General features: G+C 47.0%; 73 protein-coding genes and 2 pseudogenes (2 of these 75 cut by a window edge). 66 read left to right on the top strand and 9 right to left on the bottom strand.

Features of this window, described 5'->3' with window-relative positions; translation table 11 throughout:
• The 25 genes and pseudogenes from ES896_RS02205 to ES896_RS02100 form a co-directional block, all read left to right on the top strand.
• On the top strand, positions 1 to 618 hold the 3' portion of the coding sequence (locus ES896_RS02205) for a hypothetical protein (protein WP_135226347.1). 132 nt of this gene lie to the left of the window's left edge; the window shows 618 of its 750 coding nt (coding positions 133-750); the start codon falls outside the window, past its left edge; its stop codon occupies positions 616 to 618.
• Between the two features lie 176 nt (positions 619 to 794).
• Positions 795 to 3041 (top strand): DNA polymerase, encoded by a 2247-nt coding sequence (locus ES896_RS02200; protein ID WP_240688359.1) that lies wholly within the window; start codon positions 795 to 797, stop codon positions 3039 to 3041.
• Entirely contained in the window at positions 3038 to 4087 is a 1050-nt protein-coding gene (locus ES896_RS02195) for a hypothetical protein (protein ID WP_135226345.1), read from the top strand. Before ES896_RS02200 ends, ES896_RS02195 begins: the two co-directional genes overlap by 4 nt.
• Positions 4087 to 4350: a hypothetical protein gene (locus tag ES896_RS02190; protein WP_135226344.1), complete on the top strand. Its 264-nt coding sequence runs from the start codon at positions 4087 to 4089 to the stop codon at positions 4348 to 4350. Before ES896_RS02195 ends, ES896_RS02190 begins: the two co-directional genes overlap by 1 nt.
• Positions 4343 to 4903 (top strand): RuvC family protein, encoded by a 561-nt coding sequence (locus ES896_RS02185; RefSeq protein WP_135226343.1) that lies wholly within the window; start codon positions 4343 to 4345, stop codon positions 4901 to 4903. Before ES896_RS02190 ends, ES896_RS02185 begins: the two co-directional genes overlap by 8 nt.
• Positions 4904 to 5219: 316 nt before the next feature.
• On the top strand, positions 5220 to 5576 hold the full coding sequence (locus ES896_RS02180) for a hypothetical protein (RefSeq protein ID WP_135226342.1): 357 nt from the start codon (positions 5220 to 5222) through the stop codon (positions 5574 to 5576).
• A gap of 2 nt (positions 5577 to 5578) precedes the next feature.
• A complete protein-coding gene (locus ES896_RS02175; RefSeq protein WP_135226341.1) occupies positions 5579 to 5782 on the top strand; it encodes a hypothetical protein in 204 nt (67 codons plus the stop codon).
• Positions 5779 to 5952, top strand: a complete 174-nt coding sequence (locus tag ES896_RS20015) for a hypothetical protein (protein WP_167764434.1) — start codon at positions 5779 to 5781, stop codon at positions 5950 to 5952. The genes ES896_RS02175 and ES896_RS20015 overlap by 4 nt, the downstream gene beginning before the upstream one ends.
• Positions 5949 to 6305, top strand: a complete 357-nt coding sequence (nrdI, locus tag ES896_RS02170) for a class Ib ribonucleoside-diphosphate reductase assembly flavoprotein NrdI (protein ID WP_135226340.1) — start codon at positions 5949 to 5951, stop codon at positions 6303 to 6305. Before ES896_RS20015 ends, nrdI begins: the two co-directional genes overlap by 4 nt.
• Entirely contained in the window at positions 6298 to 6840 is a 543-nt protein-coding gene (locus tag ES896_RS02165; RefSeq protein ID WP_135226339.1) for a hypothetical protein, read from the top strand. The genes nrdI and ES896_RS02165 overlap by 8 nt, the downstream gene beginning before the upstream one ends.
• Positions 6837 to 7979, top strand: a pseudogene (locus ES896_RS02160) (ribonucleotide reductase N-terminal alpha domain-containing protein); the annotation flags it as partial. The gene ES896_RS02165 and the pseudogene ES896_RS02160, both read left to right, overlap by 4 nt.
• A gap of 161 nt (positions 7980 to 8140) precedes the next feature.
• Positions 8141 to 8647 (top strand): hypothetical protein, encoded by a 507-nt coding sequence (locus tag ES896_RS02155; RefSeq protein WP_135226338.1) that lies wholly within the window; start codon positions 8141 to 8143, stop codon positions 8645 to 8647.
• A gap of 156 nt (positions 8648 to 8803) precedes the next feature.
• Positions 8804 to 9811, top strand: a pseudogene (locus ES896_RS02150) (ribonucleotide reductase large subunit); the annotation flags it as partial.
• A gap of 139 nt (positions 9812 to 9950) precedes the next feature.
• Entirely contained in the window at positions 9951 to 10925 is a 975-nt protein-coding gene (gene nrdF / locus ES896_RS02145) for a class 1b ribonucleoside-diphosphate reductase subunit beta (protein WP_135226336.1), read from the top strand.
• A gap of 64 nt (positions 10926 to 10989) precedes the next feature.
• Complete coding sequence (locus ES896_RS20010) at positions 10990 to 11160, top strand: hypothetical protein (protein WP_167764433.1); 171 nt, start codon at positions 10990 to 10992, stop codon at positions 11158 to 11160.
• A gap of 241 nt (positions 11161 to 11401) precedes the next feature.
• Positions 11402 to 11611, top strand: coding sequence for a hypothetical protein (locus ES896_RS02140; protein ID WP_135226335.1), 210 nt, complete (start codon positions 11402 to 11404; stop codon positions 11609 to 11611).
• Positions 11608 to 12156: a dUTP diphosphatase gene (locus tag ES896_RS02135; protein ID WP_135226334.1), complete on the top strand. Its 549-nt coding sequence runs from the start codon at positions 11608 to 11610 to the stop codon at positions 12154 to 12156. Before ES896_RS02140 ends, ES896_RS02135 begins: the two co-directional genes overlap by 4 nt.
• Complete coding sequence (locus tag ES896_RS02130; protein ID WP_135226333.1) at positions 12153 to 12473, top strand: hypothetical protein; 321 nt, start codon at positions 12153 to 12155, stop codon at positions 12471 to 12473. Before ES896_RS02135 ends, ES896_RS02130 begins: the two co-directional genes overlap by 4 nt.
• Positions 12470 to 12646, top strand: coding sequence for a hypothetical protein (locus ES896_RS20005; RefSeq protein WP_167764432.1), 177 nt, complete (start codon positions 12470 to 12472; stop codon positions 12644 to 12646). The genes ES896_RS02130 and ES896_RS20005 overlap by 4 nt, the downstream gene beginning before the upstream one ends.
• A gap of 3 nt (positions 12647 to 12649) precedes the next feature.
• Positions 12650 to 12862 carry a hypothetical protein gene (locus tag ES896_RS02125; protein WP_135226332.1) on the top strand — a complete coding sequence of 71 codons (213 nt, stop codon included), beginning with the start codon at positions 12650 to 12652 and terminating at the stop codon, positions 12860 to 12862.
• Complete coding sequence (gene thyX, locus ES896_RS02120; RefSeq protein ID WP_135226331.1) at positions 12863 to 13672, top strand: FAD-dependent thymidylate synthase; 810 nt, start codon at positions 12863 to 12865, stop codon at positions 13670 to 13672.
• On the top strand, positions 13672 to 14172 hold the full coding sequence (locus tag ES896_RS02115; protein ID WP_135226330.1) for a 3D domain-containing protein: 501 nt from the start codon (positions 13672 to 13674) through the stop codon (positions 14170 to 14172). Before thyX ends, ES896_RS02115 begins: the two co-directional genes overlap by 1 nt.
• 14 nt (positions 14173 to 14186) lie before the next feature.
• A complete protein-coding gene (locus tag ES896_RS02110; RefSeq protein ID WP_135226329.1) occupies positions 14187 to 14912 on the top strand; it encodes a hypothetical protein in 726 nt (241 codons plus the stop codon).
• On the top strand, positions 14909 to 15463 hold the full coding sequence (locus ES896_RS02105) for a nucleoside/nucleotide kinase family protein (RefSeq protein ID WP_135226328.1): 555 nt from the start codon (positions 14909 to 14911) through the stop codon (positions 15461 to 15463). The genes ES896_RS02110 and ES896_RS02105 overlap by 4 nt, the downstream gene beginning before the upstream one ends.
• Positions 15460 to 16401 carry a DNA cytosine methyltransferase gene (locus ES896_RS02100; protein ID WP_135226327.1) on the top strand — a complete coding sequence of 314 codons (942 nt, stop codon included), beginning with the start codon at positions 15460 to 15462 and terminating at the stop codon, positions 16399 to 16401. Before ES896_RS02105 ends, ES896_RS02100 begins: the two co-directional genes overlap by 4 nt.
• On the opposite strand, the gene ES896_RS02095 is transcribed toward ES896_RS02100, so the two are convergent.
• Complete coding sequence (locus ES896_RS02095; protein WP_135226326.1) at positions 16380 to 16754, bottom strand: hypothetical protein; 375 nt, start codon at positions 16752 to 16754, stop codon at positions 16380 to 16382. The genes ES896_RS02100 and ES896_RS02095 overlap by 22 nt on opposite strands.
• A 77-nt stretch (positions 16755 to 16831) precedes the next feature.
• Here ES896_RS02095 and ES896_RS02090 point away from each other — a divergent pair, with 77 nt between their 5' ends.
• The 3 genes from ES896_RS02090 to ES896_RS02080 all read left to right on the top strand — a co-directional run bounded on the left by ES896_RS02090 (position 16832) and on the right by ES896_RS02080 (position 18740).
• The gene (locus tag ES896_RS02090; RefSeq protein ID WP_135226325.1) at positions 16832 to 17215 is read left to right on the top strand and encodes a sigma factor-like helix-turn-helix DNA-binding protein; all 384 of its coding nucleotides are present in this window, start codon (positions 16832 to 16834) and stop codon (positions 17213 to 17215) included.
• Positions 17216 to 17355: 140 nt separating this feature from the next.
• Positions 17356 to 17889 carry a hypothetical protein gene (locus tag ES896_RS02085; protein WP_135226324.1) on the top strand — a complete coding sequence of 178 codons (534 nt, stop codon included), beginning with the start codon at positions 17356 to 17358 and terminating at the stop codon, positions 17887 to 17889.
• Between the two features lie 41 nt (positions 17890 to 17930).
• Complete coding sequence (locus ES896_RS02080; protein ID WP_135226323.1) at positions 17931 to 18740, top strand: hypothetical protein; 810 nt, start codon at positions 17931 to 17933, stop codon at positions 18738 to 18740.
• Positions 18741 to 18784: 44 nt separating this feature from the next.
• Here the strand turns inward: ES896_RS02080 and ES896_RS20245 are convergent, their stop codons facing one another.
• The 5 genes from ES896_RS20245 to ES896_RS20370 all read right to left on the bottom strand — a co-directional run bounded on the left by ES896_RS20245 (position 18785) and on the right by ES896_RS20370 (position 20253).
• Positions 18785 to 18961, bottom strand: a complete 177-nt coding sequence (locus ES896_RS20245) for a DUF8096 family protein (protein ID WP_481747306.1) — start codon at positions 18959 to 18961, stop codon at positions 18785 to 18787.
• A 43-nt stretch (positions 18962 to 19004) separates the two neighbouring features.
• A complete protein-coding gene (locus ES896_RS20375) occupies positions 19005 to 19136 on the bottom strand; it encodes a hypothetical protein (protein ID WP_035389526.1) in 132 nt (43 codons plus the stop codon).
• 28 nt (positions 19137 to 19164) lie between these two features.
• A complete protein-coding gene (locus ES896_RS02070; protein ID WP_135226321.1) occupies positions 19165 to 19422 on the bottom strand; it encodes a hypothetical protein in 258 nt (85 codons plus the stop codon).
• Positions 19423 to 19547: 125 nt separating this feature from the next.
• Positions 19548 to 19724, bottom strand: coding sequence for a hypothetical protein (locus ES896_RS20000; RefSeq protein WP_167764431.1), 177 nt, complete (start codon positions 19722 to 19724; stop codon positions 19548 to 19550).
• Positions 19725 to 20127: 403 nt separating this feature from the next.
• Entirely contained in the window at positions 20128 to 20253 is a 126-nt protein-coding gene (locus ES896_RS20370) for a hypothetical protein (protein WP_254965504.1), read from the bottom strand.
• Positions 20254 to 20371: 118 nt separating this feature from the next.
• Here ES896_RS20370 and ES896_RS02065 point away from each other — a divergent pair, with 118 nt between their 5' ends.
• The 5 genes from ES896_RS02065 (at position 20372) to ES896_RS02045 (ending at position 23263) form a co-directional block, all read left to right on the top strand.
• Positions 20372 to 20596, top strand: a complete 225-nt coding sequence (locus ES896_RS02065; protein ID WP_135226320.1) for a helix-turn-helix domain-containing protein — start codon at positions 20372 to 20374, stop codon at positions 20594 to 20596.
• 1148 nt (positions 20597 to 21744) lie between these two features.
• Entirely contained in the window at positions 21745 to 22053 is a 309-nt protein-coding gene (locus tag ES896_RS02060) for a hypothetical protein (protein ID WP_135226319.1), read from the top strand.
• A complete protein-coding gene (locus tag ES896_RS02055) occupies positions 22050 to 22337 on the top strand; it encodes a hypothetical protein (RefSeq protein ID WP_135226318.1) in 288 nt (95 codons plus the stop codon). The genes ES896_RS02060 and ES896_RS02055 overlap by 4 nt, the downstream gene beginning before the upstream one ends.
• Positions 22338 to 22452: 115 nt before the next feature.
• Positions 22453 to 22737, top strand: coding sequence for a hypothetical protein (locus ES896_RS02050; RefSeq protein ID WP_135226317.1), 285 nt, complete (start codon positions 22453 to 22455; stop codon positions 22735 to 22737).
• A 274-nt stretch (positions 22738 to 23011) separates the two neighbouring features.
• A complete protein-coding gene (locus tag ES896_RS02045) occupies positions 23012 to 23263 on the top strand; it encodes a hypothetical protein (protein WP_135226316.1) in 252 nt (83 codons plus the stop codon).
• 14 nt (positions 23264 to 23277) lie between these two features.
• Here ES896_RS02045 and ES896_RS02040 read toward each other — a convergent pair whose 3' ends face one another.
• Positions 23278 to 23823, bottom strand: coding sequence for a tyrosine-type recombinase/integrase (locus tag ES896_RS02040; protein WP_135226315.1), 546 nt, complete (start codon positions 23821 to 23823; stop codon positions 23278 to 23280).
• Between the two features lie 102 nt (positions 23824 to 23925).
• Between ES896_RS02040 and terL the strand changes: the two genes are divergently transcribed.
• The 24 genes from terL to ES896_RS01920 all read left to right on the top strand — a co-directional run bounded on the left by terL (position 23926) and on the right by ES896_RS01920 (position 45123).
• Positions 23926 to 25692, top strand: a complete 1767-nt coding sequence (gene terL / locus ES896_RS02035; protein ID WP_135226314.1) for a phage terminase large subunit — start codon at positions 23926 to 23928, stop codon at positions 25690 to 25692.
• Between the two features lie 17 nt (positions 25693 to 25709).
• Positions 25710 to 26135: a phBC6A51 family helix-turn-helix protein gene (locus ES896_RS02030; protein ID WP_135226313.1), complete on the top strand. Its 426-nt coding sequence runs from the start codon at positions 25710 to 25712 to the stop codon at positions 26133 to 26135.
• Between the two features lie 3 nt (positions 26136 to 26138).
• A complete protein-coding gene (locus ES896_RS02025) occupies positions 26139 to 27740 on the top strand; it encodes a phage portal protein (RefSeq protein ID WP_135226312.1) in 1602 nt (533 codons plus the stop codon).
• On the top strand, positions 27740 to 28570 hold the full coding sequence (locus tag ES896_RS02020) for a phage minor capsid protein (RefSeq protein WP_135226311.1): 831 nt from the start codon (positions 27740 to 27742) through the stop codon (positions 28568 to 28570). Before ES896_RS02025 ends, ES896_RS02020 begins: the two co-directional genes overlap by 1 nt.
• Positions 28571 to 28633: 63 nt before the next feature.
• On the top strand, positions 28634 to 29317 hold the full coding sequence (locus ES896_RS02015; RefSeq protein ID WP_205687760.1) for a phage scaffolding protein: 684 nt from the start codon (positions 28634 to 28636) through the stop codon (positions 29315 to 29317).
• A 56-nt stretch (positions 29318 to 29373) separates the two neighbouring features.
• Positions 29374 to 30465 (top strand): SU10 major capsid protein, encoded by a 1092-nt coding sequence (locus ES896_RS02010; RefSeq protein ID WP_074041872.1) that lies wholly within the window; start codon positions 29374 to 29376, stop codon positions 30463 to 30465.
• A gap of 55 nt (positions 30466 to 30520) precedes the next feature.
• Positions 30521 to 30742 carry a hypothetical protein gene (locus ES896_RS02005; protein WP_135226310.1) on the top strand — a complete coding sequence of 74 codons (222 nt, stop codon included), beginning with the start codon at positions 30521 to 30523 and terminating at the stop codon, positions 30740 to 30742.
• A 15-nt stretch (positions 30743 to 30757) separates the two neighbouring features.
• Positions 30758 to 31144: a hypothetical protein gene (locus ES896_RS02000; RefSeq protein ID WP_135226309.1), complete on the top strand. Its 387-nt coding sequence runs from the start codon at positions 30758 to 30760 to the stop codon at positions 31142 to 31144.
• The gene (locus ES896_RS01995) at positions 31145 to 31483 is read left to right on the top strand and encodes a hypothetical protein (protein WP_135226308.1); all 339 of its coding nucleotides are present in this window, start codon (positions 31145 to 31147) and stop codon (positions 31481 to 31483) included. It abuts the gene before it with no gap.
• Entirely contained in the window at positions 31480 to 31890 is a 411-nt protein-coding gene (locus ES896_RS01990) for a hypothetical protein (protein WP_100325210.1), read from the top strand. Before ES896_RS01995 ends, ES896_RS01990 begins: the two co-directional genes overlap by 4 nt.
• Entirely contained in the window at positions 31890 to 32264 is a 375-nt protein-coding gene (locus ES896_RS01985) for a minor capsid protein (RefSeq protein WP_135226307.1), read from the top strand. The genes ES896_RS01990 and ES896_RS01985 overlap by 1 nt, the downstream gene beginning before the upstream one ends.
• A gap of 42 nt (positions 32265 to 32306) precedes the next feature.
• A complete protein-coding gene (locus ES896_RS01980; RefSeq protein WP_135226306.1) occupies positions 32307 to 32849 on the top strand; it encodes a hypothetical protein in 543 nt (180 codons plus the stop codon).
• Positions 32850 to 32905: 56 nt separating this feature from the next.
• On the top strand, positions 32906 to 33289 hold the full coding sequence (locus ES896_RS01975; protein ID WP_135226305.1) for a hypothetical protein: 384 nt from the start codon (positions 32906 to 32908) through the stop codon (positions 33287 to 33289).
• A gap of 330 nt (positions 33290 to 33619) precedes the next feature.
• The gene (locus ES896_RS01970; protein WP_135226304.1) at positions 33620 to 36406 is read left to right on the top strand and encodes a phage tail tape measure protein; all 2787 of its coding nucleotides are present in this window, start codon (positions 33620 to 33622) and stop codon (positions 36404 to 36406) included.
• 15 nt (positions 36407 to 36421) lie between these two features.
• A complete protein-coding gene (locus ES896_RS01965; protein WP_135226303.1) occupies positions 36422 to 37849 on the top strand; it encodes a glucosaminidase domain-containing protein in 1428 nt (475 codons plus the stop codon).
• 11 nt (positions 37850 to 37860) lie between these two features.
• Positions 37861 to 39252: a phage tail protein gene (locus ES896_RS01960; protein WP_135226302.1), complete on the top strand. Its 1392-nt coding sequence runs from the start codon at positions 37861 to 37863 to the stop codon at positions 39250 to 39252.
• Between the two features lie 12 nt (positions 39253 to 39264).
• Positions 39265 to 41145 (top strand): right-handed parallel beta-helix repeat-containing protein, encoded by a 1881-nt coding sequence (locus ES896_RS01955; RefSeq protein ID WP_135226301.1) that lies wholly within the window; start codon positions 39265 to 39267, stop codon positions 41143 to 41145.
• Between the two features lie 14 nt (positions 41146 to 41159).
• Positions 41160 to 42596, top strand: a complete 1437-nt coding sequence (locus ES896_RS01950) for a phage baseplate upper protein (RefSeq protein WP_135226300.1) — start codon at positions 41160 to 41162, stop codon at positions 42594 to 42596.
• Between the two features lie 11 nt (positions 42597 to 42607).
• On the top strand, positions 42608 to 42895 hold the full coding sequence (locus ES896_RS01945; protein ID WP_135226299.1) for an SMP-30/gluconolactonase/LRE family protein: 288 nt from the start codon (positions 42608 to 42610) through the stop codon (positions 42893 to 42895).
• Positions 42895 to 43035, top strand: coding sequence for an XkdX family protein (locus ES896_RS01940; protein WP_135226298.1), 141 nt, complete (start codon positions 42895 to 42897; stop codon positions 43033 to 43035). Before ES896_RS01945 ends, ES896_RS01940 begins: the two co-directional genes overlap by 1 nt.
• Positions 43036 to 43067: 32 nt before the next feature.
• Positions 43068 to 43379, top strand: a complete 312-nt coding sequence (locus ES896_RS01935; RefSeq protein WP_047204067.1) for a hypothetical protein — start codon at positions 43068 to 43070, stop codon at positions 43377 to 43379.
• 25 nt (positions 43380 to 43404) lie between these two features.
• The gene (locus ES896_RS01930; protein ID WP_135226297.1) at positions 43405 to 44244 is read left to right on the top strand and encodes a peptidoglycan recognition protein family protein; all 840 of its coding nucleotides are present in this window, start codon (positions 43405 to 43407) and stop codon (positions 44242 to 44244) included.
• Positions 44241 to 44480 carry a phage holin gene (locus tag ES896_RS01925; protein WP_024426114.1) on the top strand — a complete coding sequence of 80 codons (240 nt, stop codon included), beginning with the start codon at positions 44241 to 44243 and terminating at the stop codon, positions 44478 to 44480. The genes ES896_RS01930 and ES896_RS01925 overlap by 4 nt, the downstream gene beginning before the upstream one ends.
• Positions 44481 to 44610: 130 nt before the next feature.
• Positions 44611 to 45123, top strand: a complete 513-nt coding sequence (locus ES896_RS01920) for a hypothetical protein (protein WP_135226296.1) — start codon at positions 44611 to 44613, stop codon at positions 45121 to 45123.
• Positions 45124 to 45138: 15 nt separating this feature from the next.
• Here ES896_RS01920 and ES896_RS01915 read toward each other — a convergent pair whose 3' ends face one another.
• Both ES896_RS01915 and ES896_RS01910 read right to left on the bottom strand, forming a co-directional pair.
• The gene (locus tag ES896_RS01915; protein ID WP_135226295.1) at positions 45139 to 45483 is read right to left on the bottom strand and encodes a YolD-like family protein; all 345 of its coding nucleotides are present in this window, start codon (positions 45481 to 45483) and stop codon (positions 45139 to 45141) included.
• 45 nt (positions 45484 to 45528) lie between these two features.
• Positions 45529 to 45732, bottom strand: coding sequence for a helix-turn-helix domain-containing protein (locus tag ES896_RS01910; RefSeq protein ID WP_035389474.1), 204 nt, complete (start codon positions 45730 to 45732; stop codon positions 45529 to 45531).
• A gap of 130 nt (positions 45733 to 45862) precedes the next feature.
• Here ES896_RS01910 and ES896_RS01905 point away from each other — a divergent pair, with 130 nt between their 5' ends.
• The 9 genes from ES896_RS01905 to abc-f form a co-directional block, all read left to right on the top strand.
• Positions 45863 to 46651 (top strand): helix-turn-helix domain-containing protein, encoded by a 789-nt coding sequence (locus ES896_RS01905; protein WP_135226294.1) that lies wholly within the window; start codon positions 45863 to 45865, stop codon positions 46649 to 46651.
• A gap of 711 nt (positions 46652 to 47362) precedes the next feature.
• Positions 47363 to 47914 (top strand): hypothetical protein, encoded by a 552-nt coding sequence (locus tag ES896_RS01895; protein WP_017359180.1) that lies wholly within the window; start codon positions 47363 to 47365, stop codon positions 47912 to 47914.
• A 186-nt stretch (positions 47915 to 48100) separates the two neighbouring features.
• Positions 48101 to 49270 carry a macrolide family glycosyltransferase gene (locus tag ES896_RS01890; RefSeq protein ID WP_017368100.1) on the top strand — a complete coding sequence of 390 codons (1170 nt, stop codon included), beginning with the start codon at positions 48101 to 48103 and terminating at the stop codon, positions 49268 to 49270.
• Between the two features lie 289 nt (positions 49271 to 49559).
• The gene (gene nikA, locus ES896_RS01880) at positions 49560 to 51203 is read left to right on the top strand and encodes a nickel ABC transporter substrate-binding protein (RefSeq protein WP_135226293.1); all 1644 of its coding nucleotides are present in this window, start codon (positions 49560 to 49562) and stop codon (positions 51201 to 51203) included.
• Positions 51204 to 51217: 14 nt separating this feature from the next.
• Complete coding sequence (gene opp1B, locus ES896_RS01875; protein ID WP_135226292.1) at positions 51218 to 52147, top strand: nickel/cobalt ABC transporter permease; 930 nt, start codon at positions 51218 to 51220, stop codon at positions 52145 to 52147.
• A 5-nt stretch (positions 52148 to 52152) separates the two neighbouring features.
• Positions 52153 to 53040 (top strand): nickel/cobalt ABC transporter permease, encoded by an 888-nt coding sequence (gene opp1C / locus ES896_RS01870; protein WP_135226291.1) that lies wholly within the window; start codon positions 52153 to 52155, stop codon positions 53038 to 53040.
• On the top strand, positions 53003 to 53821 hold the full coding sequence (locus ES896_RS01865) for an ABC transporter ATP-binding protein (protein WP_135226290.1): 819 nt from the start codon (positions 53003 to 53005) through the stop codon (positions 53819 to 53821). The genes opp1C and ES896_RS01865 overlap by 38 nt, the downstream gene beginning before the upstream one ends.
• Complete coding sequence (locus ES896_RS01860; RefSeq protein ID WP_135226289.1) at positions 53815 to 54585, top strand: ABC transporter ATP-binding protein; 771 nt, start codon at positions 53815 to 53817, stop codon at positions 54583 to 54585. The genes ES896_RS01865 and ES896_RS01860 overlap by 7 nt, the downstream gene beginning before the upstream one ends.
• Positions 54586 to 54918: 333 nt before the next feature.
• Positions 54919 to 56322 carry the 5' portion of a ribosomal protection-like ABC-F family protein gene (gene abc-f, locus ES896_RS01855; RefSeq protein WP_205687762.1) on the top strand. It continues 156 nt past the right edge of the window, so only the first 1404 of its 1560 coding nucleotides appear in the window; its start codon is at positions 54919 to 54921; the stop codon falls past the right edge of the window.

The raw sequence follows: 56322 nt of genomic DNA, 5'->3' as shown, positions 1-56322 counted from the left end.
AATTCGTATAAACATGCAATTCCCGGCGGATTCTACGCCGTAATCTCGGTTATTGATAGAGGTGTAATTGTTATGGAGAACTGTGGAAACCATCATCGTTGGACGGAGGGGTTGTATGAGCTATTCCGCAAGAAGCACGTACGCCTAAAAGTCGGCGATTATGCGAAGGTGGCCGAAGACGACGGCCGTTGGAATGTTTCTAAGGGAGACCTCGTTAAGGTTTCGGATGATGACAAATCGACTCGACCGTTTCACTGCGATATTCTAAGAGGAGCGTTTGGCGGTCATCTTACTTGGCTGCGTGAATCCGACCTAGTTCTCGCAACCGAAGACGAAGTAGCAGCCGCCAAAGAAGCGGAAGAAAAACGCTCTATCGAAGCGAAATGGGCGGAGATCGGGCGCAAAGTTGACGAGTATAAAGTCGGCGATATTGTTGCGTATGATGATCCAGTTTTATTTATGAATGAGGGTATCGGAGAAGTTATCGTAGATTCAGAGTGTTCTAGAGGCCCGAAAATCGGCGCGATAGACGACGGAGGTGCTCTAGAAGAATACTACTTACCTAGATCGAGACTATCGCTAATCACTCCGGTCGAGGCACGATTTGACCGCAGCTAAATGCGCCGCCTGCCAAGCGCACATTAACGAAGGCCAGTCCGCCGTTTACGACTCACTTTACGAAGTGTATTGTTGCGACGGCGACTGCTGGTCGGAGTTTTATTCGGATAATGAGACGGCTCATAGACGGAAGTGGACGGACACCATCGAATTTTAAACGGGAGGGAGGACGCGACGTGGAAATCAAGCCGTTAAAACTAAACGTAAATGCGGGCAAGGCCTCAGCGCCGGCGACCGAAGTTGCTAAGCGTAAGCAAGCGGCCAACGCAGTCGAGCCAATCGAGGATGCATGGCGTCGCATCTACGCAAGCAAACTTAGCGATTCGGATCGGCAGAAATTAGACGAAGTCAAGGCGGCCATGGAGGACGGACACTTGGCGCGCGATCCTTCTGACTGCGTTAATAAGGCCGGCAAACCGAAGAAATTTAGCAAGGCGGAAGCGCTGCGTCTTTGGAAAACGGTGCAAGCGCAGGTCCGAGAAGATAAACTGCGTAAGATGGTCGAGGAAACGCCCGCCAACTACGAACTTATTACGACTGAACACGAACTTGCGAATTTACTCGACGATCTTAGGAACGAAGAAATAATCGCAGTTGATACGGAGACCACTGGCGTAGATGTGTATACGGACGTCATCGTGGGCATCTCGTTGACATTGCCGCGATCTGATCGACACGTATATATACCGGTTGATCACGTTGACTGTGAGCAGCTTAGCCGAGAGTACGTACTTAGCGAATTAGCGGTCGTATTTAACGACGATAAGATCGGAAAGGTTTTGCATAATGCCATATTCGATATCGCAATGCTACGGAGACACGGGCATGACCTCGAAGGCGTCGTGTGGGATACGATGACTGCGATGCATATTCTTAATGAGAACGAAAGTGATCGAAGTACCGGTGGCGCTGGTTCGTTTAAATTAAAAGATTTGGCGCCTAAATATTTAAAAACGCCGTCGGACACCTACGACAGTCTATTCGGAAAGAATGCGCAATTTAGAGAAGTACCTGTAGATATCGCGCTAGTTTATGCTGCCAAGGATACGGAGTTAACTTGGAGACTTTACGAATTTCAGCGAAAACATATGGCTCAAATGCCGACGGTCTTAGAGTACTACGAAACCGTAGAAGTGCCATTACTATATGTAATCGTAACCTTAGAAGCCAACGGATATGTACTCGACTTAGACTTTGCTAAGGAATACGGAGAAAAGTTACGTAAGCGTGCGGAAGAGTTACGCAAGGAATTAATTTCGGAGTTAACGTCATTCCACGAAGGCGACGGACCGTTAAATTTAAACTCGACCCAACAGATGCGGCCTGTTCTTTCGAAGAAAATCGGCAAAGAGCTTCCGAACATGGACGCAAAAAAGACGTTAAAGCCGTTGAAAGGCGAGCATGAGGTAATCGCTAAATTACTGGAGTATAAAAAAATCACAAAGCTATCGGGTACCTACATTGAAACTCTACCGTTAAAGCAAAACCCGACAACTAAACGATGGCATTCGCGATTTAATCCAATGGGTACGGTAACCGGTAGATTTAGCTCGGGAAAGGACGAAGAAGCTAAAACGGAACAAGGATTCAACGTACAAAATCAGCCGAAAGATGCACGTAAAATGTTCGTTGCTCCTCGTGGAAAAGTCATTATTGGTGCGGATTTCAAGGCGCAGGAAATAAGATGCGTGGCGCGTTTATCCGGAGAACGAGTACTGATTGACGCCTTTTTAAATAATCGCGATCCATATGCGACACTGGCAGCGAAGTTTCATCAGAGACCGTACGAGGAAGTATATAAGCTTTCTAATGGAGACGATACCCCCGAAAGGAAGCAAATGAAAGTCGGAATGCTGGCGGCTATATACGGTACCTCCAAATGGACTCTCGCGGAACAGTTAGATACGACACCGGACGAAGCACAAAAATTCCTCGACGACATGTTCGCAACTATGCCGGACTTAGCCAGTTGGATTGAGGAGACGCAAGAGTTCGCGGCTAGATACGGATTTGTATGGATGGATAACCAGCAACGAAAGCGCCGATTGCCTGACGCTAAATTGAAAGCGAAATGGGGCGATAGAGATACTTGGCGTAAGGTAAATCGGGCTAAACGACAAGGTCCGAATGCCCGCGTACAAGGATCGTCCTCTATTCAAACGAAAGTAACGATGATAAAAGCAGCGGAAATGTGTTCGCGAAAAGGAAGCGGTTGGAGGTTGTGGGGGTCGGTCCACGACGAATTGCTTTTCGAGGCTCCAATCGATTTTACTCGAGAGGACATCGAGGATATTAGAAGCGTAATGATTGATTCGTATACTTGGGGCGAAGTGCCAAACGGAACGGATATAGAAGTTATGACGCGGTGGGGTGAAGGCGTCCCTGTCGATAAGTGGTTTAAAAACAAGGAGGAGATTAATTGACGGCAGACAAACGAAAATTAGCGGCTCAATTACTTAGTAACGACGGTTCTTCTGAGCCATCATTTGCACAATCAATCGCGGATGAACTTGTATCGTATCTTAACGAATGGCACTCGCTGCCTGAGACATGGGATAACCAACTAGACGCAGATATTCACCGATGGTACGCGAATGCGCCAAACGTATTTCCGAAGCGTCCGTATTTCTCGCCATCGGCATCAAACGCATGTCCGCGCGAACTATACCACAAGGCGCTGAACGCGAAAAAGGACGTCGAGGCCAAGCCGCCATACCAAGGACGATGGACGCGTCTAGGAACGGCAATCGGCGACATGATCCAGCGCGATATTTTGTTCATGGCGAAGCACTTCGGTAAAAAGACAGGCCGCGTGTGTCCGTTTGACTTCGAACGCAACGAAGACGGAACGCCTGTATTCGAGGACTTCGCCAAACGCAATCACAAGATCGAGCGAGGCGGGCAGACGTTCTACTTATACGGAACTTGCGACGGCATTCTACGATATGTGACGGCAGACGGCGAAATCTTACGGGTCGGCCTCGAAATCAAGTCGAAGCAAACGACCGCCGCCAAGACATCGCTACATTCGATGCGTGAACCGGAAGCAAAACACGTAGCGCAGTGCGTGACTTACGGACCGATGTACGGCGTCGATTACTACGTCATTCTCTACGTCAATGCGTCTAAAAAGTCGTGGGTCTATCCGGAGGGAGAGTTCGAGAAATCGCCGGACATCCGAGCGTTCGGTATCGAAATCAAGCCGCATGACATTGACGCGATTCTTGATAGATTCGTAGATATCCGAAATGCGGTCGATGCGGGCACGCCGCCGGCGCTTGATCTCGGAGCATGGACGTTCAACAACTATAAAACTACGATTGCTAAGTCGCTGACGGACGAGGAACTACAAACCATTCGCGAGAAAGTAGCGCAGGTACGTAGGTCGGGTATGTACGCAAGCACGAAGCAACAATACGCAGAGGCGCTCGCATTTATCGAGAGAGTACGAGAAGGGGAGGCGGTTTGATGATGAATTATAACGAGAAATTAAATGAAATTTTTGACGACCTAAACAATAAGCACGCGAAGGCTATGAAAGAGGTATTCCCTCAAATCGATCAGAAAATTAAGCAAATACCAAAAATAGACAATGAGGCGTTCGTTGATTTAGAGGCTATTTTTTCTAAGACAATAGACGCTTCGTTTACTGATCTTAGAGAGAGGCTGACTCAAATTCCATGGAAAATGGAGCTTTTGAATATTAACCGAGAAGATAAAAAGAATGACTAGTGCCAAGCCTATCCGATGCCTTGCGTTTGACACGTCGATGACCTGTCCAGGCGTCGCGATCATAGAGGTACGCAAAGGCAAGCCGACCATCAAGGCGCTAAGTCACGTCAAGCCGAATACGAGCCGATCGCATGCGCACCGAGCCGAGGTTATCGAAGGATGGGCGATGCTGTTTCTCGATAAACACGTCGGAACCGCCGGCTTTGATTACGTAGTGCGCGAAGACTTTGCCGGCAAGACATCACGGTCGAACTATCCGGTACTAAGCGCTTGGAATGCGTGCGAAAGAGCGACGTCGCGCTTCGGGTTAACGTTCGATAAATACAAGAAGCCGGGCAAGAAGACGGAAGACCTCGGAATATCAGCGACGCGCGTTAAGTCATTGGTCGCCGGATCGGGCAACGCAGAAAAGGACGAAGTTGAGGCGGGCGTAAGACGGCTAACAGGCTACGAAGGAACCTTCACTAACTTCGATGAATCGGATGCGGCTGCGATTGGGCTTGCGTGGCTGATCGATGCGGGCGTAATTGAGAAACCGAAAGGGGCGAAGTAGATGGTACGCCTTGAAGTTAATATAACGTTCAGAAATGGCCGCAAGTGGATTGACGATCAACATTACGTTGATATGTCGTGCCCTACAACGAAGTGGACCACTACGCTCAACTTCTCCGCGTGGAGGAAAGGCGAGGCTGCTTCGATCGGTTTCTATGACCACACGTACTTTTCGTGGCAACGAGTGCTTCCGCATAAGATCGCATGGAAGATTGCGCAGAGACAATTACGGAGTCATGTGCGGAATTTGAATCGCGAGTTAAAGAAACGCGGACACGACATTACGTTAGAAATGAAAATATAGGAGGCGGGCGCAAATGGATAAAGCGATGGCTTACATCGACAACTTAGCCGCAAAGCTTGGAGTGGCGGCGGAACATGTTTACGGGGTATTAATCAAACAAGCGATGATTAACGGCGCTACTAAAATCGTGGCGGGCTCTCTTCTTCTTATTATTGCGATAGTAGCTTCGGTAATAATTATGCGCACCATAAAGCGTAGTGATACGGATTATTGGGATGAAGAATGGGCCGCTGTAGTTGTCGCGGCGATAGTTCTTGTAGTAGCTCCGTTGGTAGTTTCGTATTTCGTAATGGCGAGCGGGATCAAAGCGGTTATCAACCCGGAATACTACGCAATCAAAGAAATCCTCGACACGATCGGAGGTAAATAACGATGGATTACGGAGATATTTTCGTTGCGCCAATCGCAAATTTACTCGACATGAAGCGGCGGCTCGAATCGGATTTAGGCGATCATGAATACGCTTTAAGCCGACTTGAACTAAAACGCGTCGAAACGGAAATCGAGCGTGACCGGACGGCGGCTAGGATCGCGGAATTAGATGCGGAAATTGAACGGAGAGGTGGGCGCGGATGATGCAGACGATCACTTACGTTGCGCTTTTCAGTCTCGCAATCCTCATCATTTTTGTAGGCGGCACAAAAGCGAAGACGTTCGAAGAAATCACGACGAAAATCGCCGGCCTCGTTTTGCTGATTATTCCAACTGCGGTGCTTTTAGCGTACGCGACCGGAGTTCAGCCGTGATCGTATATTTCTACTCGCTGACGGGAAACGTGCGGAGGTTCATCGCTAAGACCGGACTAGGCGGGCAGGCACGCGAAGTCAAGACGGGCGAGGTCGTTGAGGAACCGTTCGTGCTGGTAACGCCGACTTACGACTTCGGTCAGCCTCCCGCAACGGTAAGCGAATGGCTTAAGGATAACGGAGATTGGATGGTCGGAGTGGCTGCTTCGGGAAATCTTGTGTGGGCGGATAATTTCGCGAGAGCAGCTGATCAAATAGCTAGCGAATATAATGTGCCCGTTATTACTAAGTTCGAATTAGCAGGGTCTGATAGAGATGTAAATGCATTCAAAAGGTGGTTAGGGGATGTATGATATCGGCGATAAATTCAGTACAAGATTTGGTACCCCATTCAAAATCGTCGGGTTCGATAAAGACAAACGGAATAAGACAGTCTATATAGTAGAATTCTCCTGTGGATATAGGCAAACCTGCTATTACCATAATATAAAACTCAAAAAAATTAAATATCCATATGATCCGAATGTTGCAGGAGTTGGTTATTTAGGAATGGCTACTCAGAAAAACAACGAAAAACTTTATCATATTTGGAGAGGCATCCTTAGGAGGTGTTATGACAAGAGACGTAAAGATTATTCGCGGTACGGAGGGGCTGGGGTGACCGTGAGTGCAGAGTGGTTATCGTTTGAGAATTTTTTGAAAGATATACCAACTCTTCCCGGTTGGGATAAAGAGATGTTTGATCGGGGGAAGTTACAGCTCGATAAAGATCTATTATCTAAAGAAAAGAAACTATATTCCAGAGAGACGTGCTGCTTTCTAACTGCCTATGAAAATAATCCATTTGTAATTAAAAAGACGATTGATAAAGAAGGAGGAGCCGCATGACGAATAACAGCGCAAGCTACATCGAGTTAAATAACGAAATTATGATTCAAAAAGACGGGCGGTTTCAATTCGAGAAAGACGGAGAAGCCGTCCGTGCTTATTTTATAGACTACGTAAATCAAAACACCGTATTTTTCCACGACTTAAAAGAAAAGCTCGACTACCTACGCGATAACGATTACTACGAGACGGATTTCCTAGACGCTTATACATTCGATGAAATCAAGGCGGTCTACAAAACGGCTTATGCCGCCAAGTTCCGATTCCCTTCGTTCATGAGCGCATTCAAGTTTTACAACGATTACGCGTTGAAGACGAACGACCGCAAAAAGATCCTCGAACGCTACGAAGATCGCATCGCTTGCTGTGCGCTGTACTTCGGAAAAGGTGACGGGGCCAAGGCGATCGAGTTTGCGAAACTAATGATCCGCCAAGAGTACCAGCCGGCGACGCCTACGTTTTTGAACGCCGGACGCAAACGCAGAGGCGAGATGGTGTCGTGCTTTCTTCTCGAGGTAGGCGATTCACTAAACGATATCTCGCGCGCGATCGACATTTCGATGCAACTATCGAAGGCAGGCGGAGGTGTATCGCTTAACCTCTCGAAGATTCGCGCAAAAGGTGAGGCGATTAAGGACGTTGCCGGAGCGACAAAAGGCGTAGTCGGCGTAATGAAACTGCTCGATAATGCGTTCCGATATGCGGATCAGATGGGCCAGAGGCAGGGCGCGGGTGCGGCGTATCTAAACGTATTCCACGCGGACATAAACGACTTCTTAGATACGAAGAAAATCTCGGCAGATGAAGACGTCCGAGTCAAAACGCTGTCAATCGGCGTCGTTGTGCCCGATAAGTTCATCGAACTAGCACGAGAAGATCGTCCGGCTTACGTTTTCTACCCGCACACGGTCTACAAGGCGTACGGCACGCATCTTGACGAAATGGATATCGGCGCAATGTACGATGAACTCGTGAATAATCCGGCGGTGCGTAAAGAACGGATTAACCCGCGCCAGCTACTTGAAAAGATGGCCGTACTGCGATCCGAGTCGGGGTATCCGTACATGATGTTTCAAGATAACGTTAACAGAGAGCATGCGCTGAACCATATCAGCCGCGTTAAATTTTCTAACTTGTGTTAACTGTAGCACCTTCGACCAGTAATGGTCGTAGCAAACCCGCCTAAACGGTGAAACTCTTTTATAAGACAATACCGTGCTAAATCTTCGTCGCAGGAGAGAGGGAGCGGAAGGACATACGTTATGGATTCATTTATATAACGGTTAATAAAAAGAACAACATGAGATATGTAGGTAAGTGTGTTTATACAAGGATAAATTCGTGGGAAAAGTATCTCGGCAGCGGTGTCTATTTAAAGAGGGCAATAAGGAAATACGGTAGAGATAATTTCTATCGCATTATTATAGACGAAGCTGATTCAGAAGAAGAATTACGTGAAATTGAAGAATACTACATTGATATGTTTGACGCGGTTAGTAGTAAAGAGTTTTATAACTTAAAAGGAACTTCGATCGGCGGAGATACCTTCACTGGGCATCCAGAAAAAGAGAGAATAAGAAAATTAAAGAGCCGAAACTCAAGCGGCAGCAGAAATCCTATGTTTGGCGTTCCTAAAACGGAAGCAATGATTGAGGCAACGAAAAAAGCGAATAGTAAGCCGGTAGAGATAGACGGCGAAATCTATAGAAGCTCTACTGAGTATGGCAAACTATTCGGCATAGGAGTTACGACGGTTTTATACCGCCTAAACTCACCTAACTACCCGAATTATAAACGAACTGGATAAGTAAGTCAAAAACCTGCGACGAAGTAAATGCCGAACGACTATCGAAACCACGCGCAATGCGGAAGGGAGTAGAGTACACCGCAAGCGTATGGTGGTGGAAACGGCGGGCGGCCTTAATGGTCGATGATATAGTCTACTCTTGCGAGTAATCGTAAGCAGTTCATAAGAGAACGGGCGAGTGAGTTGCGTCATTCGTCGAATAAAAGGTCAGAAGTGCTTCAAGCGTCAACCGTCTCGGAATACACCGACTATGGCGAACCGGACGATATCGGACTAGATATTTCGTGCAACCTCGGCTCTCTTAATATCGCGAATGTAATGGCGGGTGGCTCGATCGGAAACGCCGTAAAATTAGCCGTCGATGCGCTTACGGTTGTCTCAGAATCTACGAATATTAAAAACGCGCCAGCCGTCGCAAAGGCTAACCGCGAGATGCGTTCTATCGGACTGGGCGCGATGAATCTACACGGCTATCTAGCGCAGAACGGAATCGCCTACGAATCGGAAGAAGCGCGTGATTTTGCTAACGTATTCTTCGCGACGGTCAATTACTGGACGTTGGTGCGCTCGAATGAATTGGCGCAGGAAACGGGGACGACGTTTGAAGGCTACGAGGGTTCAACGTATGCGAGCGGAGAGTATTTCGAGAAGTATTTCGAAGGGGATTACCGACCAAAAACGGATAAAGTGCGAGCGTTGTTTAAAGACATCGTAATTCCGACGCCTCTCGAATGGGAAGTCTTACGCGATAACGTAAGTCTGCACGGACTCTACCACGCCTATAGACTTGCGATTGCGCCTAACGGGTCTATTTCGTATGTGCAGTCGGCGACGGCTTCGGTCATGCCGATTATGGAGCGTATTGAGGAGCGGACTTACGGAAACTCGAAGACGTACTACCCAATGCCGGGGTTATCGCCGCAAAACTGGTTCTTCTACAAGGAGGCGTACGATATGGATATGTTCAAGGTCGTGGATATGATCGCTACGATTCAGCAGCACGTCGACCAAGGTATCTCATTTACGCTGTTCTTAAAAGATACGATGACGACGCGTGATCTGAATCGGATTGACCTATACGCGCACCACAAAGGAATCAAGACGCTGTATTATGCTCGGACTAAAGATACGACGCAGGAAGGATGCTTGTCATGCGCAGTTTAGCTAGAAATACGACGGAATATTCAAACGAAGATAAAGCGGTTAGACTTTCGCATAACACAAAGACTTATGAGAGCGGAGAGAAGTCGTTTAGACTATCCCACAATACAAAGACGCTTGGAGATCAGGGGAGGACGAATAATTGACGACATTCACAGCGGCCAACTGGTCGCAATCAGACGATAATTTCACGGCCATGTTCTACGATCAGAACGTCAAGCAGTTTTGGCTACCGGAGGAGATATCGCTAAATGGCGACCTCCTTGCGTGGCACGAACTAAAACCAGCCGAACGCGATACGTATATGAAAGTGCTCGCCGGCCTAACGCTGCTAGATACGGAACAGGGTAACACCGGCATTCCTGCGATTATGGCGCACGTAGACGGTCACCAACGCAAGGCCGTCTTGAATTTCATGGCGATGATGGAGAACGCGGTGCACGCGAAGTCCTATTCGAATATCTTTCTAACGCTGGCGCCCTCGGAAACTATTACGGCCGTCTTCGAATGGGTTAAAGAAAACCGGTACTTGCAGCGCAAAGCGAAGTTGATCACCGACCTTTATCGCGGTATTAAGGAAGGCGACGACATTTCGCTATATAAAGCGATGGTGGCTTCGGTATACCTCGAAAGTTTCCTATTCTACAGCGGCTTTTATTATCCGTTGTATTTCTACGGTCAAGGTCGCATGATGCAGAGCGGCGAGATAATTAATTTAATTATTCGTGATGAAGCGATCCACGGCGTTTACGTCGGTTTGCTCGCGCAGGAAATTTATAATCGGCAGACGGACGCTACGAAGGCGGATCTACACGAATGGGCGGTCGGGTTACTAGCGGCTCTATACGAAAATGAGGTCGCATATACGGACGATGTGTACGGCGCGGTCGGCTTGGCGCACGATGTTAAGGCTTTCGTTAGATACAACGCAAATAAGGCGCTTATGAACCTCGGCTTTGATGCGCATTTTCCAGATGAGCCGGTCAATCCGATTGTGATAAACGGGCTGAGTACGAAGACGAAGGCACACGACTTCTTCAGCATGCAGGGGAACGGATATAAAAAAGCGACGGTCGAAGCGCTTAAAGACGAAGATTTTTATTTTCCTGCCGATTAATGTCCCGATTTCCGCCGCCCGCATGCGACTGTATAAGTGAAAGCGAAAATAAGGAGCTGATCGTATGCGAGAGACGATTAACCGAGGCGCTTTAATTGCGGCGTCAATTGTACCAGCCTTTTGGTACACACATGCAGCGGGCTTTTGGTGGTTCGTAGCGGCGGGAGCGCCGTTCTTACTATACGTAATGACGCTACCGTTTGAGGACGGTAAGCCCACGAAGGAGGTCGAGTAGATGCGTTATATTCTAGCGGGAATAGTGGTAGTCAGTACCGCGACGTGGCTGGAATGTTTTAGACCGTCTAACGTAGAGACCGTGATTTACTTCGTTACTATTGCGGCGGCATTACTTACGGGCGCGGTTAAAAGGAGGGCGAGTAGATGAGCGAACTTGTACGAAATCTTATTCGCAAAGGATATACACGTTTATTTCCGTTAACGGGAGTTCTCGGATGATCTAAGGAAGGGGCGAATAGATGAACGCGTTAAATATCGAAACTAAGAACGGTATTAAATATTGGGTGCACGCAACTGATTCCGAACTAGACGAGTTTAAAGACGACGTAACGTACTACGAACGTGACTACGCAGAAGTAAAGTGCGCCAAAACAAAAAGAACCCTCGTTTTTAAGCGGAGTGAAATTTCGGCCTATTCTTACGGAAAAATCGAGGAGGAAACGCAATGAACGTAAATATTAAACGGCTATCAGCCGACGCAACTACGCCAACATACGCACATTCGACGGACGCCTGTTTCGATCTATACGCGGCGGCCGACGTCATTATCGAGCCGGGAGAGACGGCATTAGTACCGACGGGCCTCGCGTTCGAGATTCCTTCAGGCTACGAAATGCAGATCAGGCCACGTTCGGGTATTACGTTAAAAACGAACCTACGCGTTCAATTAGGGACGGTAGATAGTGGGTATGCGGGCGAGGTCGGGGTGATCGTGGATAATATTGCGCACAGGGAAGTATCCGGACTTGACCTTAACAGTCAATCTATCGAATATATCACGAGTAGTGTGCCAAAAGTTGTTGATGGGCTGCCGGTGAACGAGTGGGATTATTACGGTGATTATCCGAACAGAACGTACATCGTTCGCAAAGGAGATCGTCTTGCCCAGGCGGTCATCAAACCGGTAGAGCGAGCGACCTTTACGGTTGTAGATGCGTTGGAAGAGACGGAGCGAGGTTCGGGCGGCTTCGGGAGTAGCGGGGTCGGGAAATGACGAAGTTGCCACCGAGAAAAAGCGGGAAGACGTTTGTTCATACCGAACGTTTCGAACTGATTTCGGAATACGCAGTTGATTTCATTGCGTTACGTGCAATCGTTTATAGAACGCCGATCAAGACGACCTTACGTTGGGCTAATAAAAACGTTAGCGGATTATGGGTAAACCTCGGATGGATAAACGAAGAGGAATACGATTCATTAGAACGAGCCGTCGCCGAAATGATCGTATACTACGAAAACGTTAGTAGAAACGAAGCAAAGCGGAAGTATAGAAGGATTGCGAAGACGCTCAAGGAGGCGCCCAATAAATGACGCAGATATATGCGTGCTTCTTAAACGGAAAACTTTACGGAAAAGGCGATCTTGCCTATATGAACGACTTATTTCGTGATTGGGTCGTCGATTGCGAGATGTACGGAAGAGATGACGTGACATTCCGAGTGACGACGGTTGAGAAAATGCGCGAAATTGTAAAGGAGGCGTAATTTATGGGATTCGAATATGGGTCGTTATTTGTACACGATAGAAAGCTGTGGTTTTTCGAAGGATATTCGACGAATGAAGAAATGTACCAAACGCTCAAATTACGAGGAGCTGGCGGCACCCAAGTAGAAGCGTTAGCATTCGAATGTTACTTCTTGGGAGCGCCGAGTGAATTTGACTACGAAGAAATCGAACAGAACGCAAGGAGGGGCGGATAAATGGCGGAAACCAAAATGAACGTCGAATTAATGTTTCACACGCAATTGAGCGCGAAATTCAAAGAGAAATTACGGAAGGCATCCGAACAACTTGCCGATGCACATGACGGAAAGATTCTCGCGCTGACCGCCATCCGTACTTGTTATAGCGCAAACAAGCCGTCTGAAATTGCGATTAAAGAGGGCGCCAAGTATTTCGGATCAGCCGCATCGGATGGCGACTCCGGCTCAGACGCGGATAGGCTTATTCGGCAGATTGTTGCGTCGAAACATACGTCTACTTTAGAAGGAATTACGTTCAATTTCGCGATCGAGGGCGTAAGCCGCGCCCTATTAGCGCAGTTAACGAGACACCGTGTCGGTTTTAGCTTCAGCGTCCAATCACAGCGATATGTGCGGATGGGCAGCGGAAATAAATCGGGCGGATTCGATTACGTCGTGCCGGAAAAGGTGGATACCTCGACAAAGACGGTTACTGAAGAATTCGATCATTGCGACGGTCTTGAAATCGAACGGAGAGCATCGGATATCTTCTCGGAAGCGATGTCCAACGCCCAACAGGCATACGATAAATTGCGTGAAGCAGGCGTTCCGGCCGAAGATGCCCGCGCCGTCTTACCGCAAGCCGCAGCTACTAATCTCGTAATGACCGTTAACCTACGTGCTTTATTAGACTTCTACGCTAAGAGACGGCGTGGCAACGGTGCCCAGGCGGAAATCGCCGACCTAGCCGAAGCCTTGCGTCGAGAAGTGGTCGAAGTCGAGCCGTGGACTGCGCAATTCTTCGAGGGGGTGTCTGCATCGGTATAATGACGACCATGACGCTCGCGTGTGGCTTATTATGTACTCAGCAACCGGCGAAGGAAACGCCCACGCCCATTTTAACGGCTGATCAAGCGGCTTTACAGCGAGCCAATCAACGAATCAAGACGTTAGAGGGCGAAGTGAAGGCGCTTAAGAAACCGCCTAAGCACGTAGTCAAGCGTAAGCAGATAACGCACTCAAATCCGATTCAAACATACGAAGTGACTGCGTACACAAACGGTGCCGAGTCTACGGGCAAGTCAGCCGGCGATCCCGAATACGGCGTAACGGCAAGCGGCGCACGCACCAAGACCGGCCATACGATCGCCTGCCCGCCGTCAATGGCGTTTGGCACACGGCTGAACATCGAGGGCATCGGCGTCAGGACATGCGAGGATCGAGGCGGCGCAATCACGGAAGGACACATCGATCTGTACGTTGCGGGCGTTTCTGAGGCGCGGTCATTCGGACGGCAGCGGCTAAAGGCGGAAATCATAACGAAATAGGGAGGCGGTTGTACATGATGCACGTATTAAAAGACGAAAAGCTCGGCGTTGATCGCGAATATGTTGCGGTGAATAGAAACGCAGAAGTTGGCGAGACAATCGTAATTGTCGAGAAGAGTTACAGGCGTGATCCGTATAATGTAGGCGATTTTTTTAAGGTGGACTATATTCGGGAAGGCAACAGCGGCGATGTGTTTAGCGATGAAGCTATTTCAGATTACAGCGGAAATGGGACTATTTATCGAAAAGAATACCACGTACTTGAACCGACCGACATCGTCCACATTGACGGTGAGCGCTATCGTTTAGAAGATCGTAAGGCGGAAGTAGGCGATGAAGTGATTTACGTTCATAAAGAAAGCGGAGAATCGGACGGTATAGTGTCGGTAGTGAGCTCGGTGGCATCGTCAGGCGTGGATGTAATCGAATATGAAGACTTCGAAGGGGAAACTGTGTGCGGATTTTCTCACGGGGCTTATCGCGTCCTCACTCCGATTCAAGACGCTACCGAGGCGCAAGAATCCGACGTCATCACCGTCCTTGCCAATTTAGGCGCAGAGGTAGCGGAATTAAAACGAGCCGTAGCGCGCCATCAAGCGGAAATCAACGCCCTCCACGAAGACAAAGTCCGTCTCGGCGAACAACTCGCAAAAGTGGTGGCAAACGACCCGAAATCCTTGGCGATTACTACGGATGAACTTGCGCAGATAATCGTAAGTCTATCGAGGGCCGGCCTATGAAACTCGCAATCACAGGTAAACTAGGCGCCGGCAAAGACGTAGCCGTCGATTATCTCGTCGCAATGTACGAATTCTTTCCGTTTACGTTTTCCGCAAAAGGTAAGTCGGTTTTTGGCGAGCTGTTTCCGGAATTGGACGGCGACGCAAAACAGCGCCAGCCTATGCGTGATTTCATTGAGGGAATTAAAAAGCTGCCGATCCCTGGCGCTGAGTACGTGTGGATCAACGTTGTATTCCGGCGCATTCAGGAACACGAAAAGTTGCGTTGTTGCCATCCTAGTAACCTACTAATCACGGATATGAGAATGCCGGCCGAATATGAACGAGCCAAGGCGGAGGGTTTTAAGGTACTCCGCATTATTGCACCGTACGAAACACGTTTTGATCGCGCCAAAAGACGAGGCGACAAATTCAAGGCTGCCGACTTAAACCATCCGACAGAAACGGCACTTGACGGATTCGAGGTCGACTATGAGATTGTAAATGACGGTACGCTAGACGACCTATATGCGCGGCTGGACGAAATTATGACGGAGGAGGGCGTTAAATGACGGCATTCAACTTAACACCGCAACAACCGGCGAACGGCTTGACGGTATTAGAACTTTTCTGCGGAGGGGGTCTTGGCGCAGTCGGCTTCAAGGCGGCCGGCTTCGATATCGTAAAGGCACTCGACTTCGATAAAAATGCCGTAAAGGCTTACCGACATAACTTCGGCGACCACGTAGAACAGGCAGATATCAGCACGATTAATATCGAATCTTTACCGAGTACCGACGTCATCTTCGGAGGGCCTCCGTGTCAAGACTTTTCGGTCGCAGGCAAAGGCGCAGGCGTTGACGGAGATCGCGGTAAATTAGTTTGGCGTTACCTCGATATTATTGCGGCAAAGAAACCGAAAGCCTTCGTATTTGAAAACGTCAAGGGGTTGATTTCGAAGCGCCATCGTTCTACATTTGACGGCTTACTGGCGAAGTTCAGCGAAATTGGCTACGAAGTTTCTTGGCAGCTGATTAATGCGTGGGATTACGGCGTAGCCCAGAAGCGTGAGCGAGTGTTTATCGTAGGAACCCGAAAAGACCTCGGATTCAAGTTCGAATTTCCGAAGCCGTTAGAAGGCGATTATAGGTCGCTAGTTTTGCGGGATGTTATTGGGGATTTACCGGAACCTATTCGGCAATCTAATGGCGGGCACCTTTCTAATAACTACGCGACCAACTACGAAATGGCAAACAGGTTAGAAAGCTTCGACAGGCCGGGTGCGACCGTGACGGCTCATCATAGGTGCAGTTACACCCACCCAAAAAACGAGCCTCGACGTTTCACCGTCCGTGAGTGCCTCCGAATACAATCCGTACCGGACACCTACGTACTGCCGGACGATATCTCTTTATCGGCGCAATACAGAATCGTCGGTAACGGTATCGCTTCACGGGTCGCATGGTATATTGGAGTCGCACTCGCCGATCAGCTCAAGGAGAACGCGTAGGTGCCTTTTGGATAGGCTAGATGCGGCTGCTTAGACGCCTCGCCATCACCGATCAAATAGAAGCGCAGCGGCAGTTCGCGATCTTCAAGACCGGCGCCTTCTAGAACGTGACGAGCACGCTTGCTATACGCATCTTTATTGAAAAGGAACGGTTGGACGTCTGCTTTGACCGTTTCCGGCTTCGCAACGACTAGGCACGATTCTTCTTTATCGTAGCCGATCGTAAGTTGAAACGGCGTGTTTGGTGGTATTCCGATTAACGCTTTAGCCGCAGCGTTAACGTATATTCTCTTCTGACTATCCAACGTTATGTATGCGGTATTGCTGACCGCGGAAATCCATTCTAAAGCCATACGGATACACCTCGCTTATTTTATAAGACGATTATAGACGATATACCAACGGAAAGCAAACGAAGGAGGCGGTATTATTGGGCGCATCGACGAACAAGCCCGACCAGCATCTACGCTATGAAACGCAATACAAACTCGACGGAGCCGACGGCGTCAAGGCGCTACTAGCCGATTATACAACGCTCAGACAGCGGCGCTTCTTAGGCGACATGGCTGCGTGCGATATTCTGATCGATCTGAAGCGCGCTATTGAACTAGCGGCACTGACCGGAAAGCAATACGAAGCACTGCGCCTGGTCTATTTCGATGATCTATCGCAAACACAGGCGGGCGCGGCGCTCGGCATTACGCAGCAAGCCGTTGACTATGCGATTAATGCTGCGGTAAATAAGCTCGTCGACATCTACTATTATTGGGCGTCACACGGCGAGGGATACGGAACGACGAAAGGGGCGGTTTGATGGCGGACGAATTAACGAAGGAAGAGATCGAACAATTACGAGATTACTTGCGTTGGTGCTACGACACTATGAACCATCCGAGAATTTCGCCGAGAGTATTGTCGATTTTACTGAACGCATACGCGGAGGAGGGTGCCTAATTGACGAAGGAAGAACTACACGAAGCCATTACGGATATATACGAACGCACAAAATCCGGCGCCTTGGAGCGCGAAGAACGTATCGAGGAAATTACTGCGCTTTCTGAGACATATTATAATTTAGTCGGGGATAAGCCTCATGCTGCCGCGTTAGATCGTTTGACTAATCTCGTAATATATGAAGAGCTTACTGATACTCATCCTGATAAAATGTCGCGTGAAGAATATCCAATAATGAGTGAGACGCAGCTAAGTCGACGTAAAGAGGGAAAACACCGAAAGAAAGAAGCTAATTACAGAATTGAGGTTCCTCTAGTTCTTGCGGAAAATGTCGGGATAGATGGGAGAGATTATGCTTATCCTGCGAGAAGAGAGCGTAGTCTTCGTGAGGATATGGCGATCGATGAGGTTGCCGTGTCTAGAAACAAGGGAATTCGTAAACGATATAATGATTTCGTCAGCGGAAAATCTAGCGGACAATTCACCGTAAATATAGAAACCGGCATCAAAACGGTAAGGTCAGACGCTCAATAGGCGTCTTTTGTTTTGCGATAAATACGAAAAGGGGCGTATGCATGATTCAAAATAAACCACGCATCATTGACGTTACTACAGGCGAAGACTTATCCGGTATCTATTCGTTGAGGCATCGTAATCAAGACGCGGCCTTCCGTCAGCAATTAAATAAAACGGAGGACAGGCGCGAATTTACCAATGCGGAGATGCCGAATATAAACGAAGTATATGACGTCCTCACAACGGCTCAGTGCGGCTATTTAATGCTTCTGCAATGCTACGTTGATTACGGTGGTCTGTTAATCAAGTCCAGTCGCGATAAAACGCCGATGAATACTTCGGACATGATGGACGTTCTTCAGCTTACGAAAAAGCGACAGACGTTCTACGATTTCATTGCGGCGACTATTGAAAACGACATTATACGAAAAAGTGACGATGGCTACTCGGTAAATGAACGTTATCATTTTAAGGGGAATTTCCGCAGTCCGCACGTTGTTAAGATATATAGCGCTAAAATTAAACGGGTTTATAGCGAAGTAAAAGCGACCGACATCGGCCTCATTTATCGAATGCTTCCGTACATTCATTTCGATACTAACGCTCTATGCGAAAATCCTAACGAATCAAATCCGAGGGCCATCCGTTGGTTCAGCCGAGCCGGTCTAGCTGCCGCGATAGGTGTCGTACCGGATACGCTTGGCCGCCGTCTTAAAGCGATGAAATTCGGAAGCGAATACGTTATAGCACGCGTTAAAGTTGGCAGTGAGCCGGAGCGCTACACGTTTAATCCAAACGTTTTCTATCGTCAATCTAAAGCGCCTGACAAAACGTTGATTGCGTTATTTAACGTTGAGAAGGTACACTAAATAAACGAAAAAGGACGCCTTTGAGGGCGTCTTTATTTTTTGCGTTATATTCGTTTGGTCATTCCGCACTTCGAACACTTACGGAGGAAAACTCCGCCTTTAATCGAACTGTTAAACTTCGACGTATCGCAATTGTCACACCGGCCGCTCTTAACGTCGGGCATCTCGCGAACATCATAAACGACAGATACTTCATAATCTCCTGGCTGCGGTCTATTCACGTCTTTCACCTCACAACCTTCGTATTATAACGTATCTATGCGCTTATTTAAACAATCTTCCGAATGCTCTTCCGACACTGCGTCGCATGATACGGCCGCCTACGTCGTTCTTTTTCACCGCGTTAACGTCTCCCAAAAACCTAGCCCATCCGTACAAGAATCTGCGGAATTTCATATCGTCGTCCTCCTCGTATTTTAGGCGCCTACCATCTCGTCACTGCGAAGTCCTTCGAGTAGTAAGTACCGATTTTCTTCGTCTTGGCTGCTTTGCTATAAGCCGTTAATTTGATTCGGTATTGACCGTTAGTCATAGTCGAAGTATAGAAGCGTTTGGTCGGTGTGCTTTTAACGAAATCGCCGCTCAACGATTGCTTCGACTTCCATCCGTCCGTGTATTGTTGCTGCAAAGTCATCGTGTAATATACGCGGCTACCGCTGCTTTTCGATGCCACAACGTCCACTGACGTCGCCTTGGGCGTGTAGTATGGTGCGTCAACCTTTACCGTAATCGATGCCGCATTGGCTGGCGTTGTAAGTCCGAGTGTCATAAGTACCACCGCGATTGTTATCGTAATAAAACGTTTCATTATTCAACATCTCCTTCGAGTTTTATATCGTATCCGAACGCGATCAGGGCGAGTCTAAAGCCGAAGTCAAAGCCGGCAGGTGCATCGTCGCGTTCTCTTTTAAATAGTTCGGCGGCGCGCTGTAGCGGATCGGCTGCCTCTTGGATTCCGTCTAAGGCCGTCAATTTTACGTCCACTAGGCGATCTCCTCCTCGATATTTAGAAGGCCACCGCAATTCGGACATTTAGCGGCCGTTTCGATTTCTACGTCTAGCCGGGCAAATGAACAGTCCGGGCAGTTATACTCGATCATATTCAACGATTCCTCCTCGTTTTTAGTACGTCAGCGCCGTCTAATTAGCGTCTTAGGGCGTAGGTAGGGACGGCTGCTTGACGTCTTATTTCATTAGCGATTTTAAGGCGACCGTAAAGCCGAAAATGATTAGCGTTGCAACGGCTGCGCAGTCTATCGGCTGCCATTTAGCGTAATCCGTGAACGCTATCCAGGCGACTAATACGATAATGAGCAACGTATCAAGCGTATTAATTTTGCGCATGTGTGGTATAATTGATTGAACCGGGGCTTAGCGCCCCGTCCGTTTACTTGCGACGTTTCTTCTTGGAGGGAGACCGTCGCTTTTTCATTGCCTTGATTTCCATCGCGGTTTTGATGATCGCCAACCACGACGCAAGCAAGACGGATATCTTTGTAGCCAGTTCAATCAATTCGTGCACCTCCTTTCTGTACCTTTATTATACGATATCGTATAACGTATGTCAACGGATATTGCGAAATAATATCCGATATCGTATAATTACTTATATAAATACGGAGGTGATGCGGATGGGCAAGCGCATAAACGTAAGGCCGCGTCTGAAGGAACTTATGAAGGCGGACGGCTGGACGCAAACAAGGCTGTCGGAAGCGTCGGGTGTTCCGCAGGGTTCTATCTCGCGGTTCGATTCGAATGGGCGGCACGAAGATTGGCAAGTCGTCGCGCTAATGAAAGCAGGCGGATGGAAGTACGAAGACCTGTTCGAAATAGAGGACGAAGATGGCGGTGAGTAGGGACGTTCAGGGCGAGCGTCTCTCTTTCGTGTTCTGTTTTCGCCACACTGAAACGTATTAATATGCGTTATTTCGTATAAAGATACGAATGTGATTCGTAGGCAATACGTGTTGGCATGCGCCTATTCTCAATTACGTCGTTTTAACTGATAATCAATACGACTTCATTCGTACAAAATCGCCAAAAGTACGACTTTATTCGTACAAGTGAAAACCGCCTTGGCGCTTAGAGCCACGTGGGATACAGCGTTTTGAGGTCGGAAATTACTTCTTATCTTCTAAATCTAAAACCTAGTGATCCTCCGCTACGCTACGTCTCACATATACGCAACATGTATAATGAATGTATATTTGCGGACGAGGCGGAGCCGAGGTCGCTGTACTTAAATACATACGGAATGGATAGCGTTAATACAGCGTACATATAAACGATAAATAAACGCCTAAGCAACGTTAATTTACTTGTGAAACATACGCTTAGTTATCTATGTCTTATGAGGACGTAAATGAACGTAACATACTAACTAACGGTAGGGCATCCGTATTGGCACACGATAAGCGTCGGTTGAACCAGCGTTTAGGCTACCGACATACAGACGCTATGTAACGGTAGGCACATACGGTCTATATAATATAGTACGAAGGCGGTCGGTAGGGTGACGGATAGAGACAGGCGAAGACATCCGTAACCAAGCAGACGGCGCCGGCGGACGTGGCCTCCGAAAACTCAAGGGGTTGAAAGCCGAAGCCAATCCGTTTATGCACGATCGTATGCATGACGGCCGGCATAGGTAGCCCGCACGAATGGCGGCATGGCGGGGCTGGTACGATGCATAAAGTTCATTCGTTTCGTTGCGCTGGTCGAACGGCTACCAACTGCGACACACCAACGTTTGTGCTTAACGCGAATGTAACAGAAAGTCTTTTTGTTACTTTCGTTATGCAACGTTATGAATGCGTTATTCAATAATAATCGCGAAAAATAAACGAAAGCCGCCCGCCCCCAAGCGCCCCGGCCAAAACCGCCGGATCTGACGAACAAAACTTGCGCACAATTTTTTAAACTCGGGGTGTTAGGCGCATTACAAAACGGAGAGGTCCTGCCGAGTAGTGGACGACGAAAAAAAAACGACAAGGAGGGCGCTAGGATGAACGAAGAAATCAACGGCTGTATTAAGTTTATTGAAGACGGCTATTTGACGAAAGAGACGAGCGATAGAGTTCGAGAACTACTCGGTATTGAAAATCCGGACGATCTAACGGAGCTGACCGATTACATACTTGTAAGAGATCCGTACACTACTCCTTTCGGGACTATTCCGTTCGGTGCGACGTCATCTCTTGCTAATTATCGTTTAGTCGCGAAAAGCTCCGACAGTACTCCGCAAGAAATACCGTTGCTGCCGGATGCAGAAGGCGTCTTCTTTTTCAGATACGTTGGAGGCGATCGCCCATGACCACGCTACCTACGTTCGTCACTTGCGACGCATGCAAACAGCGGACAGCCGTCGTACTAAAAGAACGCGCCGTACGAAAAGGCGTCGTCGAAACATACTTTGACTGTATCGTCTGTGGTACGCATTATCCGACCGCGATCACGAACAGCGCGCTACGAACGAAAATTGAGACGCTGAAACAACTACGGCTTACGGACGGCGCAGAACCGGCAGCAATCGACGCGCTCAAAGCGGAAATAACCGCCGATATGAAAGTATTGCGGGAACGGTACGGATTAGCATAACGATTTTAACACGTAAAATGCACGAAATTAGACGTTTTGGTAGCCGACTAGGGTATTCGTAAGGGTGGTCGGTGGAAAGCGCTAATTTCGTTTGATTTTTAAGGAGGACGAATAAATGTCGAAGTATCGCAAAAAGCCGGTTGTAGTCGAAGCGGTTCTTTTTGAGAGCGGGATGGAAGATGGTTACGCCAGTTATCAGGTGTTTTCGGACAAATTAATCGGGTATTTTCCGAAAGGCGGATCGATACCTAAAGCGAATAACAAACCGGCGATCAAAACGCTCGAAGGTTGGTACGAGGTTGAAGTCGGTAAGCATTACATCGTCACAGGGATTCGGGGCGAGCGTTATCCGGTTGAAAAGGAGATTTTCGAAGAGACATACGAAAAGGTTAACGAATAACACGCAATCAGAACGAGGCTTCCGGCCAGCGCCGGAGGTCTTTTTGTGCTTGCGTCTAGCATTAGAGCCGTAAAGGCATTCGGTTGACGTACGTACATTCACCGGCACGCCTCTCAAAGAAGCGGACGGCCGGTGTGACAACATAGGGGCGCATGTTCCAAGGTGGCGATACGGTCTCCAAAACCGCGTGGGCAGGTTCGATTCCTGTCGCCTCTGTAAGTCAGAGATTCATCGTGAAGCTCTGTCTCTAAAACGGACAAAGGGGATGACGTGAATGGCGGAAAACAAACGCGAATCAGTCGGTGGATTAAACGTAAAGGTAGACGTAGATGTTTCGGAGGCTATCAAAGGCCTCAAAGCGGTGCAGCGCGCAGCGAAAGAGGCGGCAAAGGCGTTGGCTGAACTGAGTGAAGCGATGAAGGAGTATGAGAAAGCCCATAATAATAATAATCGCAGAAAAGGCGGCTATGGAATTGTATCGGAACCGTATGCGATCGACAGAGTCTACAAAGATCCGCCGCAATAAAAAAGCACCACGACCTAAATCGCGATGCTCTCGTATGCGACCGAAATCTCGTCGGCTGTGATTCCGATATATTTCAGCGTATCTTTTTCGGATGAATGACCGAGAATCGCCATAATCCGATCGACTGCGATATCCATTTCATACAAACGGTAGCCGAACGTTTTTCTAAGCGTATGCGTACCGATATTGCCTATCTTTTTAGCGATATCAGCGCGCTCGGCGGCTTCGTTTAGAATGCGATAGGCTTGAACGCGACTGATTGGCTTGGCGCCCTTGCGGCTGGCAAATACGTGGTCATCATCAGCGCCTTCGAGTTCATTGACGAGCCTTATGACGGATGCTGAGAACGTAATGACACGCGTTTTGCTGCGCTTGGCTTCGGTTATTTTAAGAGACGTTTGGCCGCGAAGATCGCCGATCTTAAGCGAAAGTAAGTCGGAAATACGAAGCCCAAAAGCCGTCCCTAGCTGCAATAACAGACGGTCGCGCCCCGGTTTGAGGGCGTTTTTTAGTTTGTTGAAATCGCGTTTACTTTTGATCGGGTTCACTTCGTTAGCCATACGTCTTCACTCCAATGTACTTTAATTATTTTTAAGTTACATTCATTATACGATAACGAATTCGGTAAGTCAACGGAAAATAGACGGAAAGGAGGCGGTGATTTGGCGTTTATTAACGGCAAGTTTTTGGAACGTGAAGAAAGGCAGGCGCGCATAGAGGCCGTAACGGAACGGCTGAAGAAACTGCGCGACATTATCCAAGCCGGCAAACACACCGAATATCACGTCGATCTTATGCGGAAGGATCGCGACGAATTAATCAAGCTTAAACGTGTCCATCGCGCCGAGACCGATATGCTGTATTTCTTTTACGAATACTTTTCGGAGGCACGGAACCCGGGCAATCCGGATAATCTCGTACCGACGACTGCGGTAGACATGGACGACGCACCGGACTTTCACCGGAAACTATCGTCTATCCTCGACTCAGTATCTAACCGGAATAAGACAGCGCGTATCGCATGGGCGGCTTCGAGGGGTCACGCAAAGTCGGCGTACTTATCGAATGGGTTTCCGGTGCATGAAATCGTTTATAAAAAGCGCCGCATGATCTTGATTATCTCGGAAACAAGGGACGGCTCGATAAAGTTCATTAAGTGGGTCGCGGGTCAGCTAAAGTACAACCAAAAGCTACGCGAAGACTTTGGTGAAGTCCTATACGAGCAGAAAACACGCAATGAAAAGGATTCCGAAACAGCCTTTATTACAACGACAGGAATCAAAATGGAAGCGACGTCCCTTGGAACACAAATCCGCGGTTTTCGTAATGGCTCACAGCGTCCGGATTTAATTCTACTTGACGACTTAGAGTCGATCGATTCGAACAATACGCCTGAATTGCGTCAGAAGGCGAAGGATTGGCTCAACCAAGACCTTATGCCAGCGGGTGATCCTACGAAAACGGCGTTTATTTTCATGGGAACACTTGTACACTTCGACTCTTTGCTGAACTACGTATTGAATGAGCGTCGTGATTTTATTAAGAACAGTTTCCCAGCGATCCTCAAGCCACCTAAACGGAGCGACTTGTGGGCGGAATTTGAGCGCATATATGAGGAGTATGTCCCTAGCGACGAAGAAGTTGAAGAATTGATGCAGTCGGAATCGGAAGATACGATGGCTACCCCAAATGCCCGGGCTGCTATGCGTTTTTATGAGGATAATAAAGCGGAAATGGATGAGGGTGCGGAGGTTTTGTGGCCAGAGCGTTTCCCTCTACCCGCCTTATTAATAGAAAAGGCCAATATCAAAGTAAAAGCGTTTAACACGGAGTTTATGAATAATCCAATCGATGAAGAATCACAGTTATTCAAGCCCGAGACTTTTTCGTATTGGACCGACTTTAAGCTAAATCACAAAGAATACGCGATTTATATGGGTGTCGATTTTGCGATGGGTAAAGAACGTGGGGACTTTTCGGCGATCGTCACGATTGCAAAACATAAAAAGACCGGAAAGATATACGTCATTGACACTTACGGTGAACGAATCCATCCTGATAAGTTCTTGCGAAAAATTGTCGAGAAGGTCGTGGAGTATCAGCCTGATCGAATAGCTGCTGAATCGCAGATGGCCCAAGAATTTTTCGTAGATACACTCAAACGTGAGTTAGTCGTACAAGGGTATCCGGCAGGTTCACGCGTCACAAAAATAAATCAGCGTTCGCGGAAAGAACTTCGTATTGAGGCCCTTATGCCGCAGATTGAAAAAGGTGAGATCGAATTTCATCGCAGCCAAACGCTTTTACTCGAACAGTTTGAGCGGTATGGATCAAATTGGCACGATGACCTACCGGATGCGCTCGAGATGGCGGTGAGCGTCAGTAAACGAGCTAAAACGGTGCTGCAGTCGAAGCCAAAGTATATGTAACGAAAGGAGGACGTTAAATGTCGAGAATTAAACAGCTAGAGGCGCAACTGTCGTTTGAGAAGCGAAAAGCCGCGCAGGCTTGCGCTTTGAATGAAATTATGCCGGAAGGCGGCGAGAAGAAAACGCAGGAGCAACTCGCAGAAGAACTAGGAATGTCGCGGATGGGGTTGTATCGTTGGCGGACGCAAGATTCCGCATTTATTGAATATATGAATCTACTTGCGGATGACATGCTTTCCAGTCACAGAGCGAAAGTCTACGGTAAATTAATGACGCTTATCGACGGACCACAGCCGTCCGTTAAAGCGATTGACTTATTCATGAAACGATACGGACTATTAACCGAAAAGCAAATTATTACGGACAACACTACAGCTGACGAATCAAGCGAGGATATTCAAAAAGAAGCCGACGATTTAGACAGATATTTGAAGGAGGAATAAGCGATGGGTTTTACGGACTTTTTTAAGCACCGCAACCACGAACCCGACGACGGATCGCATACTAAGACGTACAGTATCATCCGACCCGGCGCACAGTTTCCTCCGGCTGACTCAATTGAACGGCTAGCGAAATATCGACGCATGAAAAAGTTGTTTGAAGGGCGACACCGAGACGTCTATGAACGTGCGACCGACATTCTTAAAGATTCGCCGCAGGCCGAGCAGTTAAAAAAGCTGTATATCGCGGTCAATCTTGCCGACATACTCACCACAAAGCCGGCTGACCTCCTAGTAGGCGAACCGGTTCAATTCGAAAGTGGATTGCCTGATGACAGCGAAGAGCAAAAAGCACTCAATCGCTACGTAGAGGAAAACGATATTAATCAGCTTCTTCACGAAAGCGCAACGGCTAATGGATTCCGCGGCGATTCGTGGTTTAAGGTGCGCTACGGCTACCGTCAAGACTTTTCGGAAGTGGAGAAACTCGGCTTACCAGTACCGGCAGATGCAGAAATGGAAGCGATCATTGAACACGTAAGCGCAGGCGCAGTCTTTCCGGAGTTCAGCGTCGGAAATGTCAAGAAACTAAAAGCGGTCAATATTGCGCAGGTCGAATGGGTCGAAACCGAGAAGACGGAGATTCCGTTTTTAAACGTTGAGCGTCATGTACCAGGCTACATCATTTATTCGCGATATCAGATGTACGAAAACGGAGTTGATACGTCAACGGGCACACCGGTATCCGTATACAAAATCGGTAAACAATTACCGACAGGTCGCGAAGAAGATATCGAGGAGACGCATTTACCGCATATACCGGTCTTTCACGTACCATACAAATCAATTGACGACGAATTCTTCGGCATCGGCGGATTAGAGAAGTTAGAGACGGTGTTTGCTGCGATTAACGACCGGCTAGTACAGATCGACTACATTCTATGGAAACACAGCGACCCTACAGCGTATGGGCCGGAGATTCAAGACGATGGGAACACCGTTCAGTTCGGCGGCGCTTATATACCGGTCGGAAAAGAAGATGTAACGCCGGGTTATATGGTTTGGCAAGCGCAGTTAGACGCAGCCTTTAAGGAACTCGACGTGTTGTTTAGTAACGTATTTATGATGTCGGAAACGCCGCAGTGGCTTTTTGGAACTACGATGTCAGGCGACAATTCAGGCGGAACAGGTACGTCACACACAGACGGCGCAGCGATTAAAGCCCGTTTCATGCCGATTCTCTCGAAAGTGAAGCGAATTCGTGCGCACTATGATAAAGCGATCCGAGATGCGCTATGGACGTGCATGCTTCTAGAGAAAGCGGTCAAACGAATCAAGATTGACGAAGCCGTTTATCCGCGCGCAATTTGGAACGACGGTATCCCGCAGAATGAAAAAGAACTTGCGGAAATTATGGAGATTAGAACGGCAGGCAAGCCGACTATTGACGTTAGAGGCGCAATCAAGGCGATGGATGACGTCGATGACGAAAAGGCGGACGAGATCATGCGACGCATTGAAGAAGACGAAACATCCGCAAATGGCTTTGTAGATGCATCGATCTTTAATGAACCGGAAGTGCCGCCGGAACCTGAGGACGATAAGTAATGGCGAAAGTACCGGCACCTAACTACGACTATCAGACGAAGCAGCTTGCCGGATATTATCAATCCGCCATCAAAGACATTCTTGACGAGCTTGATCGAGTTGATATTACGGATTTCCGACGAGCCAATGCGCTTGCTACGCTGCAATCAATCAGCGATATTCTAGCGGATCTCGATACTAAGTCGGCACGGTGGGTTAGTGAAAACGTACCTATTGCGGCGCGAGAAGGCGTAATCAATACGCTCGTTTCGCTTAAGATTGCGGAATCAGTTGAACAAGCGGCTCTTATCGTAAAGTTCAACGAGTTAAACGAAGCAATGGTCGCGGCTGCTATTGCGGATACACAAGCCGATCTTCTAGCGGTCACGCAGAACGTAGATCGGAAAACAAAAGCCGCAGTCAGGCGAGCCGTTTCCGATTCCATTAAGTACAACATGGCGTCGGGCACAAACGGACGACGAACGATCAGAGACGATATCAAAAAGCGTCTCAAAGAATCGGTCATGACCGGAATCGTCGACGCAAAAGGACGGCGGTGGAAACCGGAAGTATACGCCGATATGGTGACCCGAACGAAAATGATGCAGACATACCGCGAAGCAACGACTAATGAAGCCGTCGATCGTGGCGTTTTGTATGCGCAAATATCATCGCATGGGGCTTCCGATTATTGCCGATTTCACGAGGGCGAAATCATGAAACTTACGCTAGATGCGCCGGGCCCTTATTTAACTTACGACGAATTGCAGGCGACGGGTGAGATATTTCATCCGCGATGCAAGCACGTATATTCACCTATTAGAGATGTCGGTTTATTGTCCGAACGTTAAGACGTTAAACTAAACGGCTGTTTTATCTAATAGGCGACGGCCTTAAAACGGTTGGAGGACGATATGTTTGTAAAACGATTTATGCCGTTATTTGACGCAGATGATCAAGCAGGCGGAGGTCAAGTGGAGGAGCCAACAACGCAGCAATCAACCGATGATCAGCCGAAGAAGCTCGAACTCACGCAGGAAGAACTAGACTCGATTATTACCAAACGCGTTAGCCGTACGGAATCTAAGTACGCTGATTATAGCGAGGTAAAAGAGAAGCTGGCGGCGTATGAGAAAGCGGAGCAAGAAAAGGCAGACGCAGAGCTAACGGAACTCGACCGCATCAAAAAGGAGCTCGAAGCAAAGTCGGAGGTTGAATTATCACTTACGCAACAGATCGATGAGCTTAAAAAGGCGAGCGAACAAGAAAAGATTACGAACGCATTCATCAAGGCGGCAACGTCAGAAAGTATCGCGTATATTGACGATGCATTACGCTTGGCTGATTTAAGCGGCGTTTCGGTAGAAGACGGAAAAGTTGTCGGAGTCGAGAGCGTAGTAAAGGCGTTGGTAGAAGAAAAGCCGTTCCTTATCGCGCAGAAGCAGAAGGCTATCGGTCAAAGTACGAATTCGGGGACGGATAAGATCGATAAAACGCCGGATCAACTTATTAAAGAAGCCGAGGAAAAAGCACGTAAGAGCGGTCGTACAGAAGATCGCGCTGCGGTTGCTCAATTAAAAAGACAGTTAAGAAAATGAGACTCCTTTAATTAGGGGTCTTTTTTAATACAAACAAAAAAGGGGGACATATTTTTATGTCACAGATTTTCTCTAATGATTTGATTGGTAAAACAGAATCGGTACAAGACGAATTACTACTTTTAAATCCGCACCAAACTCCGTTGCTTGCGATGCTTGGTTTTTCTAATCCAGTAACACAAACCGAGCACCAATGGTTCGAGGACGAAATGTTTGCGTATGAAGGCAACGTTACTGACGCGGCTGCTGCTGACGCAACTGTTCTAAAAGTATCTTCTGTAGAACCTTTCCGTAACGGGCATGTCATTAAACTTGGCGAAGAACTAGCGCTTGTTACTGCGGTTAATAAGTCAGCGAAGGAACTGACAGTAGTCCGTGGCTACGCCAATACTACTGCGGCTGCAATTACTGCGAATGAGAAAGTTGAGGTTCAGTTCGTAGAAGGTTCGGAAGGCGCTGACGCTAGACAAGGTCGCTACAAGCCACGTAAGCGCGTATCGAACATTACGCAAATCTTTGACGAAACTGTAGAAATTTCCGGTACTGCTGCGGCTGTTGCCAATTACGGGATCGCGGATATGTACGAGTACGAAAAGCAAAAGAAACAGCTTGAACTAGCACTTCAAATGGAAAAAGCGTTCATCGGCGGTATTCGTTATGAGAACGGCTTAGTACGTCAGATGGACGGTATCCGTAGCTTCATTAAAACTAACGTTACTGATCTTGCGGGTCAAGAGCTTTCGCTAGAAGCGATCAACGACGCTGTACAGGCGATCTACTCTAAAGGCGGCTTCAAGTCCGGTGGTCAGTACGAGATCATCGTACCTGCGAAGCAAAAACGCATCATCTCTAAATTCGATAAGACGTTAGTTAGACTTAACCAAGGCGAAGCAAGCCGCGGCACTGTTGTTAACTTCTTAACGACTGATTTCGGCGAGTTCCCAGTATCTATTAACGACAACTTGGCGGCTGACGAAGTTCTTATCGTTGATAAAAACCGTATCGCAATCCGTCCTTTACAGACTCGCGATATGAGCCACGAGTACCTCGGCAAAAAAGGCGACTACTTCCAAGGTATGCTTGTCGGTGAGTATACGCTTGAATTCCTTCAAGAACCTGCTCATGCACGCATCAAAGGCGCTAAGTAATAACGGCCCGCACTCGCGGGCTTTACTTTTTTGACAGAACGGAGGTAATGCGGACTTGGCAACGTTTGAATCACGCTATAAAGAATTAACGTTTTATGTAGGTGGTGCGCCTCGGAAGTTCTCAGACGGCATCTATACGACTACAGATCCGGAAGAGATCGAGGTACTAACCGCACTTGTCGATGCTGTTTGCACGGCTAAAGACGAACCAAAAACGGAGGATAAACCGAAGCCGGCGCCAGCTAAAAAGCCCGCCAAGAAATCCTCCGCAAAATAACAGGAGGTGGGGCGATTGGCTGCTACAGTAGAGGGCGCAAACGATTATATCAATACGATGTTAGTAGATATCGAGGATTGGACCGGTGCAGATGACGAGAAGAAGGCACGGCTATTAAATCGAGCCTCTTCGACTTTGACGCGTGTTTTTCCTAAATACGTCATTCCGGATAAAGCAGTCTACGAGTTTGTTAACGTACTGGCGATCGCGTACAACGATACGAACCGGCTTAACAAGCACGGAATATCCTCGTATTCTATCACCGGCGTCGCTGCGTTTAACTATAAGGATACGCTTCGGAGTGAAGACGAGGACCTTATACCGCGCGAATCAATCAGCGCTATCGAAGACGAAAACGGCGTTCAAATCGGAGGCAAGCGAATCAGAAGGACGGTGTTGTAGATGGCGATCTTTCCAATGCGTCAAACTATTACGGTAAAACGTCCGTCTGACGAGCTAGACCGGTGGGGAAATCCGACTACAGAAGGCGCCGAATTTACGCTTAAGTGTCGCATCGACGAAGGGTCTACCGCAGTCAAGGCGCGCAACAACGGCGTCGTTAAATCCGAAGAAGCTGTCGCATCGGCTCGTATCCTATTAGATCGACTTGCAGACGTGCGTTATACCGACGTAATCTCTTATACGAATGAACTCGGAGAAACGATGGAAAAGAGACCGAAAGAAATCAACGTTAAGAGACACATCGACGGTAAGGCGTTATTGACGGAGGTGTATTTATGAGTTTTACGATAGATGCAAGTAGTTTCATAGCGGGCATAACCAACGCTAACCGAAGCGCACTTGAAAGCGCGGCACAGGCACTAGGTGACTCCGGCGATGATCTCGGTAGGATTGCGCAGAATATCGCACCGATCGATAAAGGAACCTTACGCGCGAGTATTAAAAAGAACTACAAACTCGCAAAAGGCAAAGCGGTCGTAGACGTTTCGTTCCGTGCGGTAGAAGGCGGATTCAACTATGCGATATGGACTCACGAAATGGATTATAACCTCGGACCAGCATCGCAAGCGGCGGGCGGAATCGATGGCTACGAAGTCGGAAACAAATACCTCGAACGCCCATTAAAAGGAAACGCCGAGAAGTATGTACGCTGGATCGCTGAAGGCGTTCATAGGGGGCTGAGTTAATGCGTGTAGGCGAACTTATCGATTTCATTGAGTCGAAAGTTGACGGAAAGTATTACGTAAATAAATTTCCGGTAGACAGTAAAGGCGCTGCAATCTCGGTCAAGTTGACGGGAGGATTTCCGACGTCTAAATACACCGGACTAAAGCGGCCGTCCTTTCAAGTATTAGTACGAGGCGAGGCTAGAGACGGCGCAGGTACGGAAGACAAAGCGTTTGAGTTATACGATGCGCTTACGAATCTAACCGAAGTGCAGGTCGGTGGAAGCTCGATCGTACAAATGCGCTGCAATAACTCGGCACCTTTGTATTTAGGAGACGACGAATCTGATCGTCCGATATATTCATTAAATTTCGATTGCGTAGAGCGTCCTTAGGGGCGCTTTTTATTTTGCGCAAATATAAAAGGAGGAAAATAGATGGCGGCAGGAATTAGAGGAATTAACGTTCCTATCGGTCCGGCAATCGTCGAGTTTGGCGAAGGTTCCGAGCTAGTTACGTTTGATATCACGAAAGGCGGCATCGTCTTTAAGGCAGAAACGTCGATTCAAGATACCACGGTTGATCAATATGGCGACACGCCAGTAAAGTCAACGATGAAAGGCCGTAATGCAGAAGTGACGGTGCCGTTCGCGCTTCATGACTTGGAACGACTGGCCGCAGCAATGCCCAATAGTCGGCTCGTAAAAGACAGCACGGACCCGGGGAAGATGAAGTTAGTTGTTTCCGGTAAAGCCGGTTTCGATATGTTGGCAGCGGCCAAAAAGCTCGTCATTAAACCGACGGCTGAAGGGACGACACCAAACGATTACATCACGATTCCACTTGCGGGCGCTATGTCAGATCCGGAATATACGTATAACTCAGACGACGAGCGTATCGCCAATCTGACGTTTAAAGCGTACCCGGACACGGATAACGACGGCGACCTATTCATCATGGGCGACGAAACTGCGGAATAACAACGGAAGGCATCGCTTGGCGGCGGTGTCTTTTTATTTTGAAAGGAGGTTACGCAATGAGCTTATTTGGTATCGGAACGAAAAAGGTATCAAGCGAACTTACACTCGGCGATAAAACGGTTCAAGTACCGAAGCTGACGCCGGTCAAATGGAAGGCACTATTCGAGGTTGTCGATCGTCTGCCACACTTATTTATCACGGTTTTAAGCACTAGCGGACAGGAAGATTTCGCGTCTACGCTAGTTGCTGCGGCTAAGTTGGCGATGGATGAGGTCGCTAAAATTGTCGCAGTTCTTTCCGGACTTGATGAAGATTACATTCTCGAAAATGTCGGAACTGACGAAATCATCGATTTTCTAATTGCGGTAGTTGAAAAGAACCGCCTGCAATCCGTAGCAAAAAACCTAAAAAGCCTTCTTCCGAAAGTACCGACCGAATAACGGATGAAGGCGAGTACACAATCGATGATTATTTGATAGATGCGGCGGTCTTACTTGGCGTTACTCAACGGCAGATTGAGAACGATTATTTCATGGTCGACATTCCGAAGTTCCTACGTTCAAAGACGAAGTCTAACGCAATTGAACGACTAACTATGATATCAACACTCGTCGGCACTGAAGGACGCGCTATGGAAGACGTGGATTATCAACGCATGTTAACAGACCTTCGCAAACAAGCCGGTTATGTAGAACGTAACGAATTCGACCGAGATAAGTTCGAGCAATTGCGGAACTTCTTTTAAATAACGGAAGAAAGGAGGAAAACGAATGTCGGGTACCACAGTAGGAGAAATCGTCGCTCGGTTAACGTTGGAGTCGAGTCAGTTCAGCGCCGGCGTCTCTCAGGCAGAGAACCAAATGCAGCAGATGGGCAATTCGGCGCAGTCGCTTAGTAAACAAATGGGTCTTATCCAAACGGCAGCCCTAGCGGTAGGCGGCGCAGTAGTCGCAGGCATCGGCGTATCGGTCAAGACCGCAGCCGACTTCGAGCAAGCAATGTCGAAGGTTCAGTCAATTTCGGGCGCTACCGGACAGGACTTCCAAGACCTTCAGAACATTGCGATGAAACTCGGCGAAACGACGAAATTCACGGCGACAGAAGCGGCGCAAGGTCTTCAATACTTAGCGATGGCGGGATTCAGCGTTAAAGACCAAGTCGGCTCGCTGCCGGCCGTACTAAACATGGCGGCTGCGGCTTCGGTTGATATGGGAACATCGGCAGACATCGTATCAAATATCATGACCGGCTTTGGGATTGCGTCGGAAGATTCAACGTACGCAGTTGACGTGTTAGTTAAAACGATGACGACGGCCAACACGGACCTATTACAGCTTGGCGATGCGATGAAATACGTAGCACCGGTATCTACTGCGCTCGGCTTTAGCTTCGAAGAAACAGCGGCAGCCGTTGCGAAAATGTCCGACGCAGGTATTCAAGGATCGATGGCCGGTACGGCATTACGAGCGGGTATGTTGCGACTTGCCAATCCGGTAGGGCGCGCAGCCAAAGTAATGCAGAGGTACGGAATCGAAGTCGAAACGGCCGATGGTAAGATGAAGTCGTTGCCGGACATTATCGATCACTTAAACTCGAAGTTTGGCGATCTTGGTCAAGCGGAAAAGACGGCGGCTATCGCGTCGTTAGTCGGAACGGAAGCGGCGTCAGGGTTCGTTTCGTTGCTTGCGGTTGGATCGGATGAGATTCGAAGATATACGAAGGCACTCGAAGAATCGGGCGGAACGGCGGATCGTGTAGCAAAGACGCAGATGGATAACCTTAAGGGATCGTTCGAAGAACTTAAATCGGCACTAGAAGGCGTTGGCATTAAGCTCGGAAACGAATTCTTACCGCATATACGGTCAATCGTCGATCAAGGCACGAAGTTGGTCGGAGTATTCAGTAAAGTCAACCCTAGCGTCGTAGCGACAGGTCTTGCGATGGTAGGGACGTCGGCGGCGATCGCTTTGACGGCTTCTTCGGCGATTAAGCTCGGCTTTGCATTGCGCGGCTTATTTGCAGCGATGGGTCCGGCCGGATGGATCATAACGGGCCTTTCGGTACTTGGCGGCTTATTAGTCGGGGTCAGTGCCGGCTATAAAGCGATGAACACCGTCAGCCTCGAAGCGGCAAACGCGAAGCAAAAGGAAGTCGACGGAATCAACAAGACGATTAAAGAGTACGACGGTTTGCAGGCGAAGATGAAACTTACGAACGATGAGCTTCTACGCTACTTAGACAACAAGGACGCGCTGGCTAACGAGAAAGACTCGGCTGCGATTAAAAAGCTAAACGCAGAACAAGACGGCTTGCGTAAAAGTTCGGGCCTTACGAATGAAGAATTCGACCGATTTTTGCAGTTGAACGATCAGATCATCAAGAAGTCACCGGAGACTGAAGCGGCTTTCTCGGCGCAGGGTAATACGATTGCGAAGAACACCGAGGCGATGAAGGCGTTGAGTAAAGAGAAGGCGGAAGAAGTGCGCTTAGAGTTAGAGAAGCAGCACTTAATCGCCGAAAGGAACATGGAAGGTCAACTAAAAAAAGAAAAGCAGATACAACAAGAGATCAACAATGTCAGATCAGAGAGAGCTTCAAAAGAAAAGGCAGTATCTGATCAACTTAAGAGAGTCGAAGGTATCGAAAAAAGCATAGCAGAAGCAAAAGATAAAGGAGATAAAGCTACCGCCCAATCTCTTCAAGTTAATCTAGAGCAAGAAAAAAGACTACTCGAAGCTAAACGATCGGAGTTAATTAAGAGTACAGAAATCCTACAGAAAAAGCGAGAGAGTCTAGCGGAAACTCAAAAAGAAATCGGAAAACTTGATCAAGTGAAACAAAAGCAAATAGAACTAGAACTCCGTCAAGTTGGTCTCAACGCGAAAAAGGGCCAAGGCGTAGCCGTACTTAATCAAGAGATTATGAAATTGAGAGATGCGCGGTCTAACTTAATTAACAATACCACTGAAGCGGACAAAAAGACGGCCGAGTATCGAGAGTCGTTGGCAGCTATTGAAAGCGAACTTGCTCAGTTAGAGCAGACGAAGAACAAAGTAATCGATATTACCGGCCAAGCGAAAGTGATGAATAACGAACTCGGAAAAGACCTGAGTAAATATATCACGGTATTCACAACGGACGTCACTCGTAAAACGGAACGAGCTGTCAGCCGCGGGCGCGGAAACGAAGGTACGTACCATGTCGGAGGCATCGTCGGTAAACCGGCCGGCAAGCTACACTCAGGCGGCATGGCATCGAAGTTTATCGACCGTCCGATGAGTCACGAAGTTGATATTCGCGCTCTACGAAATGAAATGGTCTTGACGGAAGCGCAGCAATCGAATTTATTTCGGATGCTAGACGCTGGTCATACGGCTCGTGTTGCGTCGGCAGGCGGCCACAGTCCGCAAATGCAGGCGAATTTGACAAACCTCGCATCTGCTATCGAGTCGCTTAAGGGATTATCGGTGGTTATGGAGGGCGAAGTGGTCGGACGTATTGTCGAGCCGCACGTGAGCAGACGGCAGATGGACGAAATAGATCGAAGTAGTTATTAGGGAGGAGGTGAGCGGTTGAGCAACGCTAGTTTTATTAAAGCGATAGCGCCGGACGCGCAGAAAATTTATCGGAATTACAACATACTCGCGTCGCTTGTCATTGCGCAAGGTTGCTTGGAGTCAGGCTACGGAAATTCGGGCTTGGCTACGAAAGGGAAAAACCTATTCGGTGTTAAAGGCTCGTACAAAGGCGCATCTATTCGAATGTTGACTTGGGAAGTGTATAACGGAAGAAACGTGCAAGTTTACGCCGACTTCCGTAAGTATCCGTCTTGGTACGAATCCATGCAGGACCTCGCGAAACTATACATTAACGGAACGAGCTGGGACCCGAATCACTATAAAGCCGTCGTCGGTCAGACGAACTATCGCAAAGCGACGGCGGCTCTCGTTAAGGCCGGGTATGCGACGGACCCAGCATACGCGACGAAACTGAACAACATTATCGCGACGCATAACTTAACGAAGTATGACACGAAAAAGACAACGGATACGAGCACCGACGTTGATAAGCCAGCGCAGCCGAAGCCGGAACCGTCCGTTGTTGATATTGACGAAAACTTTAATGAAGATGCGTTCTCGCCGGATATTGTTTTCGGGCGATCTTCAGCGATCCCGCGTTCGGATGCAAACTTCCGTATTCAGTATCGCAATGGTACGATCATTGATATGGCGAGGGATCTATCGGTTTTAGTACGTAGCTTGGTTGTATCGGCGCCGGCCCCAAACATTACCTACGAGAACATACCAGGGAAAAACGGTTCTTATCGAACAGGCAAAGATTTCGGAAATCGGCGCATCACAGCCGAATGTACGATGTACGCCGAAGACGCAGCCGACTTCTACTTGCTGCGCGACGAAATATATAACGCGCTTTATCAGGAATCCGAGTTTTATCTAGTCGCGGAAGGCAATCCGAAAAAACGATGGCGAGTCGAATTGAGCGATTCTTTTGATCCGGAAAGAAGCGGAAGCGTGGCCGATTTTACACTGACGTTCGAAAGCGCATCTCCTTATTGCGAATCGGTCGGAACGACGCAAGATCCGTTCACTTTTGACGCGAGTCTTTGGCAGTTCGGCGAAAATCTAGAAGATACTATTCCGGTCTATAAACATACGTCAAAGAGCTTCCGTATTTACAATGCGGGGGCTATTCGTATTGATCCGTTAGAGTTACCGTTCGTCATTTCGTATAAAGGCGCTTCGTCAAAACTTAAGATTACGAACAAAACGACGGGTGACGCGTGGCAATATACAGGAGATTCGGCGGCTAAAGAGACGATCGTATTGGACGGAGTCAAGGCACGCAAAGAGGGCGTGAGCATTTTCGGAGATACAAACAGGCAGACGATTCGGCTTGAGCCGGGCTGGAACGAATTTGTGTTGTCGGGAACTAGTGGGTCCTTCGAAATCAAATTCGATTTCCGATTCTATTATTTCTAGGAGGTGGCGCGATGGAGCTACTTATAAAAACGGTAAGAGGCGAAGTCGAGGCGCTTACCGACTACGATTGTACGGTTCGGGAGACGTCCGAGAATGAAAAGTCGCTCGATGTGTCGGTTTTAAGCACGAGGAATAACGATCATTCTTTCGGATTGATCGAGAACGAAAACATACTCATCTGCGACGGCGAAGAATACGTCATCAAAAAGACGCGTCCAGTCACGGTAAATGAAACGATAAAGATCGAGGCTTCCGGCGTCTATAAGCCGTTAATCGACCTCGCAGACAACTATGTTTACAGCAAGTCCGGCAAGAAAAAGAAGATGACCATTGACGACATGGTTGCGATTGCCCTCGAAGGGTCCGGCTATTCATACGACATATCACCGGAAGGCCTTGACGCTACATTCGAGCTCGAAGATTTCGGCGACGGTTTCTCTAACGATTTATTGCGAGATATTCTCGATAAATACAAAGCGGAATACACCTACGAAGGCAAAACGGTCGTCATTGCGAAGGAATTGGCTCGCGATACCGACTATCAGATTCGATATAAATTCAATTCCCGAGACGAGTCGGTTGAGATCGATACGAGTTCCTTAAAGACGTATATCCGCGGCTTCGGTAAACAGAACGACAAAACGAAAGCATATGCGGTCGAACTTGAATACACGAGTCCGCTGGCCGAAATCTACGGAATTAAGCATGCTGCCCCTATTCGTGACGATGCGTATACTTCGGCTAATGCTGACGAGTTAGAAATCCGTTTGCAAGAAGAGCTAACGGATACGATCGAATTATCACTAACGCTGACATATACGGAGCTTCGTCATTTCGGCGTTCAAGACATCCGCAAAGGTGACTACGTATGGTGCATGATCGATCCATTCGGAATCAACAAACGGATTAAAGTTGTTGGAGTCGAGCGGTATTCCGATCCGAATAAGTCTCCGGTTTATACTTTCGGAAAGCTGAAGCGCGATAGTAAGACGATCATTAAAGGATTTCGACAAACAGAGAAGCGTGTATCTAAACTGTTTGACGCGGCGGGAAAGGTAAAAGGAACGACTATCGGATCAGGAATACGTATCGGGAGCGACGCCAACTTTGACGACGGCTACGACCCGACAACTATTCCGAAATATGGCCCAGCGACCGCGGTTTCTGATGGCTTAATGACGTCGAGCGATTTTCAGAAGCTACAAAGCATCGTAGTTGGTCCGGATGGTAAGCCGCAAGTAGATATGGCTAGCGCATCAAAAGCCGGCCTAATGTCGTCGGCAGATTTCATAAAACTATCGAAGGTCATCGTCAGTTCTTCCGGAGCTAACGTTGATCTTAACAAACTCATATCGGATCTAACGGCGCTAACTGCGAGAGTGGCCGCGCTAGAATCAAAATAAAGGAGGCACTAAATGGCTAACGTATTTTTAAAGCGAATAGCGTCGGCGTGGGATCGAATCGCTCGTAATAACTTAAACGATAACTTTTCGAACATCGAGCAAGGTTTTACGAAGGTCACGGCTGAGTTAAACGCCCATAAAAACGCATCGCCCGCACACAAGTCCGAGCAAATTCAGCACGGGCTTTTTACTGCTGCCAATCGCTTGGATAACTTAAACGCGCGTTTTGCGAACCTCGTCGTTAATCACGATGGCGAAGACGTCAAAGAAGTCGTTGACTTGCGGGTAGCGCTCGACGCATCTACGCATCCGACGGCTAAAGATCGCTTCGATTATGACTTCGCTAAACTAATGAAGAAGATCGAAGACATGGCCGTATTTATTTCGTTGCGTCCGTACTTAGAGAAATACGGAAACTTTGACGACGCAATGCAAGCGGCGCTTGACCTATCGAAGTCAACGCCTATCACACTTGTCGTTCCGCCTGGCAACTATACGCAGACACGAACGCTTCGCATTTTCAGAAACACGCGGCTTATCGTTCAGGGCGGCGCAGTTATCAAACGGAACTTCGTCGGGTCAATGCTAGTCAACGGACTGGAAACGGATAATTTCAGCGGCTATAACGGCCACGGAAACATCGTAATTGAGGGCGGCGGGACCTTTGATAGTAACGGAACCGTCATCAAGCAGCAGTGCTCGGTCTTCGGCTTTGCACATGCAGACGGAATTATCATTCGCGATATTACCGTATTGGACGTCGTAGGCGGGCACGCATTTGACTGCGCAGGCAACCAAAACGTCCTGATCGAGAACGTTAAATTTAAAGGCTATGCGGACTACGTAGGCGACCGTTGGTTCTCGGCTGCGATTCAGATCGACCTAATGCGTTCTTCTGCAAACTTCGGCGCATTCGGTTCGTACGATCAAACCGTCACGCGAAACATTATCATTCGCGGAAACTATTTCGGAAAATCAAACAACCTCGGCGGTTGGGCGCGTGCGGTCGATTCCCATACGAGTACGGACGGCGTTTGGTATTCGGTTATCCGTATCTTAGACAACGTGATTGAGGACACGACGGAATACGCAATCAGCGGAAACAAGTGGCACGACACGCGTATCAGCGGTAATAAACTAAACAACTGCGCGTCAGGAATCCGAATCCTACTGCCGCGAGTCACGTCGCAGTATACGCAGGATGCAAACGGAAATCCGACTGGACGCGTGAACAAAACGAAGCACCACATTATCACCGAAAATACAATCACGAACATTACGAAGAACCATGCAATTCAGGTATACGGACGGAAAGGGTATCAAACGATCGACGACGTTGTTATCTCGGGAAACGTAATCGATGGTGTAGTTGATCGCCACGGTATCCACATTTCCGACGTTTACAACTATACGATCGCAAATAACATAGTCGATAACGTTGGTCACCACGGCATTCTTATAACGCGCAGCACCTACGGATCGGCTACAGCTAATACATTGCGCGGTGTCAAAGGAAACGGAATTCGTATCGAAGAAGGTCTATGCAATAACGTAACAGTCGCAAATAATATTTTGAAAGACGTCGGCTTTTCCGGTATCTCTGTGTCAGGAGAATCGCGAAGAGTGCGCGTCTTTTTTAATACGCTCGTAGATGTCGGTACACGGACGACTGAAAGCGACGGATATGACGGAATCATCTTTTTGACCGGCATTGCACGGTCGATGTGCGCATTTAATGACATTACAGGGACGGCCATGCGCCACGGAATTTATTTAACGAATACATGCTCACAGATATCCTCGTATGGAAACTACGTAAAGGGAGCGGGCTCTGACGACAGCTACAACGATAACAGCATCGACCCGATCACTTCGACTGAGAACGTAATTTAAAGGGAGGAAAACGGATGTTAGCAAAAGATGGAGCTTTGTCATTCGACGTCAATGCGCAAACAAAGCGGCCTATCAATGCCGCCATACAATTTAGCACGCAAGATATAAACACGGCGCGCCTGTCCTTTAAGCTCACGAAAGACGGCGTACCATTGCCGTTGTCTGCGGTCGTGGGTAAATTAGTCCTTGCGATGGCTGACGGAAGTCGTTTTATACGCGCAATCACGTTAGTAAATAAGCCGGAAGGTCTCGCCGAATATGTTTTGGCTGCGGACGAGATCCGTCATTATGGCGCAGTAAAATCCGAGTTGGTTCTATACTACACGAACGGGCAGGCGCTTTCGATTCATAAATTCGGCTTCAACATCGTGCAGTCACTCATCGATCAAGACATCGTCCCTGTAGCGGAATACTATATCGACGACTTTGAAACGCTTCGCGGCCAAATTAACGATCTTTACGACGACGTTGTTGCGACCGTTGCGGAAATCGAAGCGAAGTTCGAGGACTTAGATAATGTAGAGACGAAGGCTGGGGCGCAAGAGAAGGTGGACGCACACGCAAATAATGCGGATGTTCATGTCACGCCTCAGAAGAAAGCGGAATGGGATGCGAAGGAGACGACGACCGGCGCCCAAGCGAAAGTAACCACCCACGCAAACGATTCAGTAAAACACGTGACTAACGAAGAACGGTCGGCATGGAACTCGAAGGAGACTACGTCAGGGGCGCAGTTAAAATCAGATGCGGCATTGCAGGCGGCGAAAGATTACGTAAGTAACTATCAAAAAAGAAGAATCACTGAAGATACGGGCCTCCCATTGATTTCTCTAAAAGACACTTCCGGAAGCATCCTAGAATCGATCATCAATAACGGATTAGGGCAGGGAACGTTCTACGCAATTGCTAATTCTCGCGATTTACCAAACACTCGATCCTTTAGAGGCATGTATCATATGACTGACGCTGCTAACGGTAAAGCGACATACGGATGGGTATACGCCTCTGATTTTCAAAACAACGTCTACACGAATTATCTCAATAACAGTGCGTGGAGCGGTTGGCGACGCGTCATAACAGATGCGGATGCTAACGTTACGTGGAAATACCCGTCTCCTGGAAACGGTTGGGTTCAGTATGCCTCGACGGACGGGTCTACCCACACACTAAGGTATACAAAAGATGCGGGAGGTGTCGTTGAAATTCTGGGGTCTATATCCGGAGGTGCTATTGGCGCTAACGTTACCGCATTTACACTGCTTCCTGAATACTTTCCGGCCCAATCAATGCATTTTATTGGTGTTGCTTCTAGTGTCGGAACGCCTGGTGTACCGCAATATCACCGAACTTACATTAGCACGGATGGAAGAGTTTGTGTTCAATCATGCTCTAATACGGCAAATCCAAACGAATTCATCACATTTGGCTTCCGTTTCAGAGCGAAGATATAGGAGGTGTTTAGATGATATGGGTTTATAAATACGATGATGATTTCATTTATCTTCCATCGGCGGATATCCTAATAGACCTAGAAAACGGCGAAGAAATTCCCGAAGGATACACGCCAGTTAAACCGCAAGGCGGCTTATTTATTGCGACGTTTGATCCGGAGAAAGAAGAGTGGTTCGAGGGTGCTACGCAAGACTACATCGACAGTCTATTTCCGGAAGCAGCGCCGTCCGAAATCGAAGTTCTACGACAGCAGCATGCCGAGTTGGTTTTTACGCTAATGATGGGAGGGGTGATTTAATGGATTGGTTCGCGATCATCAAGAAGTTTTATGCAGACGGAGATTGGACGAAGGAACAAGTCGCTGCGGCGGTCGTCAAGGGGAAAATTACGCCGGAACAATATGAAGAAATTACGGGTGAGCCTTACGCAGAAGCGTAGGCTTTTTATTTTGCACTTAAGGAGGATTTGCGGTGACTCAACCGACTACGCACGAACTTAATGAAAAGATCGCGAAGATACAGGTCGACATCGCCACCATCATCGCAACACAACAACATCAGACGCGCATCTTCGAAGAGTTCCGAGAAATGGCGGCAACGGCGCTATCTAGGGCGGACACAGCCGACGACAAGGCGAGCGAAGCCCTGCGTATTGCCAAAACGGCCCGCGACGATCTACGAGAATACCGCGACCAGGTTAAAGGTGATCGACGTTGGCTTATCGGGATTGCAGTTCCGGTAATGCTGGCGTTGGTGCCGGTCCTGTTCCGTTATTACTTCTAAATAAAACGAAAAGGGAGACGATTATATGACGATTAAAGTACGAAAAATGCTCGTATCTTCTGCGAAAACTTCAATTAAATGCCCGTATTCCATGAGCGCGAAATACATTACGTTTCACAATACGGCAAATGATGCGTCTGCGGAAAATGAAATTACGTACATGCGGAACAACAACGCAACCGTTTCGTACCACTTCGCAGTTGACGATAAGGAAGTTATTCAGGGGATTGAAACGAATAGAAACGCTTGGCATTGCGGAGATGGCGCTGCCGTAAGTAGCGGAAACAGAACGTCAATTGGCGTCGAGGTTTGTTATTCAAAATCCGGCGGCGAGCGATACAAAAAGGCGGAAGCACTGGCGATTAAATTTATTGCGCAGCTCCTTAAAGAACGCGGATGGGGCGTTGATCGCGTCAAAAAGCACGAAGATTGGAGTGGAAAGAAATGTCCACATCGTGTGCTCGCTGAGGGTCGTTGGGGTGAGGTGAAAGCGGCTATTGCGAAAGAACTCGACGCATTAAACGGGAACAAAACGCCAGCTAAAACGGGCACAGCGACTAAGCCGGTTAAAACTAGCGCGCCGAAGACGTCGTCCAAAAAACTAACGGTACCTACCGGCGTCATCCGTCAGGGCGCGAAAGGGGCGGCCGTCACGCAACTTCAAAACGCACTAGCAGCCGTTTATTTCTATCCGGACAAAGGCGCCAAGAACAACGGAATCGACGGCGCCTACGGTCCGAAAACGGCCAACGCAGTCAAGCGATTCCAGTCGACGCAATCCGGCATTGCAAACGACGGCATCTACGGACCGGCAACACGCGCCAAACTGGTGGCGGCATTAAAGAAAGCGGGGTATAGCGTATGAAGACGAATATTAGCGCAGGAACGGTGACTCGATTTATTTTGCTTGCGTTGGCTCTCGTAAACAGCGGGCTGACGATGTTTGGCGTGCAGACGATTCCGGTAGATGAAGCGGCAGTGTCCGATTTTATTGCGCTGCTTTTCCTCGGGGCAACTTCGCTATTAGCGTACTGGAAAGATAACGATGTGTCTAAGAAGGCGCGCGAACGAAAAGCCTTGGATGAAGTCGGCAAGAAATAAGCGGAACTTTCGGCGGTTGCTTACGTATAAAACGTAGGTAGCCGTCCTACATAACAATGACGTATAATTAGAAGAAAAAGGTCGTGGTTAAATGAAGCGTGTCAGACTACTTTTTTCTATAGTAATAGCCTTGCTGATAATTGCGGGTTGCTCGTCGAATACTCAACCGAATAGCAAAGACGAAGAAGTTCAGGCGAAAGAGACTGCTGCGAATGAGGACTTAAGTGAAGATAGCGGCATTTGGTTATATAGTGCGGAAATGGATGACGAGGAGAATTACGATGGTTTAGATATTAAAATTGATAAAGTACTCATCTCTCCGTCGAGCGCTCATATAGCGATTAAAGGTTCGATGGCTAATATCAGCCATTCGTCCTTTGAAGCCTATCCGGCAACGAATCCGATTACTTTGAATACAGGAGAAGAATTAGGTCCGGAAGAAGTGATAACGGTATCGGAGGAAGGGTCGGCTGTGATGAAGAACAAAGGCGATAGGCTCGACTTCTTTTACGCATGGCCGATGTCTAATACGTCTCCTAGCGAAGTGACAAGCGTGAGTTTCTCGTGGAGGATCTTCAAAACAAACGGAGATGATGTACTCGACGCAGCTACATTCTCACGAAAATATACGCTTAATCAATAACGAAAAGCCCCGTCCCTAACCGGATGGGGCGTTTTTTACGTTCAATATATCCGCAAACTTAACGAAATTAGTATCGCCTCGACTGTCCTTCACACGAAATTCCTTCCGTATATGATCCACGTACACAACGCGCCCATTTACTTCGCGAATAAAACCGTTATCGTATAACTCAAAATCCAGCGGCAAGTCTTCGCTGACGGCCGAAGAAATAACGTACTCAAATTCTCCGACTTGTTCTTCGCTTAACACCGGCCGTTCTATCTTATGCTTCGCGAGATGTAATTGACGCAAAGCTTCGTTGTGCTCGGGCAATATAAACTTCATTTTCCAGCGGCTCTGATCCTTTCGTTCGTCCCACATCGGCGACACCTCCGGTTAAATTATAACCGAATGTGTGTTCGTTTATCAATCGGAAATATCAAACAAATCATTAGCGTCAGTTAGTTCGAACTCTTTTATTACCTTCTCGAGAACATCCTTCGGGTATCTTTTCATCTTTCCGGAACACATTTCGCTTACAGTACGTGTTGATAGTCCGGTCTTTTCCGCGAAATCCTTCTGCTGGGTGTATCCGTGCTTTTGCAATAACTCGTTAATGCGAAGCCTCAATGTAAGCCACCTCCGATATTCAATACGCTAAGTATAATCTTTTTTATTTTATTACGCAATACGTAATTGACAATTCTGCTTTCCGTAACTATAATTACGTTAACAGTAAATTACGAAAGGCGGAATCGATATGCATTACTTAGCGGAACACCAAACGTTCTCATCAACGCAGGCTCTAAATACGGCCGTCTACGAACACATCAAACGAAATTCATACGACTTATCAGATACGGCGCGGGCCGCTCTTAAGCAGATCGCACGTTATGCGGTTAAGTTCGCAGGCGCAGCGCATCTCAAAGCGGAAACGCTCGCCGACCTAATCGGTAAATCCGTTAAGACGGCGCGCCGCGTTCTTAATCAATTGGCTGCGCTGAACATCGTCAAGAAGGTCGCAACGACTCGTAAAATAAACGGTGGCAAGGGCGCAAACATCATCGTCATCTTACCGTTAGCTGCGAATGACCAGTCGACAGTGACCACTCGCCCGACGCCGGAAAACGCCGATGCACCAACGGTTGAGCCGGTCAAAATCGAAAATGAACCATCGGATTCTATTAATCACTTAAACCAAAAGCACGTTAAAGATACGGCTGTGGTGCCGGCTGAAGCGATGAAAAACTCGTTACCAACGGAAATCTACAACGCTATGAGTCGCTACTTTGACGCAGCAGAAATCTATAAATATTACGGCTTGTTATTGCGTGCTAAGGCTTCCGTAGATCCTACGCTAATGATCGAGCATGATCCGGAGCCATTCGTAGATGCGTGGCACAAGACGATACTCAAAGCGAAATTGAACGAAATTAGCCGTTTTGATGACTACGTGTATATTTCGTTCCAACGAGCAGCGAGCGAGGCAAAACGTAGGAAAATGCGTGGTAAATTAGAGGCGTTCGAGGCGTTTATTGAAGCGGATTGATCGTCGCACGGTGCGACCAACATTCGAAACGTTGACCGCCTACAATATCCGGTGTATAATCGCATTGATTACATTCCGGATTCGTGTCCGAAATAGTACGGACCGTTATCCGAAATAAGTGTACGTAAGGCTTTCGTAGTAAGAATCGTATATAACTCCGCAATAGGTTTCCGGTACCACGTCTGCCGGGGGTTCGAATCCCTCCGAGCGCGTACTTGACCTTGCTTACGATGATAAAGGTCTTTCATGAATCCCTCTTCATATGAAGAGGGGTTTTTTATGTTTAATCGAATTGATCGTTTTCTTCTAATAAAGTTAGGATAAGCAAGTGATAAAATGGTTTGGCTGCAAGCCAGCAACATCTATCCGAGTATAATAAAATCAACCCCACTCTTAACATAAGAATGGGGTTGATTGCTATAAAGGGGTTACCTGCCTTTTTGGCCTTTCCTGTAAATAGCCGCAGGTATAATTGTAAAAAGAACAATGATAAATCCAATCACGGATACAGTATTTTTTACTATATTGTCATTCACAGTGAAGTTTGTCACTATCATTGCCGCCAGACAAAGAATGATGATTAAATAACTGTATTTCTCCAAGACTTTCACAAAATATCCCTCCAATATGAATCTATAAAATTGAAACAATTATTATAATATGATATTTTTACCTCGTATTCAAAAAATAAACAAGGAAGGGGTATATTGGATGAAAACTATTTTTCATAAAAAGAGTGTAATATGCTTCATAACAGCTCTTTTCATGCTATTGTCAACGATTTTTACTGCGAATGCAACAGCAATTAGTCCTAATTCAGAAGTGGATGAAGAGTATCAAGAGTTGCTAGAGGTTTTATTGGCGATTGAAGCTTTACCTGACAGCGTTATTGCCAAAGGGGATGAAGCTGTAGTTAAATGGTTGGAAGAGAACTCTAATATCCCTCTTCAACGACAAGGTGAGGTTGTTACTATGGGGGTAGTTGGTTGTATTTCCGCGGTTGGAACTGCCATTATAACCAATGTTATACCGATAGCAAAAATCGCAAAAGTCAAGTCCGCATTAAAAGCTGCAGGAGGTGCTACAAAATTTGTTAAAACATTGATTCCAGCGTATAAAGCGGCTAGAGAGGCAGGAAAAAGTAAGGCGAATGCTGTAAAAACAGCTGTAAATAAAGCAGCGAAAAATGCTAGTCCTGAAGCAAAAAGAGCACTACTTGAATTTTTCAATATAGGAAATGTGTATTCAGCCTGCTTTGAATAAATATCAAAATATCAGATCCGATCTAAAAGACAAAGCACTTAAACAGGAGGCTTTGTCTTTTTTTCTGCTATCCTCTTAAAATACTAGCCATAAGACTCATTTCTGCTCTTTTCAGGCGTATTTGTTGAGCCCGATCACTGTATAAGATTAACATGGAAGGGAATTGACAATAAGGAGAGGATTCTTGTGGCGAAGGTTTTAATGATTACGTTCCCAGCTGAAGGACATGTGAACCCAATGTTAGGAATGATAAGAGCATTTGTTGATCGAGGTGATGAAGTGCATGTGGTCACAACTGAACATTATCAAAAGCGGATCAAACGCTTAGGCGCTCACATACATATACATCCAGATTATATTCGGACATTAAGTGTGGAAGAAGACGATTTGGAATCCATGCAGCCATTTTTCCATGCCATGCTGCAAACGTCATTAGACATTTTAGAAGTGGTGGAAACTCTTTATCAACAGCATTCATTTGATTTGGTCTATTTTGATATGTTTGGAGCAGGTGAGCTTGTGCGGGATTACTTACAGATTCCAGGCATTGGTTCAAATCCTTCTTTTGTGCTGCAGGAGGCGCATTTTGATACACCTTTATACAGAAAGGATGAGAAGGCGGCTCATCTGTTAGAAGAAATACATGAACGTTTTGGCGTTCAGCCAAATTATTTGATGCAATTCATGAAAAACCGTGGAGAGCTGAATATGGTGTATACAAGTGAATATTTTCAGCCGTCTGTTGATGCATTGGATGATTCGTTTGTTTTCATTGGACCGAGTTTTCTAAAACGTGCTGACCAGCATGATTTTCCGTTAGAAACGCTTGAGCGAGAGAAGGTCGTCTTTATTTCAATGGGAACGGTTCTTGGAGATACTGAAGCATTCTTTAATATGTGTATTGATGCCTTTGCCGACTTTGATGGAAAAGTGATTCTCGCAACTGGTGAAAAAATCGACATGTCTCTCCTAAAAGAAGCGCCATCTCATTTTCTCATCGAGCCTTATGTGCCGCAGCTTGAAGTCCTTGAACTGACAGATGTGTTTGTGACCCACGGCGGGATGAATAGTGTCAATGAAGGTATTCATTATCATGTTCCAATGGTTGTCATCCCAGTTGACAAAGATCAGCCGATGGTGGCAAAAAGACTGACGGATCTCTCTGCTGCTCGTGCACTCGATAAAGACGAGCTGACAGCAAAGCAGTTGAGAGATACTGTAGAAAGTGTACTGGGAAGTGACACGTACCGTGCTGGAATTGAAAAGATTGAAGAAAGTTTCCAAACAGCAGGTGGAACAGAAAAAGCATTACGTGTCATTGATCAGTTTATGCAAGCGAAACAGACTCAATCATGAGTCTCTCAGCGTGTAGACAAACCCTCGAATTCGCCCGCAGGTCTGTGCGCTGGTGCTCGCCCTTCCTAGACTGCAAAGGTTTTCTTTCACGCTGAAAAGAAGACAAAGAGCTAAAATAAAGATCATTTTAGCTCTTTGTCAACAACCTGACAGACTCAATCATGAGTCTGTTTTTTCGGTGAAAAAAGACATTGTATTTCCCAGATCTGTATGCTAATATTCAATTCGTAATCATTTCGATTGATAATCGTAATGATTACGATAAAATGAACATTTGGGGGAAGTACATATGAATCATCAACCTGTTTACATAAAGAAAAAGGACGAGAAAAAGCAGTCCTTTGTGACATATACCTTGATGCTGTTTTCAGTCATGGCTTGTTTTCTATTGGCATCTTGTTCTGAAAATAAGACCTCTTCCAGTTTAAGTGGAAGAGAAGATGATGAACTGGTGTATGCAAGTACAAAAGATATAAGAGACATTAATCCCCATCTATATGGCGGGGAGATGGCCGCTCAAAATATGGTGTTTGAATCGCTTGTTGTGAATACGGAAAAAGGCATTCAACCTGCCCTGGCCCAAAGCTGGGATATTTCTAAAGATGGAAAAACCTACACATTTCATCTTCGAGAAAACGTGACTTTTTCAGATGGTGAGCCATTTAATGCGAAGGCTGTCAAAATGAATATTGATGCAGTTGTCAAAAATATTGAAAAAAATGCTTGGCTCAATCTCGTGTCAGAAATTAAATCCACGAAGGCTGTAGATGAACATACATTTGTTCTCACATTGAAGGAGCCCTATTATCCAACATTAGAAGAGCTTGGTTTAACACGTCCATTCCGTTTTATTTCTCCCAAAAGCTTTATTGATGGCACCACATCAAAAGGCGTCAAAGGTTATGCAGGTACAGGTCCTTATGTGTTAAAGGAACATAAGAAAAATCAATATGCCATTTTTGAAGTGAACAATCGCTATTGGGGAAAGAAACCAAAGATTTCAACGGTGAAATGGAAGGTCTTGCCGGATCATCAAACCATTTTACTCGCTCTTCAAAAAGGGGAGGTTGATCTCTTATTTGGAGCAGATGGTGACATGATTGATGGAGATTCATTCCAAGCTTTAAAAGAAGCTGGTCAATATGGTGTGACTGTGAGTCCTCCTGTTGGTTCAAGATCTATTGTGATCAACTCCAATCAACCAATAACACAAGATCCAAAAGTAAGAGAAGCATTTCAATATGCCATTCAAAAAGAGGTGATTACAGAAGGGATTTTAAATGGAACTGAACAGGTGGCACATACACTGCTTGCTCCGTCTGTCCCTTACGCGGACATTCCGCTTAAAAAGAAAACCTATCAAAAAAAGAAAGCAGAGGCATTATTAGATGAGGCAGGCTGGAAGTTAAAAGAAGACGGCTATCGCTATCAAAAAGACAAGCCGCTCAGCGTGACCATTTATTACAATTCGGATAATGCAGGTGAAAGAACGATTAGTGAATCGATACAACAGGACTTCAAGCAGGTTGGAATCAAGCTGGATATTAGAGGTGAAGAAAAACAGGCATTTTTAGATCGTCAAAAAACAGGAAAGTTTGATCTTATGTACTCTCTATCGTGGGGACTTCCTTATGACCCTCAAACATACGTCTCTTCATTTCGTGTTGCATCCCATGCTGATTATCAAGCTCAATTAGGATTGAAAAAGAAAAAGTGGCTGGATGAGACCATTACGAAAGTATTGGTGGAGCCGGATGAGCAAAAACGAAAACAAATGTATCAAGATATTTTGATGTATATTCATGATGAAAATGTCTATATTCCTATCTCGTACTCCGTGACAAAGGCTGTTTATAATAAGCGCCTCAAAGGTATAGGTTTTCATGTATCTCAGTATGAAATTCCTTTTGACCGAATGTATTTTTCGTCATAACCGGAGGCGGAGACATGACACGCTATATCATAAAAAGATTATTGTTTCTTTTACCACTCATTGTATTCATTACCTTCTTTGCGTTTGTGCTGCTTGCGATGCGTTCAAGTGATCCAGCTGAGGTCGCTTTACGTGTGAACCAAGTAACCCCAACCGAAGAAATGGTTGAATCCATGCGTCAAGAGCTAGGCTTAGATCAACCTTTTTTCATACGCTATGTCACATGGCTTAAAGACGGATTAACAGGTGATTTTGGCAGTAGTTATGTCACACATGAGCCTGTACTTGACCTGATGATGGAGGCACTTCCTGCGACTTTAAAGCTTGCAGGGATGTCCCTTTTGTTTATTATTGTGCTGAGTTTGTTATTCGGAATGGTGTGTGCATATGCGGCACATACATGGTTGGATCGAATCGTGAGAGCATTTGTGTTTATTGCAGCTTCCATGCCTAGTTTTTGGTTGGGCATTTTGTTTATCTGGCTTTTTTCAGTCAAATTTAACTGGGTCAACACGAGTGGAATGGAAGGATTTAAATCGATTCTTTTGCCAGCGATGACTTTATCACTTGGCTACTTATCGACCTATGTGAGACTCATTCGAAATCAAATCCTAAAGTTTCAGCACGAGCCCTTTGTTTTTTATGCAAGAGCTCGTGGTTTAAAGGAACGAACCATTCAATTGAAGGTGATGAGACATGCCCTTCAACTAGCGGTAACAGCACTCGGTATGTCAATACCAAAGCTCATTGCAGGAACCGTCATTATTGAAAATCTCTTTGCTTGGCCAGGGGTTGGCCGTTTGTGTGTAACAGCTATTTTTCACGCCGATTTCCCTATGATTCAAGCCTATTTGTTTGTGATGGGAATTCTATTCGTTGTGTGCAACCTTATCGCGGACGTCATACAAATGATCATGAATCCGCAGTTGCGAAAGGAGGTCTGAGAACTTTGCCCGGATGGAATCGATTAAGAAAAGATCGCATAGCCATTCTGTCTATTTGGTTTTTGGTACTTGTCACATTAGCTGGGCTGTTTGCACCGTTTCTAGCGCCGCATGACCCAACTGACACGAACATTCTTCAAAAATATGCTGGTGTGAGTCTAACATATCCCCTCGGAACCGATCAGCTGGGGAGATGCGTATTATCGCGGCTCTTATATGGTATTCGGACAACGATGCTTGCTGCCGTGCTGACAATGTGTATCACGATGCTCATTGGCACGATACTTGGACTCATGGCTGGCTTTTTTAGAGGGAAAGTTGATGGAGCTCTAATGAGAATATGTGATGTCATGCTGTCATTTCCAGCAGAGGTGATGATTTTAGCCGTTGTGGGCATTATGGGACCTGGGCTTTTCAATATTATTTTGGCCAATGTCCTTGCAAAATGGGCTTGGTATACAAGGATGATTCGTTCGTCAGTCCTGCAATACACGAATGAACCATCTGTTCAGTTTGCGAAAGTATCTGGAGGTTCACCTTTTTATATCCTTCGAAAACATCTATTTCCTCGCATCTCAGGAGAGATAGCTGTCTTTGCTACACTTGACGCAGGCTGGGTCATTTTAAATATTTCTGCTCTGTCTTTTCTTGGATTAGGTGTGAGTGCACCTACACCGGAATGGGGCATGATGCTCAACGAGGCGAAGAATGTCATGGTGACGCACCCGGCTCACATGCTCCCGCCTGGACTTGCGATCTTATTTGTGGTCATGGCACTGAATTTTTTAGGAGACAGTCTTCAGCAGGTCATGAACCCTGCCATGCATCTTAGCAACAAAAAAAGGAGGAGACGGTTTGCCTTTCATCGAGATAAAAAACCTGTCCGTACATGATCCGATTCAACAAAAGGATTTAGTGGCAAATATCACGTTTACATTACATAGACAACGTTGTTTAGGCGTTATTGGAGAAAGTGGAAGCGGAAAATCAACCGTTGCAAAAGCATTAATTGGCCTCATCCCTCCTTCGCTAGAGATGATTGGGACCATTTTGTTTGACGGTGAAAAATTGACAAGTCAGGCTGCACAGCGTTGGAGAGGAAAGCGAATTGGCTTCATTTCACAAGATGTCATGAATGCGTTCAATCCAATTGAAACAATTGGTCATCAAATACTTGAAACGTTCCAGCGGCATTTGGGCTTACGTGGCAAAGAAGGAACAGCACATGCGATCACTGGGCTAGAACGTGTCCATTTAAACAATCCGCATATGTTAATGGGAAAATATCCTCATGAGCTGTCGGGAGGGATGCTTCAACGTGTCATGATTGCCATTACGATCATGCTTTCTCCTGACGTGATCATTGCCGATGAGCCTACAGCATCATTAGATGCATATAACCGGCGTGAAGTCATCACGCAATTACAGACGCTGAAAGAAGAAACAGGAGCTGCCTTGATCATCATTTCGCATGATTTAGGCGTCGTTCAGGCAATCGCTGATGAATTGTTGGTGATGCACCAAGGGAAGATGCTTGAGCATCGTCATGCAAAAGAGATATTTACATCACCTGAGCATCCTCAAACGAGGCATTTACTAGAAACGAGGCTTCGCTTATCGGCACCCCTTGAAGCACTGAGGCAGCAGAAGAGAGTGAGGGCATTCCCATGCTGATCACAGCAAATCAACTACTTAAACATGGAGAAGATAAAGGGCGCTTTTTTCATAAAGAGGAATCCATAGCACGCATAGCTCAGGTTTCATTTCAGGTTGGAGAAGGTGAATGTGTCGGGTTAGTCGGTGAGAGCGGTAGTGGTAAAAGTACAATAGCACGTACGCTGCTTGGTTTAGAAACATTAGACGGCGGAGAGATAAAGATAGATGGATGGCCAGCTCATACATGGCGTAAGATGAACCGGGGGGAAATGAGTGTTGTTTTTCAGGATTATCTATCTTCTGTCCATCCTTCCTTTACAGTGAAAGAGATCATAGCAGAACCCATGCAAATAATAAAGCGAAACATGAATGTGAACCAAAAAGTGTTGTCCCTGCTCAAGCAAGTAAGACTTCCATCGTCTTTGCTAAATCAATATGCTCACCAACTAAGCGGCGGTCAGCTCCAGCGTGTATGCATAGCAAGGGCCATATCGACGAATCCAGCCATTCTCATCTTAGATGAAGTCCTTAGCTCACTTGACGTTTCTGTCCAAGTTCAAATATTGGAGCTTCTTGAAACATTAAAGCAAGAGTTAGATATGACCATTCTCATGATTACCCATGATCTAGAGGCAGCCGTTTTTTTATGTGATCGACTTCTTTTTTTACATGAGGGAAGACTTGTGGAAGAATGTAAAAGTGACCAGCTGTTAGAATCGACTCATCCATTTACGCTCAAGCTAATAGACTCACTCATGCCTTTTCAGCTTGACAAAGAATAACCAATCTTTTATCGTATACGTAACAAACGACGGAAGGGTGACCCAATGCAATGAAGTACTAATCCTATGACCTGTAAGCAAAATGAAAGAACGAAGGCAGTGAGCAAACGATATGTGTTGCTATGTTTGCTGCGTTTTCATTTTTTAGCTTCGGAATAGGATGGTACAGCTTGGGAATCAAAGATTGAAGTGATGGATACGGGGATATGTGTGCTCATTTGATGAACCGCATGTCATTCTGTATCGATCCGCTTATTTTTGTACACCATTTTGCCTCCTATTCTGAGAATGGGAGGCTTTTTCATGTCTCCTGATACGAAAGGAGAGGGTTGGATGTTACTGAGAGCCCACCAATTAAAAGTATTTAGAAAGGATCGCTTGTTATTTGATATAGAGGAGCTGGCCATTCATCAAGGGGACCGAATCGGCCTTGTGGGAACGAATGGCAGTGGGAAAACGACATTGCTCCATGTACTGGCGGGTAGGGAAAAACCAGACAGCGGCACATTTGCACACACTACAACTTGTACGCTACTTCCTCAACTAAAGACAGGAGATGGCAGACAAAGTGGCGGAGAGATGACTCAAGCTTATATTGAGAGAGCTTTAAGCCGGCCTTCTGCCCTTTTATTAGCCGATGAACCCACGACTCACTTAGATACGGAGCATATTGAGTGGCTAGAAGAAAAGCTTCGTCATCATCAAGGTGCTCTGATTGTCGTCTCGCATGACCGTGCTTTTTTAGATGCGTTATGTACAGACATTTGGGAATTGGAAGATGGGAAGCTCAAACCATACAAAGGCAACTACAGCGATTTTGCCCTACAAAAAGAACTCGAACATCGTCAGCAAGTGGAGGCGTACGAGGCGTATACCCAAAAGAAAAAACAGTTAGAATATGCCATGCAAAAGAAAATGAAAAAGGCCGACAAAGCGACAAAGCCATCTCCAAAGCTGAAATCCTCGGGGCCTAAAATTGCAAAGCCTTACTATGCAAACAAGCAAAAAAAGCTTCAAAAAACAGCCAAATCTATTGAAACAAGAATGGAGAAATTAGAAAAGGTGGAGAAGGTAAAGGAAGCCCAGCCTCTTCAAATGACGCAGCATACCATGAAGGAAGTGGCAAGCCGCACCATTTTTCGTGTGGAACATGTAGATGGTATGGCAGGCGATAAAGTCCTTTGGAAAAAGGCGAATGTAGAAGTAAGAGGCGGAGACAAAGTCGCGATCATTGGGAAGAATGGGAGCGGTAAAACGACATTTCTCCGAATGCTTGTAAACGGACATCCTGGGATTTTTCGTTCAGAAGCCGTGAAGATCGGTTATTTCAGCCAAGATCTTTCAGGACTGAATCTAGATGAATCGATCTTACAAAATGCACTGGAACAGGCGATTCAAGATGAGACTGTCGTTCGCACCGTTTTAGCGAGACTTGGGTTTTGGGGAGACGATGTGTATAAGCTGACGAACGTATTAAGCGGCGGGGAACGGGTGAAGACGATGCTTGCAAAGCTGCTCGTCAGTGATGCCAATGTACTGATGCTTGATGAACCGACGAACTTTTTAGACCTTGCGGCAGTAGAAGCGCTTGAAGGGCTTTTAAAAGATTACCCGGGCACAGTCGTGTTTGTCTCCCACGACAGGAGGCTCATTGAGCAGGTGGCTACTCGTATTCTTCATGTGCACGAGGGAACCATTGAACGCTTTGATGGCACCTATGAAGAATATAAACAAAAG

The sequence above is a fragment of the Bacillus sp. 005/A4HT-01/001 genome (assembly GCF_004634445.1).
Lineage (GTDB): Bacteria > Bacillota > Bacilli > Bacillales > Bacillaceae > Bacillus > Bacillus altitudinis.
Note: the sequence above shows the minus strand (reverse complement) of the source record. Positions and strands in the feature narration are given on the sequence as shown.

Excerpts from the sequence above, each read along its gene's own strand:
- ES896_RS02190 (WP_135226344.1), top strand. The coding sequence starts at position 4,087 with ATGATGAATTATAACGAGAAATTAAATGAAATTTTTGACGACCTAAAC.
- ES896_RS02185 (WP_135226343.1), top strand. The coding sequence starts at position 4,343 with ATGACTAGTGCCAAGCCTATCCGATGCCTTGCGTTTGACACGTCGATG.
- ES896_RS02180 (WP_135226342.1), top strand. The coding sequence starts at position 5,220 with ATGGATAAAGCGATGGCTTACATCGACAACTTAGCCGCAAAGCTTGGA.
- ES896_RS02175 (WP_135226341.1), top strand. The coding sequence starts at position 5,579 with ATGGATTACGGAGATATTTTCGTTGCGCCAATCGCAAATTTACTCGAC.
- ES896_RS20015 (WP_167764434.1), top strand. The coding sequence starts at position 5,779 with ATGATGCAGACGATCACTTACGTTGCGCTTTTCAGTCTCGCAATCCTC.
- ES896_RS02165 (WP_135226339.1), top strand. The coding sequence starts at position 6,298 with ATGTATGATATCGGCGATAAATTCAGTACAAGATTTGGTACCCCATTC.
- ES896_RS02155 (WP_135226338.1), top strand. The coding sequence starts at position 8,141 with ATGAGATATGTAGGTAAGTGTGTTTATACAAGGATAAATTCGTGGGAA.
- ES896_RS20010 (WP_167764433.1), top strand. The coding sequence starts at position 10,990 with ATGCGAGAGACGATTAACCGAGGCGCTTTAATTGCGGCGTCAATTGTA.
- ES896_RS02140 (WP_135226335.1), top strand. The coding sequence starts at position 11,402 with ATGAACGCGTTAAATATCGAAACTAAGAACGGTATTAAATATTGGGTG.
- ES896_RS02135 (WP_135226334.1), top strand. The coding sequence starts at position 11,608 with ATGAACGTAAATATTAAACGGCTATCAGCCGACGCAACTACGCCAACA.
- ES896_RS02130 (WP_135226333.1), top strand. The coding sequence starts at position 12,153 with ATGACGAAGTTGCCACCGAGAAAAAGCGGGAAGACGTTTGTTCATACC.
- ES896_RS20005 (WP_167764432.1), top strand. The coding sequence starts at position 12,470 with ATGACGCAGATATATGCGTGCTTCTTAAACGGAAAACTTTACGGAAAA.
- ES896_RS02125 (WP_135226332.1), top strand. The coding sequence starts at position 12,650 with ATGGGATTCGAATATGGGTCGTTATTTGTACACGATAGAAAGCTGTGG.
- thyX (WP_135226331.1), top strand. The coding sequence starts at position 12,863 with ATGGCGGAAACCAAAATGAACGTCGAATTAATGTTTCACACGCAATTG.
- ES896_RS02115 (WP_135226330.1), top strand. The coding sequence starts at position 13,672 with ATGACGACCATGACGCTCGCGTGTGGCTTATTATGTACTCAGCAACCG.
- ES896_RS02110 (WP_135226329.1), top strand. The coding sequence starts at position 14,187 with ATGATGCACGTATTAAAAGACGAAAAGCTCGGCGTTGATCGCGAATAT.
- ES896_RS02105 (WP_135226328.1), top strand. The coding sequence starts at position 14,909 with ATGAAACTCGCAATCACAGGTAAACTAGGCGCCGGCAAAGACGTAGCC.
- ES896_RS02100 (WP_135226327.1), top strand. The coding sequence starts at position 15,460 with ATGACGGCATTCAACTTAACACCGCAACAACCGGCGAACGGCTTGACG.
- ES896_RS02095 (WP_135226326.1), bottom strand. The coding sequence starts at position 16,754 with ATGGCTTTAGAATGGATTTCCGCGGTCAGCAATACCGCATACATAACG.
- ES896_RS02080 (WP_135226323.1), top strand. The coding sequence starts at position 17,931 with ATGATTCAAAATAAACCACGCATCATTGACGTTACTACAGGCGAAGAC.
- ES896_RS20375 (WP_035389526.1), bottom strand. The coding sequence starts at position 19,136 with ATGAAATTCCGCAGATTCTTGTACGGATGGGCTAGGTTTTTGGGAGAC.
- ES896_RS02065 (WP_135226320.1), top strand. The coding sequence starts at position 20,372 with ATGGGCAAGCGCATAAACGTAAGGCCGCGTCTGAAGGAACTTATGAAG.
- ES896_RS02060 (WP_135226319.1), top strand. The coding sequence starts at position 21,745 with ATGAACGAAGAAATCAACGGCTGTATTAAGTTTATTGAAGACGGCTAT.
- ES896_RS02055 (WP_135226318.1), top strand. The coding sequence starts at position 22,050 with ATGACCACGCTACCTACGTTCGTCACTTGCGACGCATGCAAACAGCGG.
- ES896_RS02050 (WP_135226317.1), top strand. The coding sequence starts at position 22,453 with ATGTCGAAGTATCGCAAAAAGCCGGTTGTAGTCGAAGCGGTTCTTTTT.
- ES896_RS02045 (WP_135226316.1), top strand. The coding sequence starts at position 23,012 with ATGGCGGAAAACAAACGCGAATCAGTCGGTGGATTAAACGTAAAGGTA.
- ES896_RS02040 (WP_135226315.1), bottom strand. The coding sequence starts at position 23,823 with ATGGCTAACGAAGTGAACCCGATCAAAAGTAAACGCGATTTCAACAAA.
- ES896_RS02030 (WP_135226313.1), top strand. The coding sequence starts at position 25,710 with ATGTCGAGAATTAAACAGCTAGAGGCGCAACTGTCGTTTGAGAAGCGA.
- ES896_RS02025 (WP_135226312.1), top strand. The coding sequence starts at position 26,139 with ATGGGTTTTACGGACTTTTTTAAGCACCGCAACCACGAACCCGACGAC.
- ES896_RS02020 (WP_135226311.1), top strand. The coding sequence starts at position 27,740 with ATGGCGAAAGTACCGGCACCTAACTACGACTATCAGACGAAGCAGCTT.
- ES896_RS02015 (WP_205687760.1), top strand. The coding sequence starts at position 28,634 with ATGTTTGTAAAACGATTTATGCCGTTATTTGACGCAGATGATCAAGCA.
- ES896_RS02010 (WP_074041872.1), top strand. The coding sequence starts at position 29,374 with ATGTCACAGATTTTCTCTAATGATTTGATTGGTAAAACAGAATCGGTA.
- ES896_RS01995 (WP_135226308.1), top strand. The coding sequence starts at position 31,145 with ATGGCGATCTTTCCAATGCGTCAAACTATTACGGTAAAACGTCCGTCT.
- ES896_RS01990 (WP_100325210.1), top strand. The coding sequence starts at position 31,480 with ATGAGTTTTACGATAGATGCAAGTAGTTTCATAGCGGGCATAACCAAC.
- ES896_RS01985 (WP_135226307.1), top strand. The coding sequence starts at position 31,890 with ATGCGTGTAGGCGAACTTATCGATTTCATTGAGTCGAAAGTTGACGGA.
- ES896_RS01980 (WP_135226306.1), top strand. The coding sequence starts at position 32,307 with ATGGCGGCAGGAATTAGAGGAATTAACGTTCCTATCGGTCCGGCAATC.
- ES896_RS01975 (WP_135226305.1), top strand. The coding sequence starts at position 32,906 with ATGAGCTTATTTGGTATCGGAACGAAAAAGGTATCAAGCGAACTTACA.
- ES896_RS01970 (WP_135226304.1), top strand. The coding sequence starts at position 33,620 with ATGTCGGGTACCACAGTAGGAGAAATCGTCGCTCGGTTAACGTTGGAG.
- ES896_RS01960 (WP_135226302.1), top strand. The coding sequence starts at position 37,861 with ATGGAGCTACTTATAAAAACGGTAAGAGGCGAAGTCGAGGCGCTTACC.
- ES896_RS01955 (WP_135226301.1), top strand. The coding sequence starts at position 39,265 with ATGGCTAACGTATTTTTAAAGCGAATAGCGTCGGCGTGGGATCGAATC.
- ES896_RS01950 (WP_135226300.1), top strand. The coding sequence starts at position 41,160 with ATGTTAGCAAAAGATGGAGCTTTGTCATTCGACGTCAATGCGCAAACA.
- ES896_RS01945 (WP_135226299.1), top strand. The coding sequence starts at position 42,608 with ATGATATGGGTTTATAAATACGATGATGATTTCATTTATCTTCCATCG.
- ES896_RS01940 (WP_135226298.1), top strand. The coding sequence starts at position 42,895 with ATGGATTGGTTCGCGATCATCAAGAAGTTTTATGCAGACGGAGATTGG.
- ES896_RS01930 (WP_135226297.1), top strand. The coding sequence starts at position 43,405 with ATGACGATTAAAGTACGAAAAATGCTCGTATCTTCTGCGAAAACTTCA.
- ES896_RS01925 (WP_024426114.1), top strand. The coding sequence starts at position 44,241 with ATGAAGACGAATATTAGCGCAGGAACGGTGACTCGATTTATTTTGCTT.
- ES896_RS01915 (WP_135226295.1), bottom strand. The coding sequence starts at position 45,483 with ATGTGGGACGAACGAAAGGATCAGAGCCGCTGGAAAATGAAGTTTATA.
- ES896_RS01905 (WP_135226294.1), top strand. The coding sequence starts at position 45,863 with ATGCATTACTTAGCGGAACACCAAACGTTCTCATCAACGCAGGCTCTA.
- ES896_RS01895 (WP_017359180.1), top strand. The coding sequence starts at position 47,363 with ATGAAAACTATTTTTCATAAAAAGAGTGTAATATGCTTCATAACAGCT.
- nikA (WP_135226293.1), top strand. The coding sequence starts at position 49,560 with ATGAATCATCAACCTGTTTACATAAAGAAAAAGGACGAGAAAAAGCAG.
- opp1B (WP_135226292.1), top strand. The coding sequence starts at position 51,218 with ATGACACGCTATATCATAAAAAGATTATTGTTTCTTTTACCACTCATT.
- ES896_RS01860 (WP_135226289.1), top strand. The coding sequence starts at position 53,815 with ATGCTGATCACAGCAAATCAACTACTTAAACATGGAGAAGATAAAGGG.